The organism is Pseudomonas sp. PS02302, from assembly GCF_029959585.1.
Taxonomy (GTDB): domain Bacteria; phylum Pseudomonadota; class Gammaproteobacteria; order Pseudomonadales; family Pseudomonadaceae; genus Chryseomonas; species Chryseomonas aestiva.
Genome location: NZ_JASCON010000002.1, coordinates 113,263 through 157,763 on the forward strand (window position 1 = coordinate 113,263; position 44,501 = coordinate 157,763).

The following is a 44,501-nucleotide window of genomic DNA, read 5'->3' on the forward strand; positions in this document are numbered from 1 at the left end:
GCATGAACAGGAGCGTCAGGCCATCGAGGAGGCGCTGCTGGACAGGCGCATCGACATGGCGGTGGTTCTGACCGCCAACCTGACCCACGAGGACATCGTCTCCGAGACGCTCTTCAATTCCGAACGCCGTCTCTGGCTGCCCAGTGGCCATCCCCTGCGCGATCGACCCAATGTCAGCCTGGCCGATGTCGCCCGCGAGCCCTATGTGCTGCTGACCGTCGACGAGGCGGAACAGAGCGCCAGGCGCTACTGGCGCCAGTCAGGCCTTGAACCCCAGGTGCGCTTGCGTACCAGCTCGGTGGAAGCCGTGCGCAGCATGGTGGCCAACGGTAGCGGCGTGGCTATCCTCTCCGACTTGGTCTATCGTCCCTGGTCGCTGGAGGGCAAGCGCCTGGAGACGCGCACCCTGGTAGAGCCCATCACGCCCATGAGCGTGGGGCTGGCCTGGCACCGCGAGCACTCCCTGACACCGGCCATGCAGGCCTTTCGCAGCTACTTCCACAGCGCCTTTCTGGCACCCCAGCAACTGGGGGCGCGACGTTAGTAGAAGATTAAAATCCTCATGATCGAAAGGATTTTGTATGTGCAGCGTTATCAGCAATGGAAATCCTCACGTTCTTGAGGATTGCGCTGCCTTTCCCTTTGGCGTTAGCCTGATCCCCACGCTCGTGAGGATAAATCATGCAGGTGATACTCAAGAATGCCGCCGACCTGGGCGCCCTCGTCCGTCAAGCGCGCAAGGCCCAGTCGCTGCGCCAGGACGATGCCGCCGGCAGTCTCGGCGTCAGTGAAAACTTTCTCGGCAAGGTCGAGCGCGGTGGCGAAACCGTCCAATGGGGCAAGCTGTTCCAGGTACTGGAAGGCCTGGGGGTGCGTCTGATCGTGGATCTGCCCCCTGAAGTGGCAGCCCAGCCGGATACCCGGACACCATGAGGCGTGAACTCCTGGCCTGGATCGACGACCAGCTGGTGGGTCGGCTGGCTGACGAGAACGGTATCTGGTCGTTCCGGTACGAGCCCGGTTGGCAGGCCTTCGGGCTCTGTCCGCAATTGCCCTTGCAGCGCGAGCCGCTGATCGATGGCAGTTCGCAGCGACCGGTGCAGTGGTACTTCGACAACCTGCTGCCCGAGGAAGGCCAGCGGCAACTGCTCGCCCAGGATGCGCGCCTGGATGCCGCCGATGCCTTCGCCCTGCTGAGCTGGTACGGCGCCGAATCCGCCGGCTCCCTTACCCTGCTCGCCGAAGGTCAGCACCTACCGCCGGGGGATAGCCGCCGCCTGAGCGATGCCGATCTCTCCCGGCGGATCCAGGCCATGCCGCAGCTGCCGCTGACCCACGAGGCGCACAAGCGCATGTCGCTGGCCGGCGCCCAGCACAAGCTGGCGGTGATCCTCGATGACCAGGGGCTGCAGGAACCCGTGGGCGCCCTGCCCTCCACCCATATCCTCAAGCCGGACCATCCCCACGAGGCCTTCGCCCATTCGGTGATCAACGAGTGGTTCACCATGCGCCTGGCGGGTCTGGCCGGGCTGATGGTTCCCGCCGTCGAGCGCCGCTACGTGCCCGAGCCGGTCTATCTGATCGAGCGCTTCGACCGCGTCCGTACCCCGGGCGGCTGGCAACGGCGCCACGGCATCGACGCCTGCCAGGTGCTGGGGCTGGACCGTCATTTCAAGTACCAGGCGGGTAGCGTGGAGCGCCTGGCCGAACTGGCCCTGCTGTGCGAGGCGCCCGCCGTGACCCGGACGCGGCTATTCAACTGGCTGGCGTTCAACGTGCTGGTGGGCAATACCGATGCCCATCTGAAGAATCTGGGCTTTCTGGTCTCACCCCGTGGGCTGGCCCTCGCGCCCTGCTATGACCTGCTCTGCACGGCCGTATACGAGAGCCGCGCCTTCGATCAGCAGCGCTGGCCGGACGCGACCACCCTCGCCTGGCCAATCCTGGGTGAAAACCGGCTGGTGGCCATCGACCGCGAGCGACTGCTGGATGCCGCCGAAGCACTGGGTATCAAGCGCTCGCCGGCTGCTGCCCAGTTGCAACGCCTGCGCCAGCGCCTGTCCCTGCAGGCTCAGCAGTTGCTGGAACAGACCGAGCGGGAAAACCAGGCCCTGGCCGGCGCGCGACCGGAGTTGCGGGCGGTCTTCGCCGGCGAGTTGCGCTGTCTGCGCGCGATCAGGGCGCTGATCGCCGAACAGGTCGAGCGGCTGGCCTGACGGCTACGCTCAAAGCGGCAACACCGCCAGCAGGCGTTCGCGTCTGAGCTGCTGCAGCCGGGCAATCAGCTCCCACGTGGGCGTGCCGCTCGTAAACTGTTGCAGCCGTTGACCGGCGACCGATCCCAGCCATTCCAGCTGGTTCGAGCCCGCCGGCTCGACCGCCAGCAGCAGGCAGTCACCGCCCAGCCGGGACAACAGCCGTACGATCCGGCTCTGCGGACCCAGGGTGAGCCACTCCTCGTGCAGCCCGCCGACGTCCTCCAGCTGCAGCACCGGGAGGTCGCTGCAGCCGGGCAAGCCGCTGCGCAATTCCGCCGTTACCGCGGGGTCGAGATCGCCATGCAGGATGACCAGCGCCACGGCCGGTCGGAGGTCGTCTACCGCTGTCCAGCATTGGCTCGTCATGCGGGAGCTCCTGGTGATCGGTCGTGGTTTTGGGTTCAGGCGAAGGCGTTGTGGTAGGCGTTGAGCGCCGGGGCACCCCCGAGGTGAACATAGAGTACCCGGCTGCCCTTGGCGATCTCGCCACTGCGCGCCATGGCGATCAGCCCGGCCATGGATTTGCCCTCGTAGACCGGGTCGGTGAGCATCCCCTCCATCTGCGCGGTGTAGCGGATGGCCTCGACGGTGGGACCATCCGGCAGGCCATAGTCCGGTCCGCAGAAGCGGGGCTCGATGATGACATCTTCGTCGCGGATCTCCTGCTTCAGGCCGATCATCTCGGCGGTGTTGCGCGCGATCTTGGTCACCGCGGCGCGGGTCATCTCGGCGTCCGCCGCCGTGTCGATGCCGATCAGGCGCCGCTCGCGCTCCTGGGCGCGAAAGCCCACCACCATGCCGCCCTGGGTAGAACCGGTACAGGTGGCCGTCACCACGGTATCGAAGAAGAGGCCCTGCTCGCGCTCCTGACCAGCCAGTTCATCGGCGAAATGGGCATAGCCGAGGCCACCCAGCGGATGGTCCGAAGCGCCGGCGGGAATGGCGTAGGGCTTGCCGCCCTCACGCCGCACCTCATCCAGCGCGCGCTCCCAGGTCGCCTTCACCGCGGTGGAATAGCCCTCGCCTTCCAGCAGCGTCTGGGCGCCCATCAGGCGGGACAGCAGGATGTTGCCGACCTTGTCGTAGACCGGGTCTTCCCACTTGGTCCACTCCTCCTGAACCAGCCGGCACTTCATGCCCAGCACCGCGGCGACGGCAGCGACCTGGCGCGTGTGGTTGGACTGGATGTTGCCGATGGAGACCAGGGTGTCGCAGCCCTGTGCCAGGGCATCGGCGGCCAGCCATTCCAGCTTGCGCACCTTGTTGCCGCCATAGGCGAGACCGGAGGACACGTCGTCACGCTTGGCCCAGAGTTCGATACCGAGGTCCTTCGACATGCGCTCCAGCTTGTGCAGGGGCGATGGGAAATAACCGAGCTTGACGCGGGGAAAACGCTTTTCGAGATCCAGGGACATAGCAGCGACTCCAGTGGTGAGAGAACGCCTTCAATGCTAGGGAAAACCCTGAAAAAGGTGCTTTCGAATGAGCGGTACGAAATCTGCTTTCCTTTTGAACGAATCCCAGAATCCGCATGGATGTTCCTCCAACAACCGCTTTCCAAGGAGAATCTTTCGATGAGCGAAGCTGCGGAACTGACCCCGGTAGAACGCAAGATCCTGCGCGCCCTGCAGCAGGACGGCCGGCTGAGCAATGCCGAGCTCGCGCGCCAGGTTGCCCTGAGCCCGAGCGCCTGCTGGAACCACACGCGCAAGCTGTTCGAGAGCGGCGTCATCACCAGCGTCAGGGCCCATGTGGACCCCAAGGCGGTGCAACGGGAAACCGCGGTACTGGTAGGCGTGGTGCTGGACAGATCGACCCCGGATTCCTTCCAGGCCTTCGAAGCGGCCGCCCGCGCCCTGCCCCCGGTGCTGGAGTGTTACCTGGTGGCAGGCGACGTCGACTACTTCATCAAGCTCAGGGTCAAGGACATCGCCGCCTTCAATCGCCTGCACAGCGAACGGCTGATCGCCCTGCCCGGCGTGCGCCAGGTGCGCACCTTTTTCGTGCTGAACGAAGTCAAGACCGAGGGGCTGTTACCTATCTGAACAGGCGGGTGGCGCCCAGGGAGGGACGGGTGCCGAGCGGCGCCCGTTCAGATAAGGGGTTTCACAGAGGGCGGCGTCCTGATTTGACGCCGCCTCAGGTCATTACACGACCACGTTCAACAGCAACACCACGATCAAACCGACCACGGCGACGATCGATTGCACCACCGAAATAGTCTTGGTGGCTTCGCCCATCGTCATGCCGAAGGATTCCTTCACCATCCAGAAACCTGCATGGTTGGCGTAGTTGAAGAACAGCGAGCCGCAGCCGATGGACAAGGCCAGCAGTGGCAGGTTGAGGCTGGGATCAGCACCGGCAAGCGGCGCCAGCAAGCCGGCAGCCCCTACGATACCTACCGTGGCGGAACCGGTAGAGACCGAAAGCAACATGGCGATCAACCAGCCGAGGACCAGCGGAGGGAACGCCGACTGCTGAGTCAGGTGGACAATCGCATCGCCCACCTTGGCGCTGGTCAGCAGCTGCTGAAAGGCACCGCCGCCGGCGATGATCATGATGATCGAGGCGATTGGCTTGAGGCTCTTGCCCAGCGATTCGCGCAATTGCTCCGCATCGTCGCCGCGCGCGAGTACCAGGCTCGCCCCGGCGAACAGCACGCCCAGCAGCATCGCTATCAGCGGATTGCCGAGGAAACCGGCCATTTTCAGCAGCGCATTGTCCTTGGCCAATACCATCTCGGCGACGGCATGGATCAGCATCAGGATCGCCGGCAGCAAGGCTGCCAGCACGCCAAGGTATACGCTGGGGCCTGGCTTATCGTCGGCTTTTTCAGCCAGGGTGAACTGATCCAGCAACACCTGATCGGGCCGAGTGCTCATGCGCGGGGAAATGAAAGCGCCATACAGTGGGCCGCCCAGGATCATGGCCGGGATAGCCGCCAGGAAACCATAGAGCATGGTCGGCCCGACCGAGGTTTTCAGCGCGGCGATGGCCGTCAACGGGCCAGGGTGCGGCGGGACCATACCGTGCATGGCGGCCAGTGCGGCAATCACCGGAACGCCCACATAGACATAGGCTGAACCCTTGAAGCGCGCCTGACTTTCCAGCTTGCGCGCCACGCTGAAGATCAGCGGCAGCATGATCACCAGGCCGACCTCGAAAAACATCGGAATGCCAATCACGAACGCGACCATCATCATCGCCCACGGAATCATCCGATCCGATGTGCGCCTGAGGATGACCGCGGCGATCTGCTCGGTGACGCCGGCGTCCGCAAGTATCTTGCCGAGCATCGCCCCCAGCGCGATGACCACCCCCACAGCCCCCAGTGTCTTGCCGGCGCCGGTGACCAGCTGGGAGACGATGCGATCTGGCTCCATACCGGTTGCAAAGCCTACGCCGACGGAAACCACCAGCAACGCCAGCAGCGGGTGCATTTTGAGGCGCGAGACGATCAGCACTACCAGCACCACGACGCTGATCAATGCAGTCAGTAACAGATTTATATCTAAGGGAGTCATGAAAGGTTCTCGGTTGGGCTAATGCCAAACTCTTGTAAGAGGGTGAGATGAATGGCCTCTGCAATGGCTAGGTTGCAGCGTTCGTCTTTCTAGAAACCAAATAACCGGCGAGGCGCCTGCACCAGCAGCGCGGCGCTGGCTTGCGCCGAAAGCTCCAAGGCTTGCAACTGGTCGACAGCGGTGGCGAAATCAATGCTTTGTTCATGCTGCGTATGCGGCCAGTCGCTGCCCCATACCAACTGATGCAGGCCAACGCTTTTTTCCAGCAGCGGTAATGCCCTTCGAGCGAAATCAATGCTCTGTTGTGGCGTACCTCCCAGACGATAGATTCCCGATACCTTGATCCAGATCGAGCCTTTCGATCCGGCCTCGAGCAACTCGCCAAACCCGGGCTGATCGAGACCCGCATTCGCGTCCGGCCGCCCCAGGTGATCGATCACCAATTTCACGCCGAACGGCGTCAATTGCCGGATCAAGCCCGGCAGATCCCTGACTTCCCGGTGCAACTCGACATGCCAGTCGAGATCGGCGATATCGCGGAAAAACCCTTGCCAGGCACTGTCACGAAAATCAGGTAACGCCTTGCCGATCAGGTTCAGGCGCACGCCGACCACGCCCAGTTGCGCCATGTCCTTCAAGGTAGAACGACTGATGCCGGGCTCCAGCACGACCACACCGCGCAATTGCTGAGGTGCTTGCTTCAACGCCGCCAACAGGTAGCTATTGTCGGTGCCAAGGAAACTTGGTTGAACCAATACACCGTGACTCAGACCATGGGCTTGCAAATGCTCAAGGTACTGGTCAAGCGTGGCGTCGTACTCAGGACTGTAGCGGCGTGCACCTATCAGCTGCAGATCACGGCTGAACACATGGGCATGGGCGTCAATGCCGGTGATCGACTTGGAGCGGGAAGCTGACATGGGTTTTATCTACTGAAGGTGGGGATCATCACGCCCGAGCGCGCTGATTGCCGTTGATAGTGGCCGGAACGGAGGTGGCATTGGCTTCTAGGTCCCTGCCCCGGGTTTCAGGCAGGCAAAGTGCGGCAAGTACCCCCACGCCGTAGGCGATTCCGGCATCGATACCGATCGCCGAACCCAGGGACATGGAATCACTCATGTGCCCGACCAGGAATGGAAATACAGCGGACAGCACCCGGCCAAAGTTGTAGCAAAAGCCAACGCCGGCGCCGCGTACATCGGCCGGGTAAAGTTCGTTGAAGAACGCGCCCAGACTGGCCGGAATACCGGCGGCGAAGAACCCCAGCGGGAACCCCAGGAACAGCATCTGCGTATTGGTCAGCGGCAGAAATACGTAGCACTGCACCGTGACTACGCAGCACAAGGCAAACAGCACAATGTTTTTTCGACGGCCAATGCGATCGATCAAATAACCGCTGGCCACACAACCACACCAGAAGGCGAAGATGATCACCGCCAGATAGCCGCCCGAGTTCAGCACAGACAGATTGCGCTCGGTCTTGAGAAAAGTGGGTAACCAGGTCATTACCGCGTGATAGCCACCGTGCGCGCCCAGTCCCAGAAGCCCGCCAAACAGCGTCACGCGAATCAGTTCCGGGCGAAAAATGCCCGCGAGCGACGTGAAGAAACCCTGCGGAATGGCGTTGCCTTCTTGCAGACGCCGGAAGCTGTCCGGCTCCTCAACGTTACGACGTACCCAGAAGATCAGGAACGACGGCAGCAACCCGACAAGGAACATCACACGCCAGGCCATGTCCTGTGGCACAGCGGTATAGATCAGGGTGAACACCCCGACCGCCAGGCCCCAACCCACCGCCCAGGCACTTTGTACAGTGCCCATGACCTTGCCGCGATAGCGCGGATTGATCGTCTCGGCCATCAGCACCGCGCCGGCCGCCCACTCCCCGCCAAGCCCGAAACCCTGCAGCGCCTTGACCACCAACAGCTGATTGAAGCCCGTGACGAAAGCCGAGAGGAAGGTGAAGAACGAGAACCACAAAATCATCGACTGCAAGGTGCGCACACGGCCGTAGCGGTCAGACAATGTCCCACCCACCCAGCCACCGAGTGCCGAGGTGACGAGGGTAACGCCGCTGATCAATCCGGCATCGCCCTTGGTCAGCGCGAAAGCGGCGATCAGCGCCGGAATCGCCAGACCGAACATCTGTACTTCCAAGGCGTCGAGCGACCATCCGCCGAAGCAGGCCCAAAATGTCTTGCGCTCACGAGGAGTGATTTGGCGATACCAGCTGAACATGAGTCTTATCCTTATAGGTGTTACGCAAGACAGCCGACGGCCAACCCGCCGCGACAGGATCGACGTTGGCAACCAAACAGCAATCGGGCGGCGATCTAGCCGCCGCAGAACGCTTGGCTACGCAGACAGGCGTTAGCGAATATCCACGCTGTAGCGGAAATGCTCCGCGTGGCCGCGCGAGCGACGCCACTCCAGCGGGCTACCCGCGTAATCGCGGGCCAAGCGCTCGATCACGATCACCGGACTGTTGACCGGTACCTGGAGCAGGCGGGCATGCACGTCATTCACCGATTCGGCGGTCAGCGTTTCTTCGGCCGATGCAACAACCTGTCCGCACACTTCTTCGTAGATCGGATACAGCAGCGGCCCTTCGCGACTGAGGTCGATCTCCAGCAGCGCCTGGAACCGCTGGCGGGGCAGCCAGATTTCTTCGGCGAGCACCGGCTTAACATCGAGCAGACGCACACGGACAATACGAATGACCAACGCATCGGCGGGCAACCCTAGCGCTTGCGCTACGGCCGAAGGTGCGGCAACGGGCTCGATCGAGAGGATGCGACTCTCCGGGACCTGGCGCTCACCGGAAACCGTCTGGAATCGGAAGAAACGGAACAAGGAGGATTGAAACTGCGCCCGTCGAATGAACGTCCCGCGCCCTTGCTGACGTTCCAGAATGCCCTCACTGACCAAGGCATCAATCGCCTTGCGCACCGTACCGGTGGACAGTTGATATTCCGCAGACAGCGCCGCTTCAGTAGGGATCGCCTCCCCCGGACGCCAGCGATTATTGGCGATCTGCTCCGCCAATTGGTCACGCAGGCGTTGATACAGCGGCAGTCGGGCATCGCTGGATAAAGAATTCATCGACTTTATTCACCTTGTTATCTAGTCATCTATATGAATCTTGCAGCGAGTATTTGCCCAGACAATCTGGCTGTCAAGGAAGGTCCTCTCGTCTCGCTGACGAATGACTGCCCTACCGCCCTTGTCATCGACAGGCAGGCTTTTACCGGCAATGTCAGATCCTGGCCGATTGCTGCCCCGAACCAAGGGCAGCTAGGGGTCGATAGTTCGAAGACCTAAAGCCGCCAATCGTCGCCCTCCCCGGCCAGGCGTCGCACCGGTTTCGGAAACCGGCAAGAGGATCAGGCCTTTATGGCCAGGGCCAGAATGGTCGCCACCAGCGCCTGGGTGCGTGGAACCAGGGTATCGAGCACCAGGAATTCGGCGTCGGTGTGTACCTTGCCGCCCACGGGGCCCAGGCCACAGAGGGTGGGCACGCCCAGGCTGGCAGTGAACCCGGAGTCGGCGCAACCGCCGGTGAATTCGCCCTCGACGCTGAAGCCGAGGTCCTGGGCCTCGCGCTGGTAGAGCGCCAGCAGCTCGTGGCTCAGGTGCGCTTCCATCGGCAGGAACAGGCAGGTGGGCGCGACGCAGGCGGCTGTCCCCGGCACCTCCACCTCGGCGACGATGGCCTCGATACGCGCCTGCAGCGCGGGCCAGTCGGCCAGGGCGGCGAAGCGCACATCCAGGCGCGCGGTGGCGCTCGGCGCGACGGTATTGCTGGAGGTGCCGCCCTCGATGAGGCCGACGTTGGTGGTGATACCGCGTTCGTAGTCGGTCAGGGCGTGCAGCTTCACCACCTTGAGTGCCAGGGCCTGGATGGCACTGGCGCCCTCGGCGTGGCTGACGCCGGCATGGGCGGCACGACCGCTCACGCTGATGGCCAGGGTGGCGCCGCCCTTGCGCGCCTTGACCACGTTGCCACTGACCCGCCCGGGCTCGCAGTTGAGCACGGCTCGGGCGCCGCGGGCCGCCGCTTCCAGGTGCGGGCGAGCCGTGCCGGAGCCAATCTCTTCGTCACCGGTGTAGAGCACCCGTACCGGAAACGGCAACTCGCCGGCGCGCTTGAGCGCGCGCAGCGCGAAGCAACTCGCCACCAGCCCACCCTTCATGTCCGCGACGCCAGGACCATAGGCCTGGCGGGAATCGCGGGTGAAGCCGCGGCTGGCCACGGTGCCCGGCGGAAAGACGGTGTCGCGGTGGCCCAGCAGCAACACCGCAGCGCCGGTGGCGGGCCCCACCTGGGCGGCGAGGACGTCACCGAAGTCGGCGACCGGCGTCCGGGCAACCTCGATGCCGTCTTCGGCCAGGGCCGCGGTGAGCACCGCACCGACGGCATCGACGCCGGTCTTGTCGTAGCTGTTGGAATCGGTATCGACCAGGCGTTGCAGGAGAAGGGTCATCGGCTCGCGCTGGGTGGCGAGCCACTCCAGGGCAGTGGTCTTGGCAAGGGGCATCAGCTGCGGCTCCAGCGATCGCCCAGGTCCCAGAACAACCCGGCCATGAGTTGCAGCCCCTGCCGCGCGACCGGGGCCAGGAGATGCTCGTTGGGCGCGTGCTGGGAGCAGGCGGGATAGGAATGGGGTACCCAGAGGGTGGGCAGTTCGAGAATGTCGGCAAAGATGTCATTGGGCAAGCCACCGCCGAAATTGGGCAGCAAGGCGGGCTTTTCGCCCAGGGTGCGGGTCAGGGAGGTCAGCGCCCAGTCCACCCAGGGATTCTCCGGGTCCAGCCGCGAGGCGTGCAGGATCTCGTCCTTGGCACGGGAAACGCGCACAGCGGCGAAACCCCGTTCGGCCAGGTGCGCCTCGATCAGCGGGATGAAGGTCGTGCAATCGCAGCCGGCGACGAAGCGGATCTGGCAGTGGGCACGGGCGCTGCCGGGAATGGCATTCACCGGCGCCTCGGGATTGCCGGTGGTGAAGGCCAGCAGTTCGAAGGTGTTCCAGCCGTAGACACGTTCCGCCGGGGTCAGCCCGGGCTCGCCCCAGAGCGGATCGATGGCCGGATCGCCCGGCGCGCCGCCCACCTCGATGTCGGCCAGCACCCTGCGCACCGGTGCGGGCAGCTCGGTGGGCTTGAGCCCCGCGACCTGGATCTGGCCCCGGGCATCCACCAGGCTGGCCAGGGCATGGGCGAGGATGATCCCGGGATTGGCCAGCAGCCCACCCCAGTTGCCGGAGTGATGGCCGCCTTCGCGCAGCTCCAGGTGCAGATCGAAATTGAAGGTGCCGCGGGCACCCAGGAACAGCGTCGGCCGGGATGCCGAGACTCGCGGCCCGTCGGAGGCGATGAACAGATCGGCGGCCAGGGCCTGGCGCTGCTCCTGGCAGAAGGCGCGCAGGCCGACCGAGCCGATCTCCTCGCCCATCTCCAGCAGCAGCTTGACGTTGTAGCCCAGGCGTCCGCCGCGGGCGGCGATCACCTGTTCCAGCGCCGCCAGGTTGAGCAGGTGCTGGCCCTTGTTGTCGGCGGTACCGCGGCCGTACCAGCGCTCGCCCTGCTCCACCAGGGTCCAGGGCGCAAGGCCTTCGCGCCAGCGGCTGGCATCACCGCGCACCACGTCACCGTGGCCATAGCTGAGCAGGGTCGGCAAGGCCGGATCCTCGATCCGCTCGGCGATCAGCAAGGGCCCCTTGCCAGCGACCGGATTGTCCAGCTGCCGGCTGGTGAAGCCGAGACTGGCCACATAGGGAGCGATGAACTCATCCAGGTAGCGCTGCAGCTCCGCCTGGCGCTCGGGCGCCTGGCTTTCGGTGGGATGGGCCACCGCGGTGGCGAGCCGCGTACGAAAGGCGCCGCTGTCGAAGTGCGCGGCGGCAAGCTCAAGGGCATGGGTACGGCTGGTCATGGCGGACTCCGGGGTCAGGCGGGTTCGGGCAGGTGGCAGCGCTTGCTGCCGCCGGGGATGGTTTCGCGTTCCGGATAGCGCTCGGCGCAGGGGCCGAAGCAGCGCGGGCAGCGGGGATGGAAGGCGCAGCCGCTGGGTGGCGAGATGGGATTGGGAAAGCTGCCACCCAGGCCCAGCGCCGGCAGGCCCAGCGCCGGCAGGCCCAGCGCCGGCAGGCCCAGGCTGGGATCAGGGGTGAGCACCGCATCCAGCAGCGCCCGGGTATAGGGATGCGCCGGCTGGGCGAACAGCGCCGCTCGCTCGCGCTCCTCGACGATCTTGCCGAGGTACATCACCGCCACCCGGTCGGCCAGGTGCTCCACCACCGCCAGGTTGTGGCTGATGAGCAGATAGGTCAGGCCGAATTCACGCTTGAGCTCCAGCAGCAGGTTGAGGATCTGCGCCTGCACCGAGACGTCCAATGCCGAGGTGGGTTCGTCGCAGATCAGCACGTCCGGGCGCATCACCAGGGCGCGGGCGATGGCCACCCGCTGGCGCTGACCACCACTGAGCTGGCCGGGATGGCTGTCGGCGGCGCGCCGTGGCAAACCCACCACGTCGAGCATCTCGGCGACCCGCCGTTGCTGCTCGACCGCCGAGCCCAGGCCATGCACCTTGAGCGGCAATGCCACGATCTCGCGCACCGTCTTGCGCGGATTGAGCGACGAATAAGGGTCCTGGAAGATCGGCTGGATATGCCGGGCCATGCGCTTGCGATCCACCCCGCGCAGGTGCTCGCCGCCTACCAGGATGTCGCCGCTGGTGGGCGCCAGCAGCCCCAGCAGCAGCTTGGCCAGGGTGCTCTTGCCGCACCCCGATTCCCCCACCAGACCCAGGGTCTCGCCGCGATAGAGCCGCAGGGAGATGCCATCCACCGCCTTGAGGGTGGCCGGCGGGCGGAACAGGCCGCGACCCAGGGTGAATTCGCGGCGGATGTCGCACAGTTCCAGGGCGATCTCGCGGCTCATCGCACACCTCCGACCCGGCGCAGGGGTTCGCTGGGCAGGGCGAAGTGGCAACGCGCCAGGTGCGCGCCCTCCTCCAGCAACGGCACGCTGTCGGCGCAGGCCGCCACCGCCTGCGGGCATCTGTTGCGAAAAGCACAGCCGTGCTGCTCGCCGACCAGGCTCGGGACCAGGCCGGGAATGGCGCCCAGCGGCTGCCCGGGACGGGTCCGGCCCGGTACCGGGATGCTCGCCAGCAGCCCACGGGTATAGGGGTGTCGAGGGGCGGCGAACAGCTCGGCGGCCGGTGCCTGCTCGACGATCTGGCCGGCATACATGACCGCTACCCGGTCGGCGATGCGCGCCACCAGCCCCAGGTCGTGGGTGATGAAGACGATGGCCGTGCCGAATTCCCGCTGCAGATCGCGCAACAGGTGCAGGATCTGCGCCTGGATGGTGACGTCCAGCGCCGTGGTGGGTTCGTCGGCGATGATGAGGTCCGGTTCGCAGAGCAGCGCCATGGCGATCACCACCCGCTGGCGCAATCCGCCACTGAGCTGGTGCGGGTACTGGCGCAGGCGCTCGCCAGCGTTGCTGATGCCGACCTTTTCCAGCATGGCCTCCGCGCCTGCCCAGGCGGCCTTGCGATCCAGCCTGCGGTGGCGCCGCAGCACCTCGGCGAGCTGGTCGCCGATGCTGTAGGCCGGATTGAGAGCGGTCATGGGTTCCTGGAAGATCATCGCCAGGCGATTGCCGCGCAGGTCGCGCATGCCCCTTTCGCCCAGGGTCAGGAGGTCGTGCTCGCCCAGCGTCAGGCGCGCCGCCTGGCGCTGGGCCTGGCGCGGCAGCAGATCCATCAGCGCCAGGGAGGTGAGCGACTTGCCGCAGCCGGATTCGCCCACCAGGCAGAGCATTTCGCCCCGCTCCACCTGCAGGTCCAGGCCGCGCACGGCGTGCAGGGTGTCATCCCCCAGGGGGATATCGATCCGCAGGTCTCTTACGTCGAGCAGTGCCATGGTCAGTCCTCCGCTTAGTTGCGCCCGCTGGGCGCGGCCAGGTCCCGGATACCGTCACCCACCAGGTTGATGGCCAGCACCAGCAGCATCAGGGCGATGCCGGGAATGGCGATCACCCAGGGCGAAAAGAACATGTAGGGCTTGCCTTCGGCGATCATCAGGCCCCAGGACGGCAACGGCGGCTGCACGCCCACGCCGAGAAAGGACAGGGTCGCCTCCAGCAGGATGGCGTGGGCCATCTCCAGGGTGATCACCACGATCAGCGCCCCCAGCACATTGGGCAGGATCTCGCCGACGATGACCCGCCAGGGTGAACAGCCCAGCGCCTGGGCAGCGGCGACGTATTCGGCGTCGCGGATCTGCTGCACGGCGGCGCGCACCACCACGGCGAAGCGATCCCACAGCAGACAGCCGAGCAGGATCACCACCACCTGCAGCGAGCCACCCACCAGGGAGGCGGCGGCCAGGGCCACCATCACCACCGGCAAGGCCAGGCGGGTGGTCACCAGGTAGCTCACCAGGGCGTCGACCTTGCCGCCGTAGTAACCGGCGAGCACCCCGAGCAAGGTGCCGATGGCGCCGGAGATGAGCGCCGCGGCGAGACCGATGAACAGCGAGATGCGCGCGCCATAGAGCAGCCGGGAGAGATAGTCGCGGCCGAGCTTGTCGGTGCCCAGCGGGTGGGCCCAGGTGCCCTTGGCCATCCATACCGGTGGTTTCATCCGCTGCATCACGTCCTGGGCATAGGGGTCGTGGGGCGCCAGCCAGGGCGCGGCCAGGGCGGCGAAGACGATGACGACGAGCAGCACGGCGCCCAGGGCGAAGCCGCGGTGGCCGAACCAGCGGCGCAGCTGGCGGCCCAGCGTCGGGCGCGGGGGCAGATAGTCGTCGAGCACGAAGGGATTGGCGACGGTCATGGAGCCTCCTAGCGCACGCGAATGCGCGGGTCGAGCAAGGCGTTGAGCAGATCGGCCACCAGTGTCAGCACGATGTAGATCAACGCGATCAAGAGGACGATGGCCTGCACCACCGGGAAGTCGTTGCGGGCAATGGCGTCCCAGGCCAGCTGGCCGATGCCCTGCAGCGAGAACACCGCCTCGATTACCACCGAGCCGCCCAGCATGAAGCCGAACTCCACCGCGGCCAGGGCCACCACCGGGATCAGCGCATTGCGCAGGGCGTGCTTGAACAGTACCCGCGCCGGACTCAGACCCTTGGCCCGGGCGGTGCGGATGTAGTCGGCGCCCAGTACATCGAGCATCCCGGCCCGGGTCAGGCGCATCAGCGAGGGAGTGGCGTAGTAGCCCAGGGCGATCGCCGGCAGGATGAAGTGCTGCCAGCTGGTATTGCCGGACACCGGTAGCCATTTCAGGGTGACGGCGAAGACGACGATCAGCACCAGGGCGAACCAGAAGCTGGGCATCGCCTGGCCGAAGGTCGCCAGGGTCAGCGCCAGGCGGTCGATCCAGGTGTCGCGCCGGACCGCGGCCAGCACCCCGAGCGGGATGGCGATGAGCAGCGCCACCAGCAGCGCGATGGCGCCCAGGGTCAGGGTGATGGGCAGGCGGCTGGCGATGAGATCCCGCACCGATTCCTGGAAGAAGAACGATTGCCCCAGGTCCAGGCGCAGCAACTGCCCGATCCACTCGACGTACTGCGTCGCCAGGGGTTTATCGAGGCCGTGTTGATGACGCACCACCTCGATCTGCTCGGCGGTGGCCTCGGGTCCGGCGATGGCGGTGGCCAGGTCGCCGGACAGGTGCAGCAGGAAGAAACTGATGAGGGAAACGGTAAAGGCCACGGCCAGGGCGATACCCAGGCGGCGCAGGAGGTATGCGGACATGCTCGGGTCCTCGGCGAGAGGCGCCCCCGTGCGGGGCGCCGGGACGGATCAGTTCCAGTGGGCCAGGGCGAAGCGCGGCAATTCGTCCGGATAGGGCTGGAAGGCCAGGTCCGAGGTGAAGGCGTAGTTGATGGAATAGTTGAACACCGGCGCCCAGTAGGCCTGCGCGGCGATCCGCTGCAGCGCCTTGCGGTAGTTGTCCTTGCGCACCGCCGGGTCCATGGCGGTGTCCGCCACCTTGAGCCAGTCGATCACCTGGGGATCCTTGGCCACGTCGTCGGCATTGCCCTTGAAATAGACGCCGGTGGCCGCCGAGGCGTCGGCGATGGAGAACGAGCCCCAGGCGAGAAAGGCCATGGGCACCTTGCCGGCGCGCTGCTGGTCGCGCAGGGCGGCGTATTTCAGATAGCGCAGCTTGGCGTCGATACCCACCGCGCGCAGGTCCCCGATCAGCGCCTCCACCACGTCGCGATCCCGGTAGGCGAAGATCTCGGTGCTGAAGCCGTTGGGGTAGCCGGCGGCCTTGAGCAGCGCCTTGGCCTTGGCCGGGTCGTAGGGATAGCCCGGTACGGCCTTGGCGTCGCAGCCGAATTGCTCCGGATAGCAGGCCACCTGCAGCGGCTGGCTGCCGCCCCCCATGAGCTGGCTGGCGATGGCCTGGCGCTTGATGGCGTAGTTGACCGCCTGGCGCACCTCGGCCTTGGCGAAGGGCGAATCCGGGCTGGAGGCGCCCTGGGCGTCCATGCTGAGGAAGCCGATCCTCATGCTGGCGCCGCTTTCCACGGTGAGGTTGGGCGCGGCCTTGAGTTGCTCGGCCTGGTCCGGCGCCACGCGCCAGGCCCAGTCGATGCCGCCGGTCATGAGTTCGGCGAGCCGGGTCTCGGCGTCGGGGATGACGCGGAACTGGATATGGCCGATGCGCGGCTGCCCCTGGGGGCTGTCCTTGAAGTAGTTCGGATTGCGCTCCAGCGTGACCCCCTGGCCGCTGGTGACCGCGACGATGCGATAGGGCCCGGTACCCACCGGCTTTTGCGCGAAGCCCGCCAGACCGACCTTCTGGAAGTACTTGCCGGGATAGATGGGCAAGGGATTGGCCAGGTATTCCAGCGCGGCGGGAAACGGCTGCTTGAGGTGCAGGCGAACCTTGTATTCGCCCAGCTTCTCGGCGCTCTTGATCCAGTTGACGTTCTGCTGGGTGACCACCTTGCCTTCGGGCGAGGCCACGTAGTTGAAGGTGAAGACCACGTCGTCGGCGGTGAAGGGATCGCCGTTGTGGAAGGTCACGCCCTGGCGCAGATCGAAGTCGAGGGTCAGCGGATCGACCTGCTGCCAGCCGGTGGCCAGCATCGGCCGGTATTCACCGGTCTGGGGATCGCGGTAGATCAGGGTATCCCAGGCCAGGTGGGCGAGGATGACGCCTTCACGGGCATCGTTGTGATAGGGGCTGACGTTTTCGGGCTCGGTGTCGGAGGCGTAGACCAGGGTGTCGTTGGCTTTGCCGGCGAAGGCCTGGCCCTGGGCCAAAAAGAGGGAAAACGCGATGCCACAAGCGAAACCTTTGAGTCCCATGCCGTCTGTCTCCGGGGCGGTGGTTGGTCAAAGGCAGGTCCGCGAAGCGCGGGAAAGGGGGGAACAGCTGACACCTGTTATTGGGTCTCTTGGCCCGACTCTAGGTCTTGCCATCCCATGCCACAAGCAGAATATTTAGATGCAAGCCATGCCTTTTTGGCAAAGGAGACCCTATGCAGCCCTATGGCATTCAGTCCACCGCCCTGCGCTATTTCCTCGAGGTGGTGCGGTGCGGCTCCATCAGCGAAGCCTCCCAGCGGCTCAACGTCGCGGCCAGTGCGGTGAGTCGGCAGATCGCCAAACTGGAGCGCGAGCTGGAGACGCCGCTGCTCGAACGCCGCCCCCGTGGCGTGGTGCCCAGCGCCGCCGGCGAGCGTCTGGCCGTGCATGCGCGCAAGGCGCAGCTGGCCAGCGAGCAGGTCGCGGCCGAGTTGCGCGGCCTGGCCGACCTGCGCCGCGGCCAGGTACGCCTGGCCACCACCGAAGGCTTCTCGCTGGACTTCCTGCCCGAGGTCATCGTTGCCTTTCGCCAGGGCTATGCCGGCATCCACTTTTCCCTGGAGGTCTGCGCGCCGGCGGCGGTCACGCGCCGGGTCCAGGAAGGTGACGCCGACCTGGGCCTCACCTTCAGCCTCAGGCCAGAGCCGGACATCAGCGTCGACGCCACCTTGAGTGGCGCCATCGAGGCGGTGGTGGCGCCCGAGCATCCCCTCGCCGGTCGTACCAAGCTGACCCTGGCCGATCTGCAGCCCTTTCCGCTGGCGCTGCCAATGCCCGATACCACGGTGCGCCAGCTGTTCGACATCTGCTGTGGCGTCCAGGGACTCTCCTTCGAACCCGTGCTGGTGAGCAACAACATGCAGGCGCTCTATCGCTTCGCCGCCTTGGGCGGTGGCGTGGCGCTCTCAAGCGAACTGAGCCTGCGTAGTCGACTGCGCGAAGGCCAACTGGTGGCCCTGCCCCTGCTGGACGAAGGCCTGGCCGCGCGACGGATCGAATTGCAGAGCATGGCGGGCCGCGAATTGCCGCCGGCGGTGAATGCCTTTCGCCAGGCGCTGATCGCGGCGTTGGGGCGCTGAATCAAAGCGGTGCATTGCACCGCTTCGAACGCACTGCGATGGGGCGGCGCGCTGGTCGCAGCCTCGATGTCCTGGCGGGCAATCAGCATGGCACGGGGCCTGGCGGCAACTGGCACGCATCTGGCAAAGGCCATAGCGTGCAGGAGCACCGGCCAGCCGGTTTGATGCACCACAATCTGCAATGGATGACTAGGGTTCCGACTCGCTCGTGCGGGTGTCTGGTCCGAGAGTCGTCGACCTCTGATGGGGTTACACGGCGGGACAAAAGCCCGGGAGACACAGCGCCAGTCGCGTGCTCCTGTCCCGTCGTCCATCCTATTGGAGGTCCCATGCGCCATCCCCTGCTCGCCTCGCTCGTTCTCGGTTGTTCCCTGCTCCTTGGTGCCACCGCTCAGGCGGCGCCGCGCGACGACTTCAAGGTGTGCTGGACGATCTATGCCGGCTGGATGCCCTGGGGCGAAGCCCAGGCCCAGGGCATCATCGACAAGTGGGCCAAGAAATACGGCATCCACATCGAGGTCGTGCAGCTCAACGACTACGTCGAATCCATCAATCAGTACACCACCGGCCAGTTCGACGGCTGCGCCATGACCAACATGGACGCCCTGACCATTCCGGCCGCCGGCGGCGTGGACAGCACGGCGCTGATCGTCAGCGACTACTCCAACGGCAACGACGGCGTGGTGATGAAGGGCAAGGGCAAGACCCTGGCCGACCTCAAGGGCCAGCAGGTCAACCTGGTGCAGTTCTCCGTCTCCCACTATTTGCTGGCGCGCGCGCTGCAGAGCGTAGGGCTGAGCGAGAGGGACCTGACCACCGTCAACACCTCCGACGCCGACATGGTGGCCGCCTTCCAGACCGCCGACGTGCGCAACGTGGTGACCTGGAATCCGCTGCTGGCCGAGATCAAGTCTCAGCCCGACACCACCGAGGTGTTCGACTCCAGCAAGATTCCCGGCGAGATCCTCGACATGCTGGTGGTGAACACCGCCACGCTCAAGGACAACCCGGCCCTGGGCAAGGCCCTGACCGGTGCCTGGTTCGAGATGCTGGCGCTGATGCAGTCCGGTGACGCCAAGGGCAAGGCGGCCCTGGAGGCCATGGCCAAGGCCTCGGGTACCGATCTCGCCGGCTTCCAGGCGCAACTGGACAAGACTCGGCTGTTCGCCACGCCCGCCGAGGCCCTGGCCTTCGTCAAGGATCCCGCGCTGCCGACCACCATGCAGCGCATCGCCCACTTCTCCTTCGAACACGGCCTGCTGGGCCAGGGCGCACCCAGCGCCGAGGCCATCGGCATCGCCTATCCGGGCGGCAAGACCAGCGGGGACGCGGGCAATCTCAAGCTGCGCTTCGATCCGACCTTCGTACAGCTGGCCGCCGACGGCAAGCTCTGAGCCCCGCCGCGAGGACGACGCCCATGCGCTTCATCAATCGGCATCCCGATCGGGGCGGCCGGCTCCTGCTGGTCCTGCTGCCCTTCGCCCTGCTCGCCCTGCTCTATCTGGTGGGCTCGGCCACCCGGCTGGCGGAGAACCCCAACGACAAGCTGCTGCCCAGCGTGGCGCAGATGGCCGATGCGGTGCAGCGCCTGGCCTTTACCGCCGACGTGCGTACCGGGGGTTATCCGTTCTGGCGGGACACCCTGGCCAGCCTGCAACGCCTGGGGCTGGGCCTGGGAATCGCCGCGCTGATCGCCCTGGTGGTGGGCATCGCCGCGGGCAGCCTGCCCCTGGTCGGCGCGCCGCTCTCGCCACTGGTGACGGTGCTCTCGATGATCCCGCCCCTGGCGATCCTGCCGATCCTCTTCATCGTCTTCGGCCTGGGCGAACTGGCCAAGGTGATGCTGATCGTGGTGGGCGTCACCCCGGTGCTGATCCGCGAGGTGGACCAGCGCGCGCGGGAGCTGCCCCGAGAACTGCTGATCAAGGCCCAGACCCTGGGCGCCAACAGCTGGACGGTGATTCTGCGCCTGGTGCTGCCGCAACTGCTGCCGCGCCTGCTCATCGCCCTGCGGCTGCAGCTGGGCGCCGCCTGGCTGTTTCTCATCGCCGCCGAGGCCATCGCCGCCACCGATGGCCTGGGCTACCGCATCTTCCTGGTGCGGCGCTATCTGGCCATGGACGTGATCCTTCCCTATGTCGCCTGGATCACCCTGCTGGCCTGGCTGCTGGACGCGGGCCTGCGCCTGCTGACACGGCGCGCCTTTCCCTGGTACGGGGAGGGTCGCTGATGATCGAGGTCCGCAATCTCTGGCAGCGCTATGGCGAGCAGGTGGTGCTCGAAGGCCTCAATCTGCAGGTGCGCGAAGGTGAATTCTGCGCCCTGGTCGGTGCCTCCGGCTGCGGCAAGTCCACCTTCCTGCGCCTGCTGCTCGGCCAGGAGCGGCCCAGCCGTGGCGAGATCCGCATCGATGGTCAGCCGCTCTCGGCGGAACCGGATCCCGAGCGGGGCGTGGTCTTTCAGCGCTATTCGGTGTTTCCCCACCTGAGCGTGCTGGACAACGTCGCCCTGGGCCTGGAATTGCCCAGGTCCCCGCTGCTCGGCCGGCTGCTGGGCACGGCCAAGCGCCAGGCCCGGGAACAGGCCGCCGCCCTGCTCGAGCGCGTCGGCCTGGGCCAGGCGCTGGGCAAGTACCCGGGGCAGCTGTCCGGCGGCATGCAGCAGCGCCTCGCCATCGCCCAGGCGCTGATCGTCCGGCCGCGCATCCTGCTCCTGGACGAGCCTTTCGGCGCCCTCGATCCCGGCATCCGCAAGGACATGCACGCCCTGCTGCTGGAGCTCTGGCACGAGCGCCCGCTCACGGTGTTCATGGTCACCCATGACCTGCACGAGGGCTTCAGCCTGGCCACCCGGGTGCTGGTGTTCGACAAGGTCCGCCAGGACCCGCAAGCCCCCGGCGCCTATGGCGCCCGCATCACCTACGACCTGCCCCTGACCGCCAAGACCCGGCCCGTGCATGCGGCTGGGACTCGGCCAGCCCTTACCTGACGAGGTTGCCCATGACTGACGAACTGCTCTACCAGGAACGCGTCCCCGGCGGCGGCACCGCCTCCTTCATCCTGCGCCGCGGCCAGACCCTGCGGCTGACCGACGTGGAAGGCGGCGCCAATGTCAGCCTGCTGCTGTTCAATGCCGATGACCGCAGCGAGCGGCTGAACCTGCCCGATACCCTCAAGGGCCAGCACACCGCGCGTCTCACCGCCGGCCATTGCCTCTATTCCGACATGGGGCGGGTGCTGGCGGCCGTGGTGCGCGACACCTGCGGCTGGCACGACAGCTTTGGCGGCGTGGCCAATGCCGCCGAGGTGGCGGAGAAATACGGCGCGGGTCGCTATCAGGAGCTGCGCAACGGCTTCCACCGCAATGGCACCGACAACCTGCTGGTGGAACTGGCCAAGTGGGGCCTGGGCCTGGAAGACCTGCTGATGACCCTCAACCTGTTCAGCCGGGTGGACGTGGATGCCGCAGGCGCCTTTGCCTTCGTGCCCGGCAACTCCCGCGCCGGCGATCTGGTCGAGCTCCATGCGCCCATGAACACCCTGGTGGTGCTGACCGCCCTGCAGCATCCGCTGGACCCGGACCCGGTCTATGCGCCGCGCCCGGTCGATCTCGCCCAGTTGCGCGCGGCGCCCGAGGTGGCCGAACGCTGCCGCACCTCGCGCCCGGAAAACGAGCGCGCCTTCCAGAACACCGCCCGCTACTTCCTCTGAGGCCCCGCCATGACCCTGATCGCCAGCACCAAACGCCCGGAAGATGCCAGCTACCGTGCCCTCCTGCCGGCTGGAGCGCCCTACCTCAAGGAGGTCAAGGCCGGCCAGACCCTGCGCATCCATGACCTGGAAGGCAACCAGGCGGTGGACACCCTCTTCTACGCCGCCGCCAACCCCCAGGAACGCTACGATCCCCAGCGCACCCTGAGGCGCCAGGGCCGGGTCTATCTGTCGACCGGCAGCGTGCTCTATTCCAACCTGGGCAATCCCCTGCTGACCATCGTCGCCGACACCTGTGGCCGCCACGACACCCTGGGCGGAGCCTGCTCCCAGGAGAGCAACACGGTGCGCTACGCCCTGGATCGCCGGCAGATGCACAGCTGCCGCGACAACTTCCTCTGCGCCGGTGGCCATGACGGGCGCCTGGGCAAGCGCGACATCGGCGCCAACATCAACTTCTTCATGAACGTGCCGGTGACCGCGGACGGCGGCCTGACCTTCGCCGATGGCATCTCCGGCGCCGGCAAGTATGTGGAGTTGCGCGCCGAGACCGACGTCATCCTGCTGATCTCCAATTGCCCGCAACTCAACAACCCCTGCAACGGCTGGAACCCCACTCCGGCGGAGGTGCTGCTATGGGACTGACCCGCGCACGCCAGCTCTGGCAGTGGCTGCGACCGCGTCTCCATCGCCTCTGCGAAGTCCGCGCCGGGCGCTACAGCTACCGCGGCAAGCGCTAGACGCCGACTGACCTACCGCCCTCGCGCGGCCTCTTGGGGACGACCCCGAGAGCTTTTATCTGGCGGGACGGCCCGCCGCCTTCGAGGACGCCTCGAATGTTCACCACCCTGCTCATCGCCAACCGTGGCGCCATCAGCTGCCGCATCCAGCGCACCCTGCGCGACCTAGGCGTCGCCGCGGTCGCCGTCTACAGCGAAGCCGATCGCGCCAGCCGCCATGTCAGCGAGGCCGACCAGGCCTTCAGCCTGGGCGAAGGCGCCGCCGCGGCCACCTACCTGGACACCGCCAAGCTGCTCGAGGTCGCGCGCCAGAGCGGCGCCCAGGCCATTCACCCGGGCTATGGCTTCCTCTCCGAGAACGCCGCCTTCGCCGAAGCCTGCGAAGCCGCCGGCATCGCCTTCGTCGGGCCCACCCCCGAGCAACTGCGCACCTTTGGTCTCAAGCACACGGCGCGGGCCCTGGCGCGCGCCCAGGGCGTGCCGCTGCTGGAGGGCACCGAGCTGCTGGATACCCTGGAAGGGGCACTGGCGGCCGCGCAACAGATCGGTTATCCGGTGATGCTCAAGAGCACCGCCGGTGGCGGCGGCATCGGCATGCGCGTGTGCCGCACGGACCCTGAACTCGCCGAGGCCTTCGACGCCGTGCGCCGGCTGGGTCAGAACAACTTCAGCGACGCGGGCGTCTTCCTGGAGAAGTACATCGAGCGCGCCCGGCACCTGGAGGTGCAGGTGTTCGGCGATGGCCAGGGCGAGGTGCTGGCGCTGGGCGTGCGCGACTGCTCGGTGCAGCGCCGCAACCAGAAGGTACTGGAGGAAACCCCGGCGCCCAACCTGCCGGCCGGCATGGCCGAGGCGCTCTGCGCCGCCGCCCTGGAGCTGGCACGCGCGGTACGCTATCGCAGCGCCGGTACCGTGGAGTTCGTCTACGACAGCGCCGCCGACCGCTTCTACTTCCTGGAGGTGAACACCCGGCTGCAGGTCGAGCATGGCGTCACCGAGCAGGTCTGGGGCGTGGACCTGGTGCGCTGGATGATCGAACTGGCCGCCGGCGAACTGCCGCCGCTGGCCGTGCTCGCCGCGGGGCTGCAGCCCCAAGGCCATGCCATCCAGGCGCGGCTCTATGCCGAAGACCCAGGTCGCGACTTCCAGCCCAGCCCGGGCCTGCTGACCCAGGTCGACTTCCCACCCGCGGATGGCCGGGCGCTGCGCCTGGACACCTGGGTCGAGGCCGGCTGCGAGATCCCGCCCTATTTCGATCCCCTGGTGGCCAAGGTCATCGCCTGGGCCCCCGACCGCGATGCCGCCCGGCAACGCCTCGACCAGGCCCTGGCGGCGACCCGGCTCTATGGCGTGGAAACCAATGGCGACTACCTGCGGCAGATCCTCGCCGCCGCGCCCTTCGCCTCGGGCCAGCCCTGGACGCGCTGCCTGGAGGGGCTGACCTACCAGGCCACCACCCTGGAGGTGCTCAGCGCCGGCACCCAGACCACGGTGCAGGACGCCCCCGGGCGCCTCGGCTACTGGTCGGTGGGCATTCCCCCTTCCGGCCCCATGGACGACCGCGCCCTGCGCCTGGGCAATCGCCTGCTCGGTAACGACGGCCGCGCGGCCGCCCTGGAAATCACCCTGGCCGGCCCTACCCTGAGATTCAACACCGAGGCCGTGGTGGTGGTCACCGGCGCGGCGCTGCCGATCCTGCTGGACGACCAACCCCAGGCCATGGACAGCGTCTTTCGCGTCTCCGCGGGTGCCATCCTGCACCTGGGCGCCATCACCGGCGCCGGCGCCCGCAGCTATCTCTGCCTGAGAGGCGGCCTGGACCTGCCCGACTACCTGGGCAGTCGCAGCACCTTCACCCTCGGCCAGTTCGGCGGCCACGGTGGCCGCGCCCTGCGCGCCGGCGACGTGCTGCACCTACAGCCGCTGACCGACCCACGCGCGGAGGCACGGCTGCCCGTCGCCCTGACCACCCGGCTGCCCGAGACCCGCACCCTGCGTGTCATCTATGGGCCGCACGGTGCGCCGGACTATTTCAGCCCGGACTATCTGGATCTCTTTCTCGCCACCGACTGGGAGGTGCACTTCAATTCCAGTCGCACTGGCGTGCGCCTGATCGGCCCCAAGCCGGAATGGACCCGCGAAGACGGCGGCGAGGCCGGTCTGCACCCCTCCAACATCCACGACAATCCCTATGCGGTGGGCGCCGTGGACTTCACCGGCGACATGCCGGTCATCCTCGGCCCGGACGGCCCCAGCCTGGGCGGCTTCGTCTGCCCGGTCACGGTGATCGAAGCCGACCTCTGGCAACTCGGCCAGCTCAGGGCCGGTGACCGGCTGCGCTTCCTGCCGGTGGACCTGGCGACCGCGCGGCGCCTGCAGCAGGCACGCCTGGCCGAGGAAAGCAGTCTGCAGCCGCAGGCGGCGATCGCCATCACGCCCAGGCGCGGCGATCCCGTGGTACTGGACCTGGGCCAGGGCGCCGAGCGCCTGGTGGCGCGGCTTTCCGGGGATACCCACCTGCTGCTGGAGATCGGCCCGCCGGAGCTGGACCTGGCCTTGCGCTTTCGCGGCCATGGGCTGATGAAGGCGCTGGCCGCGCTGGCGCTGCCGGGGCTGAGCGAACTCACCCCCGGCATCCGCTCGCTGCAGGTGCACTACCAGCCCGAGACATTGCCCCTGGCGGAGCTGCTGGCGGCGGTCAGTCGCTGCTGGCAGGCGCTGGGCGATGCCCAGGACCTGCGGGTGCCCTCGCGCATCGTCCATCTGCCGCTGTCCTGGGACGATCCGGCCTGCCGCCTGGCCATCGAGAAATACACCACCACGGTGCGCAAGGACGCTCCCTGGTGCCCGAGCAACCTGGAGTTCATCCGCCGGGTGAATGACCTGGAGTCCCTGGAGGCGGTCAAGCGCATCGTCTTCGACGCCAGCTACCTGGTGATGGGCCTCGGCGACGTCTACCTGGGCGCGCCGGTGGCCACTCCCCTCGATCCGCGTCACCGGCTGGTGACCACCAAGTACAACCCGGCGCGTACCTGGACCGCGGAAAACTCGGTGGGCATCGGTGGCGCCTATCTCTGCGTGTACGGCATGGAAGGCCCCGGCGGCTACCAGTTCGTCGGTCGCACCCTGCAGATGTGGAATCGCTACCGTGACGTGGAAGCCTTCCACGGCCAGCCCTATCTGCTGCGCTTCTTCGATCAGATCCGCTTCCATGAGGTGTCGGCGGACGAGCTGCTGCGCATCCGCGCCGACTTCCCCCTGGGTCGCGTGCCGCTGCGCATCGAAGAGAGCGAATTGTCCCTGGCCGACTACCAGGCCTTCCTAGCACGCGAAGCCGAGGGCATTACCACCTTCCGCACGCGCCAGCAGAGCGCCTTCGCCGCCGAGCGGCAGCGCTGGATCGACTCCGGCCAAGCGCATTTCGACAGCCAGGAAGCCGCTGTCGAAGCCACCGAGGATATCCCCCTCGCCAGCCACCAGCTGGCCCTGGAGAGCCCGGTGGCCGGCAATCTCTGGCAGGCCCAGGTGCAGCGGGGCGACCAGGTGGAAGCCGGCCAGCCGCTGCTGATCCTGGAATCCATGAAGATGGAAATCCCGTTGCTCGCGCCCTGCAGCGGCCGGATCCACGACCTGCAGGTCCAGCCCGGCTCGCCGATCCGCGCCGGCCAGCGCCTGCTGGTCATCGACAAGACCTGAAGGAAGCCACCATGACATTCGATCTGCGCCTCGACACCCTGAGCGCCGCCTATGCCGCCGGGACCCAGACCCCACGCACGCTCATCGCCGAACTGCGGGAACAGGCCGCGGCCCTTAACCCCGAGTACCACCTGTTCATCCACCTGCTGACCCCAGCCGAGCTGGAGCCCTATCTCGCCGCCCTGGAAGATCGCGATCCCGCCGAGCTGCCGCTCTATGGCATCCCCTTCGCCATCAAGGACAACATCGACCTCGCTGGCATCCCCACCACGGCGGCCTGCCCGGCCTATGCCTATGTGCCCGAACGTTCGGCGACCCTGGTGGAACAGCTGGTCGCCCTGGGCGCCGTGCCGCTGGGCAAGTGCAATCTCGACCAGTTCGCCACCGGCCTCAACGGCACCCGTTCGCCCTACGGCGCCTGCCGCAACAGTGTCCACCCGGACTATCCTTCCGGCGGCTCCAGCGCCGGTTCGGCGCTGGCCGTGGCCCTAGGTGTCGCCAGCTTCGCCCTGGGCACCGATACCGCCGGTTCCGGGCGCGTGCCCGCGGCGCTGAACAACCTGGTGGGCCTCAAGGGCAGCAAGGGACTGCTGTCCACCGCCGGCGTGGTGCCCGCCTGCCAGACCCTGGACTGCGTGACCTTCTTGACCGCCACCGCCGCCGAAGCCAGCACGCTGCTGGCGCTCACCGCCCGCCTAGATCCGCGCGATCCCTACAGCCGCGCCAATCCACAGTGGAACGACGCCAGCGCCTTCGGCCGCCCGCGGCCCTTCCGCTTCGGCGTCCCGACCCAGCTGGAATTCCTCGGCTGCCCGGAAAGCCCGGCGCTGTTCGCGGCGGCCAAGGCCCGCCTGGAAGCCCTGGGGGGCGAAGCCGTGCCGCTGGATCTTGCGCCCTTCCTGGAAGCCGCGCGCCTGCTCTATGAAGGCCCCTGGGTCGCCGAGCGCTACAGCGTGTCCGGTGCCCTGATCGAGGCCGAACCGGACGCGGTGCTGCCGGTGATCCGCGCCGTGCTGGAAAAGGCCCCCGGCACCACGGCGGTGGACGCCTTTCGCGCCGGCTACCGCCTGCAGGCGCTGAAAGCCCGGTGCGACGCCCTGCTGGCCGAACTGGATTGCGTGCTTACCCCCACCTATCCACGCCCGGTGACCCTGGCGGAACTGGCGGCCGAACCGGTCGCCCGCAACGGCGACCTGGGTTACTACACCAACTTCATGAACCTGCTGGACTACGCCGCCGTGGCCGTGCCGGCCGGCGTCATGGCTAACGGCCTGCCCTGGGGCGTGACGCTGTTCGGCCGGGTCTTCACCGACCAGTACCTGCTGAGCCTGGCCGCGGCCCTGCAGGAAGCCCAAGGCCTGGCGCTGGTCGGCGGCGCCCTGCCGCACGCCAGCCTGCCGGCGCGCTCCGCCCGCCATGACCGTGCCCGCCTGGTGGTCTGCGGTGCCCATCTGCAGGGGCTGCCCCTCAACGGCCAGTTGCTCGCCCGCGGTGCCCGCCGCCTGGCCCTGACCCGGAGCGCGCCGCACTATCGCCTCCACGCCCTGGCCGGCGGCCCGCCGCCACGTCCGGGCATGGTCCGGGTCGCCGAAGACGGCGCCGCCATCGAGGTGGAGGTCTGGGAGCTGCCCAGCAGCGAACTGGGCAGCTTTCTCACCGGCATCCCCGCCCCGCTCGGCCTGGGCAAGGTGGAACTGGCCGATGGCAGCTGGGAAACCGGCTTCATCTGCGAGCCCTATGGCCTGGCGGGAGCCGAGGACATCACGGCGCATGGTGGGTGGCGGGCGTGGTTGGCAAGTCGCAGCGCCCGCTAGCGTAATCCCCAGGCTCGGGAATCCGCATCGGGTCCCGAGCCCGGTGGGAAGCCATCAGCCGGCGTCCACCTCGCGCACCACCAGACGCCCCTCCTCCTGAACCGCCAGCAGTCGGACAGCCGTCGGCTGTGCCAGCAGACAGTCGGCCAACGCCGGCTCCAATAGCCGGCGCAGGCGCCGGACCAGATCGCGAGCGCCGAAGCGGGGATCGTGATCACGGGTCAGGAAGGTCCTGGCGCTGTCGTGCAGCTCCAGGCTCTTTCCCCGGCGGCCCAGGCGCTGATTGAGCTTGTCCAGCTCGATGGCGAGCAGCCCGGGTAGCCAGTCCTGATCGATGCGCTCGAACGCCAGGATCCGCTCGATACGATTGAGAAATTCCGGATCGAAGTGCGCGTGCAGCGCTTCTTCCAGGATAGGTCTTGGGTCCGCCGACAGCTTGAGCCAGCGCCGCCAGCCTCGCGCGAAGCGGGTACGCTGCTGCTGGACGGCCCGGGCACCCAGGTTGCTGGTCATGAAGATGAGGCTGTTGCGAAAATCCAGGCGCTTGCTGCCGGCGCTGAGCACCAGCTGGCCGCTGTCGAGGACATTCAACAGGGTACGGATGACCTGGCGATCGGCCTTTTCCAGCTCGTCGAACAGCACGATGCCAGGGCGGCCATAGCTGCCGGCGATGGCCTCGGCATCGAACAGCGTGGTGCCTTCCTTGCTGCCCACATAGCCGGGCGGCGCGCCGGCCAGGGCCGCGGCGTAGTGTTCCTGGGCCAGCGTGTTCATATCGATACGGCAGAGGGCGTCTGCTCGACCATGAATCGCCTGGGCCAGCAGGCGCACGATCTCGGTCTTGCCGACCCCGGTGGGACCAAGGAACAGACTGACGCCCAGGGGTCTTGCCGGATCACCGATGTCGGCCTTGACCACCTTGAGCAAGGCTTCGACCTCGTCAAGCACCCTGGCTTGCCCCAGGATGCGCGCCCGCAGGAGCGCCATGACCGCGGCGGGTTCGAACAGGAAGCGCGAGGGCAACGGCGGCTGACCCTCGCGGGCGAGCTGGTCGCGATTGTGCTCGATCAGATCATTGACGAACGGCATGTTCCCTCACCTTTGCGGCCTGCCTCAACCCAGCTGGCGTTCCTGGCCGGGATGCGGCAACTCGCCCACCGGGCAATCGGCCACGCCAATCGTGGAGCGGGTCATCCGCTCGACGTCGGCCTGGGCCTTCTGGGCATCCAGCACCCAGGTGCGATAGAAGTCGAAGGGGCAGTCGGCCACGCCCTTGTCGCCGTCGCCGGAGTTGTAGACCCCGGTGTAGCCGCGGTGCAGCAGCTTGAACAGGTGGTTCTGCGACTGGTCATTGGCGCGGGCATCGCGAATCTGCGAGATCGACAGCTGGGCGTACTGGATGCCCATCTCCTCCTCGCCGCACTCACCGAGGGTGCGGCCATCGAAACCGATCAGCGCCGAATGGCCAAAGTAGCTGTATACCCCGTCGAAGCCGGTGGCGTTGGCTACCGCCACATAGCAGTTGTTGGCCCAGGCCATGGTCTTGGCCATCAGCACCTGCTGCTCCTTGGCCGGATACATGTAGCCCTGGCAACGTACGATCAGCTCGGCACCCTTCATGGCGCAGTCGCGCCAGATTTCCGGGTAGTTGCCGTCATCGCAAATGATCAGGCTGATCTTCAATCCTTTGGGGCCGTCGCTGACATAGGTGCGGTCACCGGGGTACCAGCCCTCGATGGGGCACCAGGGAATGCACTTGCGGTACTTCTGCACGATCTCGCCCTGGTCGTTGATAAGTACCAGGCTGTTGTAGGGCGCCTTGTGCGGATGCTCCTCGTGGCGTTCGCCGGTGAGCGAGAAGATGCCCCAGGTCTTGGCCTCACGGCAGGCGGCGGCGAAGATCGCCGTCTCCTCGCCGGGGATGGTCGCGGCGGTGGCCATCATCTCGTCCCTGTCGTACATGATCCCCATGGTGCTGTACTCGGGGAACACCACCAGATCCATACCCGGCAGGCCGAGCTTCATGCCTTTGATCATGGTGGCGATCTGGCGAGCATTGTCCAAGACCTCGGCCTTGGTATGCAGGCGGGGCATCCGGTAGTTGACGACAGCGACGCCGACGGTATCGGGGCTGCTGGAAATATCGCCATGGCGCATGGAGTGGCTCCTTTGAAAGGGCTGGACCGCGGATCAGTGGCTAATCATCCAGGGGCGGTTTGACGGACTGGTCTTCAGGCCATGGGGATTGCCCTTGCTGCGCGCCACCGGCTTGCTCGGCGCGCAGCAGCTGCAACCGGCGCCATGACCGCGCTTGGCCTGGTACTCCGCGAGGGACTGGGGCGCGTGGCGCGAACGCTCATTGGTCTCGTGGGCGTGACGCGCGCCGCCCGCCAGGGTCGCCAGGCCGGGGGCGCTGAGAATCACTCGGGGGCTGGGCGCGGCGCAGGCGGGGCAGTTGCAGGGATCGTCGCGCTGAGCCATCGGGCGCAGCAGGGTGAAATCTCCGCAGTCGGGGCAGTCGTATTCGTAGATCGGCATGACGGGCTCCTGGTGGCGAGTCGCGGCCGGCGGCCGCACCCGGGCGGCTCACTTGTCGTAGGCGATGGGCATATCGATGCTGCCGTCCAGGTAGCGGGTCGGTCCGGCGGCAGTGGGGTTGATGTCGAATTCGAAGATGTCCGTCGGCAGCCAGAGGGTGGCGCAGGCGTTGGGAATGTCGACCACGCCGCTGATATGGCCCTGCACCGGCGCCGAGCCCAGCAGCGAGTAACCCTGGGCGCCGCTGTAGCCGAATTTCTTCAGGTACTCGATGGCATTCAGGCAGGCCTGCTGGTACGCCAGGTTGACGTCCAGGTAGTGCTGCTTGCCGGCGTCATCCACCGAGATGCCTTCGAAGATCAGGAAATTGTTGTAGGTGGGCACGATGGGGCTGGGCTTGAAGATGGGATTCTTGATGCCGTACTTGGCCATGCCGCCCTTGATCAGCTCGACCTTCATGTGCACCCAGCCGGCCATCTCGATGGCGCCGCAAAAGGTGATCTCGCCGTCGCCCTGGCTGAAGTGCAGGTCGCCCACCGAAAGGCCCGCGCCCTCCACATACACCGGAAAGAAGATCTTCGAACCCCGCGACAGGTCCTTGATGTCACAGTTGCCGCCATGCTCACGGGGCGGCACGGTGCGCGCGCCGGTAGCGGCTGCCGCGTCGCGGGCCGCGCCGGTGAGCTTGCCCATGTGGGCGGTCGCGGCGAACGGCGGATTGGCCAGGGGCGGTACCCGTGTCGGGTTGCTGGCGATCAGCTCCTGCTCGCGGGCATTCCAGTTGGCCAGCAGCTTGGGGTCCGGCAGGCAGCCGATCAGTCCGGGGTGGATGAGCCCGGCGAAGCGCACCCCCGGGATATGCCGGCTCTTGGTGAACATGCCCTCGAAGTCCCAGATGGATTTCTGCGCCGAGGGAAAGTAATCGGTGAGAAAGCCACCGCCGTTCTGCTTGGAGAAGAAGCCGTTAAAGCCCCACTGGGACTCGGCCTTGGCGCCGATGTCGAGCAATTCGACCACCAGCAGATCGCCCGGCTCGGCGCCCTTCACCCCTACCGGTCCGGAAAGATAATGCACGGTCGACAGGTCGACATCGCGCACGTCGCTGGCGTCGTCGTCGTTCTTGATCGCGCCACCGGTCCAGTCGTAGGTTTCCAGGACGAAGTCGTCACCCGGCTTGACCCAGCAGGCCATGGGGATGTCCGGATGCCAGCGGTTGTGGACGTTTTCGTTGTCGGTGGCGGCCTGGTTGAGGTCGACCTTGATCAGGGTGTCGGTCATCGCGCAGCTCCTGGCTGTTGGCGGTAGCGGGAGGGTTCCAGGTCAGTCTCGGGGCTGGGATCGGGGCTGCAAATACGTCGGATGACGTAGGCGCAAACCCTGGCGAGGCAAGGCTTGGACGGGATTGCCAGGCAGCCGGAAGCGGCCGCCCCACTGCTGCAGGGCGGACGCGCAGAGCGCCGGGATCAGACCGACAGGTAGCGGCTGATGGTGGCTTCGTCGACCTTGTCGCGGGTCTCCTCGACCACGAAACGGCCCTTCTCGATCACCAGGAAGCGATCGGCGATGTCGAGGGTAAAGGACAGCACCTGCTCGGAGACCACGATGGTCAGGTCGCGCAGGGCGCGGATCTCCTTCAGGGTGCGGGCGATGTCCTTGATGATCGAGGGCTGGATGCCCTCGGTCGGCTCGTCCAGCAGCAGCACCTTGGGATTGGTGGCCAGGGCGCGGGCGATCGCCAGTTGTTGCTGCTGGCCGCCGGAGAGGTTGCCGCCCTTGCGCTGGCGCATCTCGTGCAGCACCGGGAACAGCGCATAGAGATCGTCCGGCACCCTGCCCCGCGCCGAGGCCGGCAGGCCGGTCTGGATGTTTTCCAGCACCGTCATGTGGGAAAAGATCATTCGCCCCTGCGGGACATAGGCGATGCCGCGCTCGACGCGCTGGTGCGTCTCCAGCCGGGAGACGTCCTGGCCGTCCACCGTCACCTGACCGCTCCACGCCGGCAGGATGCCCATCAGGCTGCGGAAAAGGGTGCTCTTGCCCATGCCGTTGCGGCCCATGACGGCGACGATTTCCTTTTGCGCCACCTCCAGGCTGAGCTCATGGAGGATGCGGCTCTGGCCGTAGCCGGAGACAAGGTTCTGGATCGTGAACATGACCGGGATCTCCCGTGGTCGGCTGGGTGGATGGTGATGGCCGGAGGCTCAAAACCTGCTCACGATCTCGCGAGCTAGAGACAAACAAGGCGAAAATGCCTGAGGAAGCGGATCGGACCCGCGCTCGGGGTTACGAGTGGTAAATGAGCATTCCGACGGGGCTGGCCTTCCAGGGCATTTTCAACGCCGTTTGGCCGACGCGCAGCAGAGCGTGGACAGGTTTTCAGTGCCCCAGGTACACCTCGATAACCTTGGGATTGCTCTGCACCGCCTCCATGCTGCCTTCGGCCAGGACCTTGCCCTGGTGCAGCACCGTGACCTTGTGGGCGATGCTCTTGACGAATTCCATGTCGTGCTCGATGACCAGCACCGAGCGCCCCTGGCTGATGCGGTTGAGCAACTCGGCGGTCTGGGCCCGTTCGGAGACGCTCATGCCCGCCACCGGCTCGTCGAGCATCAGGAGTTCAGGGTCCTGCATCAGCAGCATGCCGATCTCCAGCCACTGTTTCTGGCCATGGGAGAGCAGATCGGCCTGCTGGTGCAGCAGGTCGGCGAGAAAGATCTCCGCGGCCACCGCCTCCACCCGCGCGACCACCGCCGCACTGCGCTTGAAGAACAGCGCACCGAACACCTTGCGGCCCTCGGGATAGGACATCTCCAGGTTCTCGAACACCGTGAGGTTTTCGTAGATCGAAGGGTTCTGGAACTTGCGGCCGACGCCCGCCCGGACGATGTCGAATTCCTTCATCCGGGTCAGCTCGCGGCCATTGAATTCGATGCTGCCGGCGGTCGCGCGGGTCTTGCCGCAGATCAGATCGAGCACCGTGGTCTTGCCGGCGCCATTGGGGCCGATCACCACGTGCACCTCGTTACGGTCGACATAGAGCGTGAGGTCGTTCACCGCCTTGAAGCCGTCGAAGGAAACGGTCAGCCCCTCGATGGCCAGCACGGGTTTGGCCAACTGGAAGCCGATGGGGCTGCTGTTCATGGGGTTGTCTCCAACTGGGAGGCTTTGCTCGCCTTGGGCGACGCAGGCGCCGGGACCGGGGCGCTGATCGGTTTGCGTTTCAGCCGCGCGACCAGGCGCTGGCCATGGCTCTTCCAGAGCCCGGCCAGGCCGTTGGGGAAATAGAGGACGACCACGATGAACAGTCCGCCCATCAGGTACAGCCAGAGTTCGGGGAAGGATTCGGAGAAGTAGGTCTTGCCGAAATTCACCAGCAGGGCGCCGTACACGGCCCCCAACAGTGACAGCCGGCCGCCGACGGCGGCGAAGATGACCATCTCGATGGAGGGCACGATGCCGACGAAGGACGGCGACATGAAGCCCACCTGCAGGGCGAACAGGGCGCCACCCACCGCGGAAAAGGCCGCGGCCAGGCAGAACACGAAGATCTTGAAGCTGGCCACGTCATAGCCGGAAAAGCGCACCCGCTCCTCCTTGTCACGCATGGCCACCAGCAGCCGGCCCAGCTTCGAGCTCAGGACGAAGCGGCCGATCAGGATGCAGCCGAACAGCAGTGCCGCGTTGACGAAGTAGAGGATCACCTTGGCGCTGTCCGAACGGATGTCCCAGCCCAGCAGCGTCTTCAGGTCGGTGATGCCATTGACCCCGCCGGTGAGGCCCTGCTGGCCGATGATGAGGATGGTCAGGATGGCGGCGATGGCCTGGGTGACGATGGAAAAGTACACGTCCCCTACCCGCCGCTTGAACATCGCCAGGCCGATGATGAAGGCCAGCAGCACCGGAACCGCGACCACCGCCACCAGGGTGAAGCCGAAGCTATGGAACGGCTGCCAGAGCCAGGGCAGCTCGGTGATCTGGTTCCAGTCCATGAAGTCGGGAATGCCGGGGGTGGACTGGATCCTGGTGCTTTCCGGGTCCGAGGCTTCCAGCTTGAGGAACATCGCCATGCAGTAGCCGCCGAGGCCGAAGAAGATCCCCTGGCCGAGGCTGAGGATGCCGCCATAGCCCCAGCAGAGCACCAGGCCGACCGCGACGAAGGCGTAGGTCAGGTACTTGCCGACCATGCTCAGGCGGAAGATGTCCAGGGTCAGCGGAAACACCAGCAGGATCAGCGCGGCCAATACCAGCAGGCCGAAGGCGCCCTGCCGGCCACCGAGCAGGTTGTCGATTGCCTTGTTCATCGTGGACTCCCTACTTGCGGACTTTTGCCGAGAACAGCCCCTGGGGCCGCAGCATCAGGATGAGGATCACCGCCGACAGGGTCAGCACCTTGGCCATGGAACCGGAGAGGAAGAATTCCAACAGGGATTGCGCCTGGGCGATGCCGAAGGCCGAGGCGATGGTGCCGAGCAGGCTGGCCGCGCCGCCGAAGACCACCACCAGGAAGGTATCGACGATGTACAGCGAGCCGGAGGTCGGACCGATGGAGCCGATGGTGGTGAAGGCCGCGCCGGCCACCCCGACCACGCCGCAGCCCAGGGCGAAGGTCATGCGATCCACGCGGCGGGTGTTGATGCCCACGGCGCGGGCCATCACCCGATTCTGCATGGTGGCGCGCACCTGCAGCCCCCAGCGCGAGCGATACAGCATGAAGAACAGGGTCAGGGTCAGCAGCGCGGTCACGACCATGACGAACAGGCCGTTCTTGGGGATGTCGATGCTGGCGGTCGGACTCCAGGAGCCCATGATCCATTCGGGCAGTTCGGCGCTGACCTCGCGGGCACCGAATACCGAGCGAAATAGCTGTTGCAGGATCAGCGACAGGCCCCAGGTGGCCAGCAGGGTGTCCAGCGGACGCTGGTAGAGCCGGCTGATCATCGCCCACTCCACCAGCCAGCCGATGGCGCCAGCGACGAAGAACGCCAGGATCAGGGCGAAAAAGAAGTAGTAGGGCTGCAAGGCCGGAAACAGGTGCAGGGTCAGCGAAGACATCACGTAGGTGGTGTAGGCCCCCACGGTGAGAAATTCGCCATGGGCCATGTTGATCACGCCCATCTGCCCGAAGATGATCGCCAGTCCCAGCGCCATCAGCAGCAACACGCAAAATACCGAAAGGCCGTTGAAGCCCTGCATCACGGCGATGGCGCCGAAGTCGGATAAGCTTTCCATGGAGATCTCCCCGCAAAGGTGGACGGAGGCGTCGGTCAGGCGACGCCTCCGGTCAGGCAAGGCTTACTGGTAGCCTTTGGGGAAGGGGTTGGGCTCGATCAGCTCGGGCGACTCGTAGACCACCTTGAAGGTGCCGTCAGGCTGGATCTGGGCGATGCGCGAGCGGCTCCAGAGGTGATGGTTCTCGTGGACCTTGACGTAGCCTTCCGGCGCGGTCTTCAGCTCCAGGCCCGGTGAGGCCGCCACCACCTTGTCGACGTCGAAGCTACCGGCCTTCTCCACCGCCATCTTCCACAGCCAGGGACCGAGGTAGGCCGCCTGGGTGACGTCACCCACCACCGCGTCCTTGCCGTACTTGGCCTTGAAGGCCTCGACGAAGGCCTTGTTGTTGGGATTGTCGAGGGTCTGGAAGTACTTCATCGAAGAGTAGAAACCGGCCATGTTCTCGCCGCCGATGCCGAGCATTTCATCCTCGGTCACCGAGAGGGTCAGCAGATTCTGCTTGGCCGAGGTGATGCCCGCCGCCTTGAGCTGCTTGTAGAAGGCCACGTTGGAGCCCCCGACCACCGCGGCAAAGACCACGTCAGGCTTCTTCAGCTTGATCTTGTTGGTCAGGGAGCCGAACTGGGTGCCGCCCAGAGGGTAGTACTCCTCCCCCACCACCTGGCCATGCAGCACGTTCTCGATGTGCTTGCGCGCGATCTTCATCGAGGTGCGCGGCCAGATGTAGTCCGAGCCCACCAGGTAGAAGGTCTTGGCGCCCTTCTCCTTGGCCAGCCAGTCCAGCGCCGAGAGGATCTGCTGCGTCGCTTCCTGGCCGGTGTAGAAGACGTTCTTCGACTGCTCCAGGCCCTCATAGAAAGTCGGGTAGTAGAGCAGGCCATTGTCCTTTTCGAAGATCGGCAGCACCGCCTTGCGCGAGGCCGAGGTCCAGCAGCCGAACACCGCCGCGACCTTGTCGGCCTCCAGCAGCTTCTTGGCCTTCTCGGCGAAAGTCGGCCAGTCGGACGCGCCGTCTTCCTGGATGATCTTGACCTGCCGCCCGAGGATCCCGCCCTGGGCGTTGATCTGGTCGATGGCCAGCCGCTCGGCCTGGATCGCGCCGGTTTCGGAGATGGCCATGGTGCCGGTGGCGGAATGCAACTGGCCGACGGTGACGGTGGTATCGGTCACGGCCAGGCCAGTGGTATTGGCGGCGTCCGCCATCACGCCCTGGCTGAATACGCTGGCTGCCAACAGGGACAAAGCCGCGGCGCCCAGTGCCAGGCGCCGCGGAAGGCTGGATTTCACGCCCGCTGATCTGTGCATCTTGTCGCTCCTCTAGGTGATGTGCCGGTCGCCCCTGGTGACCGGGACTGCGGCTTGCGCTGCGGAGCAAGGATGGGCCGGGACCGTCGGCGCGGAACATACGCAGGATGACGTAACGACCTACGTCATCTGACGTACAGCCCGCTGCAACGCCCTGGGGCATGCTCGGTCTGTCGCGCGCCCGCGCGGGGCACGCCCGACCCACCGGACCGTGCGGGAGAGCGGCCAGGTGCCACCATGGGCCAAGGCATGGAACTTGCCTGACCCCCGCTACGCAGACCCCAGGAGCCCTGCCGTGCAGCAGACCGGGACGCAACGCATCGCCAAGATCCGCCGGGACTACAACAGCTGGGTGGCCGACGAAACGCTGGAAGACTACGCCCTGCGCTACACCCCCCGGTCGTTTCGCAAGTGGTCGGAATTCCGCATCGCCAACACGGCCCTGGCCGCCGTGTCCTTTCTGGCCCTGGAGGCCATCGGTGGCGCCCTGGCGATCAGCTATGGCTTCACCAATACCCTCTGGGCGGTGCTGGCGGCGAGCCTGGTGATCTTCCTCACCGCCCTGCCGATCAGCTACTACGCGGCGCGCTACGGGGTGGACATGGACCTGCTGACCCGGGGCGCCGGCTTCGGCTACATCGGCTCGACCATCACCTCGCTGATCTACGCCAGCTTCACCTTCCTGTTCTTCGCCCTGGAAGCGGCGATCATGGCGCTGGCCCTGGAGCTGTACTTCCGCATTCCGCTGGCCCTGGCCTATGTCATCTGTTCGATCATCGTCATCCCCCTGGTCACCTATGGCATCACCCTGATCAACCGCCTGCAGCTCTGGAGCCAGCCGCTCTGGCTGATCCTGCTGTTGTTGCCCTATGCCTTCGTCATTGCCAAGAATCCCGGGGCCCTGGCGGACTGGACCACCTTCGCCGGCCGCGAGGGCGAGGCCGGGGCCTTCAACCTGCTGTCCTTCAGCGCCGCCTGTACCGTGGCCCTGGCCCTGGTGACCCAGGTGGGAGAGCAGGTCGACTACCTGCGCTTTCTTCCGGAGAAGACCGCGCAGAATCGTCGGCGCTGGTGGGCGGCACTGCTGATGGCCGGTCCCGGCTGGATCGTACCCGGCGCCCTGAAGATGCTGGCCGGCGCCTTCCTGGCCTTTCTCGCCCTGCAGCACGAGATTCCCCTGGAGCGCGCCGCCGAACCCACCCAGATGTACCTGGTGGCCTTCGGCTACGTGTTCGCCTCGCCGGGTTGGGCCATGGGGGCCATGGTGCTGTTCGTCATCGTCAGCCAGGTCAAGATCAACCTGACCAATGCCTATGCCGGCTCCCTGGCCTGGTCCAATTTCTTCGCCCGAGTCACCCACAGCCACCCGGGGCGAGTGGTCTGGCTGGTGTTCAACGTGCTGATCGCCCTGATGCTGATGGAGCTGGGAGTGTTCGAGGCCATCCAGGAGGTGCTTGGGCTCTATGCCAACATCGCCATCGCCTGGATCGGCGCCGTGGTCGCCGACCTGGTGATCAACAAGCCATTGGGGCTGTCACCCCGGCACATAGAGTTCAAGCGGGCGCACCTCTACGACATCAACCCGGTCGGGGTCGGTGCCATGCTGCTCGCCTCGCTGCTGTCCGGTCTGGCTCATGCGGGGCTGTTCGGCGCCCTGGCGCAAGCCGCCTCACCCCTGGTATCCCTGGTCTCCGCGCTGATCTGCGCGCCGCTGCTGGCCTGGCTCACCCAGGGCCGCTACTACATCGCCCGGACCAGCGTGCTGAAGTTGCTGCATCCCGCCCAGGTCCATCTGGAATGCGTGCTCTGCACCAACGCCTTCGAGCGCGAAGACATCGCTTTCTGCCCTGCCTACGGCGCGCCCATCTGCTCGCTCTGCTGCGCCCTGGATGCCCGCTGTGGCGATCTCTGCAAGCCCAGGGCGCGCCTCGCCGAGCAGGTCGATACCCTGCTGCGCTGGCTGCTGCCGAACACCTCGGTGCCGCGCCTGCATACCCGCCTGGCGCACTACCTGGGCGTGCTGCTGGTCATGGTCGGTCTGATGTTCTGCGCCCTGGCGCTGATCTACAGCCAGGTCTCCCAGGGGCTGCAGGTCGATGAGCGCCACCTGTTGTATCAGGGCTTCTTCAAGGCCTTCATGGTGCTTACGCTGTTTGCCGGCGCCCTGGCCTGGTGGGTGGTGCTGACCCGCGAGAGCCGCCACGTGGCGCTGGAGGAATCGACCCGGCAGACCGCGCTGCTGATGCAGGAGATCGAGGCGCACCGCAAGACCGACGAAGCGCTGCAGCGGGCCAAGGAGGCGTCCGAAGCCGCCAACGCGGCCAAGAGCCGCTACGTCACGGGCTTGTCCCACGAGTTGCGCACGCCGCTGAACAGCATCCTCGGCTATACCCAGATCCTGCAGCGCGATCCGGCCAGCAGCGGCCATCAGCTGGATGCCCTGGCCACCATCTACCGCAATGGCTCGCACCTGCTCTCGCTGATCGACGGCCTGCTCGACGTGGCCCGGATCGAAGCGGGCAAGCTGCAGCTGGAACCCTCGGAGATTCCCTTTCCGGAGTTTCTCGAACAGCTGCAGCAGATGTTCACCCCCCAGGCCCAGGACAAGGGCCTGAGCTTTGCCCTCGAGGTCGAGGGACGCCTACCCGCCGTGGTGCGCGGCGATGAAAAACGGGTGCGGCAGATCCTCATCAATCTGCTCGGCAACGCCGTGCGCTACACCGACCAGGGTGGCGTGATCCTGGCGGTCACCTATGCGCGGGAAACCGCCACCTTCGAGGTCATCGACAGCGGTCTGGGCATCGCCGCAGAGCAGCTGGAGCGGCTGTTCCAACCCTTCGAACGGGGTGATCCGCTGCGCCAGGACAACGGCCTGGGACTGGGCCTGACCATCACCCGCATGCTGGTGACGTTGATGGGCGGCGCCCTGGACGTGACCAGCACGCCCGGCCAGGGCACCCGCTTCGTGGTGCGCCTGTTCTTGTCCGAGGTGCGGGTGCCTCAGGCGCTGGTTCATGTCGAACACAGCATCAGCGGCTATCAGGGCCCGCGGCGCCGGGTGCTGCTGGTGGACGACCACCTGGATCACCGCCGGGTGCTGGCCGGCATGCTCGAACCCCTGGGCTTCGAACTGGCGGAGGCCGCCAATGGCCAGGACGCCATCCGCCAGGTCGCCCTCTGGCAGCCGGACCTCATCCTCATGGATCTTTCCATGCCGCTGCTCGACGGGCTGGAGACCAGCGCGCTGATCCGCCGTAATGGCCTGTCCAGGGCGCCGATCATCGTCATTTCCGCCAATGCCTTCGCTGTCGATCGCGAACGCAGCACCGCGGCCGCCTGCGACGATTACCTGGCCAAGCCGGTCCATACGCCGCAGCTGCTGGAAAAGATCAGGGTGCACCTGAATCTGATCTGGCTGGAGCGAACCGCCGAACCGCCTGGGGCACGATCGATTTCGCTCCAGCCGCCGAGCGCTGCCAGTCTGGAAGCGTTACAGGAGCTGGGGGCGCTGGGCTATGTGAAAGGCATCCACGCCTGCCTGGACCGCATCGAGCGCGAGGAGCCGGCCAGCGCCGCCTATGTCGATACCCTGCGCGCACTGGTGAAACGCTTTCAGCTCAACGACTTCAATCGCCGTCTCAAAGACACGCTGCAGCCGGCCGACTTGCCCCTGGAAGGAGAGAATCCATGACCGCCGCCCTACCGCCCAGCGTGGTGCTGATCGTCGATGACACGCCGGACAACCTCGCCCTGCTCTCCGACGCCCTGGACGCCAGCGGCTACATGGTGCTGGTGGCCCTGGATGGCGCCAGTGCCCTGGAACGCATGCAGCGGCGCCGCCCGGACGTGGTGCTGCTGGACGCCATGATGCCCGGGCTGGATGGCTTCGAGACCTGCCGGCGGATCAAGGCACAGGCCGAACTGGCCGACATCCCGGTGCTGTTCATGACCGCCCTGACCGAGAGCGAGCACGTGGTGGAGGCCTTCGCCGCGGGCGGCATCGACTACGTGACCAAGCCACTCAAGACCGATGAGGTCTTGGCACGCGTCGCCGCCCACCTGCGCACGGCGCGCGAACTCCAGGCGGCGCGCAGCCTGCCAGCGAGCCGCCCGCCTGCCAGGACCGCGCTGGACCTGGCGCCGCTCAGCAGCCGCTATCAGTTGACCGGCCGCGAGGTGGAAGTCCTGCACTGGGTCGCCTGCGGCAAGACCAATCGCGACATCGGCGACATCCTCGGCCTCTCGCCCCGCACGGTGAACAAGCACCTGGAACACGTCTACGTGAAACTCGGCGTGGAAACCCGCACCGCGGCGGCGACCCTGGCTATTGGGGTGTGCCGGTGATCACGCTCCTATCCGCCAACGGTCGATCACCGGATTGAGTCCCGAGGCGCCGGGTCGCAGCTGTCGCTACAGACCTGCCAAGCACAGACGCGCCGAACAAGGTCAGGCGTGGGTCAGATACCAGCGCCAGTCCTGTTCCCCCACCTCGGCCATGAACTGCCGGTATTCCGCACGCTTGATCGCCAGATAGACCTCGACGAAACGCTCACCCAGCGCCTCCCGGATCCAGCTGGAGCGCTCCAGCGCCTGCAGCGCGGTGAGCCAGTCGGTGGGCAGGAAGTCGGTGGCCTGCTCGTAGCCATTGCCGACGATGGCCGGCCCCGGGTCACGCTCGTCACGGATGCCTTCGTGGATGGCGGCGAGGATGGCCGCGGCGGCCAGATAGGGATTGGCATCGGCGCCGCAGATGCGGTGTTCGATGTGGCGACTGCTGGCCGGACCACCCGGCACGCGCAGGGATACGCTGCGGTTGTTGACCCCCCAGCTCTTGGCCAGCGGCGCATAGCTGTTGGCCTGGAAACGGCGGTAGGAGTTGGCGTTGGGGCAGAAGATCGCCAAGGCATCCAGCATCCGGTGCTGCATGCCGCCGATGGAATGGCGCAGCAACGGCGTGCCCTGCGGGTCCTCGCTGGCATAGAGGTTGTGGCCCTCGGCATCGGCCAGGCTGACGTGCAGGTGCAGGCCGCTGCCCGCCTGGTCGCCGAAGGGCTTGGCCATGAAGCAGGCCTGCAGGCCGTGGCGGTTGGCCACGCCCTTGACCAGGCGCTTGTAGCGAATGCCTTCGTCGATGGCCTGGAGGGCGTCCAAGCGGTGCAGCAGGGTCAGTTCGAGCTGGCCAGGGGCGTATTCGGAGATGGCCGTGCGCACCGGCAGGCCCTGCACCTCGCAGGCGGCGTAGAGGTCATCGAGAAAGGGTTGCAGCTGCTCCAGTTCGTAGACCCCGTAGACCTGCGGCGAGCCGGGTCGCACGCCATTCATCTGCAGCGCCGGTTGCGGCCGGCCCTGGGCGTCGCGGGTGCGGTCGAGCAGATAGAACTCCAGCTCCACCGCCATCACCGGCTGGAAGCCGTCGGCCTGCAGCCGCTCGATCACCCGTACCAGGGCATGCCGGGGATCGGCGGGCGTGGCCGGCAGCCCCTGGGTCGGGTGCATGCTCACCTGCACCTGACCGGTCGGGGTGCTGCGCCAGGGTTGCAGGGTCAGGCTGCCGGGCAGTGGATAGGTCCAGCAGTCGACATCGGCGACCTCCCAGACCAGGCCGGTGGCTTCGACGTCTTCCCCCTGCAGGGTCAGCGCCAGGATGGAGCTGGGCAGCGGCCGGCCCTCTTCGTAGATGGCCAGCAATTCGTCCCGGTGCAGCAGCTTGCCGCGCGGCACGCCATTGGCATCGATCAGCATGAGTTCGATGCTGCGCACCTCGGGGTGGGCGGCGAGGAAGTCGCGGGCTTCCTGGGCGTCGGCGAAGTTCATGGCTGACACTCCCGGGCGCCTGGCAGCGCCAGGAGTTCGGCGAGGCCCTGGTCGAGGGTGGCGAGCAGGCGGTCGACGTCCGCGGCCTGGAGATCCGGGCAGCACAGGGTCATGTTGTGGAAGGGGGTGATGAGGATGCCCCGGTTGATCAGATAGAGGTGCAACGCCTGCTGCAGGCTGTCATGGAAGGCGGCTTCCGCCTCGGCGCCGGTGGTGGGCGGCGTGGCGCAGAACTGGAATTCGCAGCGGGCGCCCAGCTCCGTCACCGACCAGGCCAGGCCATGGCGGGCGATCACCGCGCGCAGACCGGCGGCCAGGCGCGCTGCCAGCGGCAGCATCCGTTCGTAGGCGGCCGGCGTCGCCACGTCCTCCAGGTTGACTCTCAGGCAGCGCATGGCCAGGGCATTGGCCGACAGCGTGGTGCCCATGCCGCTGTGCCCATGGCCGTGGCTGGTCTCGCTGGCGTGCTGCTGCGCCAGGCGCATGGCCTGGGCCATCTCGTGGCTGCAGCCATAGGCCGAACAGGGCACGCCCCCGGCGATGGGTTTGCCGAAGGTGATGAAGTCCGGCTGCAGATTCCAGGCGCGGGTACAGCCGCCGGGGCCGGTGGACAGGGTATGGGTCTCGTCGATGATCAGCAGGGTGCCGTATTGCCGGGTCAGGACGCGGACCTGGTCCATGAAGCCCGGGGCGGGCAGCACCATGCCGATGTTGGTCATGGCCGGTTCGCAGATCAGCGCGGCGACGTCGCCCTTCGCCAGCGCCTCCTCCAGCGCTGCCAGGTCGTTGAAGGGCACGGCCCGGCTGGTCTCGGCCAGGTTGTGCGCCTGGCCGATCAGGCCGCCGCGGTGCACGGTGCGACCGTCCTGATGGCGCACCATGACGTCGTCGACGGTACCGTGATAGCAGCCGTCGAACACCAGCAGCACCTTGCGATTGGTGATGGCGCGCGCCCAGCGGATGACATAGCGATTGGCGTCGGTGGCGGTGGTCGCCACCTGCCAGAACGGCAGGCCGAAGCGCTCGGCGAGCAATTCCCCGGCGACCACGGCATCCTCGCCGGGCAGCATGGTGGTGAGCCCGCAGGCGCCCTGCTCGGCCAGGGCCCGGGCGATGGGTGCCGGCGAATGGCCGAACATGCTGCCGGTGTCGCCCAGGCAGAAGTCGATGTACTCGTGGCCGTCTACATCGTGGAAGCGCGAACCCTGGGCATGGCTGACGAACAGCGCACTGGGCATCGACCAGTCGTTCATCCAGTGCATGGGCACGCCGCCGAACAGCGAGTGCCGGGCCCGCTCGGCCAGGGCGAGGGATTTGGGATTGCGCGCCAGGAAGCGCTCGCGTTCGGCCGCGACGAAGGTCTGGACGGCGGCTTCGCTGATACCACTGGTGGTCATGTCGGACTCCTCTTGGGGTGGAGGGCGTCTCGGCCGGGCTCAGTGCCCGGC

At 66.5% G+C, this 44,501-nt stretch carries 38 protein-coding genes and 1 riboswitch (1 of these 39 running past the window's edge); of the genes, 14 read left to right on the plus strand and 24 right to left on the minus strand.

All coding sequences use genetic code 11. The features are described from left to right. The 3 genes from QMX82_RS01480 to QMX82_RS01490 all read left to right on the plus strand — a co-directional run. On the plus strand, positions 1-544 hold the 3' portion of the coding sequence (locus QMX82_RS01480; protein ID WP_208691229.1) for a LysR family transcriptional regulator. It extends 374 nt beyond the left edge of the window; 544 of the gene's 918 nt are visible here — the last part of the coding sequence; its start codon lies beyond the left edge, outside the window; its stop codon occupies positions 542-544. A 137-nt stretch (positions 545-681) separates the two neighbouring features. After that, a complete protein-coding gene (locus tag QMX82_RS01485) occupies positions 682-933 on the plus strand; it encodes a helix-turn-helix domain-containing protein (protein WP_133861696.1) in 252 nt (83 codons plus the stop codon). Beyond that, a complete protein-coding gene (locus tag QMX82_RS01490; protein WP_208691228.1) occupies positions 930-2,216 on the plus strand; it encodes a HipA domain-containing protein in 1,287 nt (428 codons plus the stop codon). The genes QMX82_RS01485 and QMX82_RS01490 overlap by 4 nt, the downstream gene beginning before the upstream one ends. Positions 2,217-2,225: 9 nt before the next feature. On the opposite strand, the gene QMX82_RS01495 is transcribed toward QMX82_RS01490, so the two are convergent. Then, entirely contained in the window at positions 2,226-2,624 is a 399-nt protein-coding gene (locus QMX82_RS01495) for a hypothetical protein (protein ID WP_208691227.1), read from the minus strand. A 35-nt stretch (positions 2,625-2,659) separates the two neighbouring features. Further along, positions 2,660-3,673: a 1-aminocyclopropane-1-carboxylate deaminase gene (locus tag QMX82_RS01500; RefSeq protein WP_133861699.1), complete on the minus strand. Its 1,014-nt coding sequence runs from the start codon at positions 3,671-3,673 to the stop codon at positions 2,660-2,662. Positions 3,674-3,832: 159 nt separating this feature from the next. Here QMX82_RS01500 and QMX82_RS01505 point away from each other — a divergent pair, with 159 nt between their 5' ends. Continuing rightward, on the plus strand, positions 3,833-4,303 hold the full coding sequence (locus tag QMX82_RS01505; RefSeq protein WP_208691226.1) for an Lrp/AsnC family transcriptional regulator: 471 nt from the start codon (positions 3,833-3,835) through the stop codon (positions 4,301-4,303). Between the two features lie 102 nt (positions 4,304-4,405). On the opposite strand, the gene QMX82_RS01510 is transcribed toward QMX82_RS01505, so the two are convergent. From QMX82_RS01510 to QMX82_RS01560, 11 genes are all read right to left on the minus strand, one after another. Next, the gene (locus QMX82_RS01510) at positions 4,406-5,782 is read right to left on the minus strand and encodes a GntP family permease (protein WP_282280941.1); all 1,377 of its coding nucleotides are present in this window, start codon (positions 5,780-5,782) and stop codon (positions 4,406-4,408) included. Between the two features lie 89 nt (positions 5,783-5,871). After that, positions 5,872-6,702: an amidohydrolase family protein gene (locus QMX82_RS01515; RefSeq protein WP_282280942.1), complete on the minus strand. Its 831-nt coding sequence runs from the start codon at positions 6,700-6,702 to the stop codon at positions 5,872-5,874. Between the two features lie 28 nt (positions 6,703-6,730). Further along, positions 6,731-8,020 carry an MFS transporter gene (locus QMX82_RS01520; protein WP_282280943.1) on the minus strand — a complete coding sequence of 430 codons (1,290 nt, stop codon included), beginning with the start codon at positions 8,018-8,020 and terminating at the stop codon, positions 6,731-6,733. A gap of 132 nt (positions 8,021-8,152) precedes the next feature. After that, positions 8,153-8,884: a GntR family transcriptional regulator gene (locus QMX82_RS01525; RefSeq protein WP_133861704.1), complete on the minus strand. Its 732-nt coding sequence runs from the start codon at positions 8,882-8,884 to the stop codon at positions 8,153-8,155. 281 nt (positions 8,885-9,165) lie between these two features. Further along, entirely contained in the window at positions 9,166-10,320 is a 1,155-nt protein-coding gene (locus QMX82_RS01530) for a M20 family metallopeptidase (RefSeq protein WP_282280944.1), read from the minus strand. After that, entirely contained in the window at positions 10,320-11,714 is a 1,395-nt protein-coding gene (locus tag QMX82_RS01535; RefSeq protein WP_282280945.1) for a M20 family metallopeptidase, read from the minus strand. The genes QMX82_RS01530 and QMX82_RS01535 overlap by 1 nt, the downstream gene beginning before the upstream one ends. A 14-nt stretch (positions 11,715-11,728) precedes the next feature. Continuing rightward, positions 11,729-12,721, minus strand: coding sequence for an ABC transporter ATP-binding protein (locus QMX82_RS01540; protein WP_282280946.1), 993 nt, complete (start codon positions 12,719-12,721; stop codon positions 11,729-11,731). After that, a complete protein-coding gene (locus QMX82_RS01545; RefSeq protein WP_208691218.1) occupies positions 12,718-13,713 on the minus strand; it encodes an ABC transporter ATP-binding protein in 996 nt (331 codons plus the stop codon). The genes QMX82_RS01540 and QMX82_RS01545 overlap by 4 nt, the downstream gene beginning before the upstream one ends. A gap of 14 nt (positions 13,714-13,727) precedes the next feature. Beyond that, on the minus strand, positions 13,728-14,630 hold the full coding sequence (locus QMX82_RS01550) for an ABC transporter permease (protein WP_158895531.1): 903 nt from the start codon (positions 14,628-14,630) through the stop codon (positions 13,728-13,730). Between the two features lie 8 nt (positions 14,631-14,638). Next, on the minus strand, positions 14,639-15,556 hold the full coding sequence (locus QMX82_RS01555) for an ABC transporter permease (protein WP_133861710.1): 918 nt from the start codon (positions 15,554-15,556) through the stop codon (positions 14,639-14,641). Between the two features lie 48 nt (positions 15,557-15,604). Then, on the minus strand, positions 15,605-17,125 hold the full coding sequence (locus QMX82_RS01560) for an ABC transporter substrate-binding protein (RefSeq protein WP_208691217.1): 1,521 nt from the start codon (positions 17,123-17,125) through the stop codon (positions 15,605-15,607). A gap of 173 nt (positions 17,126-17,298) precedes the next feature. Between QMX82_RS01560 and QMX82_RS01565 the strand changes: the two genes are divergently transcribed. The 8 genes from QMX82_RS01565 (at position 17,299) to atzF (ending at position 28,164) form a co-directional block, all read left to right on the plus strand. Beyond that, positions 17,299-18,204 carry a LysR family transcriptional regulator gene (locus QMX82_RS01565; protein WP_208691216.1) on the plus strand — a complete coding sequence of 302 codons (906 nt, stop codon included), beginning with the start codon at positions 17,299-17,301 and terminating at the stop codon, positions 18,202-18,204. A 178-nt stretch (positions 18,205-18,382) separates the two neighbouring features. Further along, positions 18,383-18,482: riboswitch (guanidine-I (ykkC/yxkD leader) on the plus strand. 51 nt (positions 18,483-18,533) lie between these two features. Then, entirely contained in the window at positions 18,534-19,598 is a 1,065-nt protein-coding gene (locus QMX82_RS01570; protein WP_282280948.1) for a putative urea ABC transporter substrate-binding protein, read from the plus strand. A gap of 23 nt (positions 19,599-19,621) precedes the next feature. Then, positions 19,622-20,434 (plus strand): ABC transporter permease, encoded by an 813-nt coding sequence (locus QMX82_RS01575; protein ID WP_208691214.1) that lies wholly within the window; start codon positions 19,622-19,624, stop codon positions 20,432-20,434. Then, positions 20,434-21,192: an ABC transporter ATP-binding protein gene (locus tag QMX82_RS01580; RefSeq protein WP_282280951.1), complete on the plus strand. Its 759-nt coding sequence runs from the start codon at positions 20,434-20,436 to the stop codon at positions 21,190-21,192. The genes QMX82_RS01575 and QMX82_RS01580 overlap by 1 nt, the downstream gene beginning before the upstream one ends. Before the next feature lie 11 nt (positions 21,193-21,203). Continuing rightward, positions 21,204-21,914: an urea amidolyase associated protein UAAP1 gene (locus QMX82_RS01585; RefSeq protein WP_158895542.1), complete on the plus strand. Its 711-nt coding sequence runs from the start codon at positions 21,204-21,206 to the stop codon at positions 21,912-21,914. Between the two features lie 9 nt (positions 21,915-21,923). After that, positions 21,924-22,559: an urea amidolyase associated protein UAAP2 gene (locus tag QMX82_RS01590; RefSeq protein WP_158895544.1), complete on the plus strand. Its 636-nt coding sequence runs from the start codon at positions 21,924-21,926 to the stop codon at positions 22,557-22,559. Between the two features lie 191 nt (positions 22,560-22,750). Continuing rightward, positions 22,751-26,350, plus strand: coding sequence for an urea carboxylase (gene uca, locus QMX82_RS01595; protein WP_282280953.1), 3,600 nt, complete (start codon positions 22,751-22,753; stop codon positions 26,348-26,350). 11 nt (positions 26,351-26,361) lie between these two features. Next, positions 26,362-28,164: an allophanate hydrolase gene (atzF, locus tag QMX82_RS01600; protein ID WP_282280954.1), complete on the plus strand. Its 1,803-nt coding sequence runs from the start codon at positions 26,362-26,364 to the stop codon at positions 28,162-28,164. Positions 28,165-28,218: 54 nt separating this feature from the next. Here atzF and QMX82_RS01605 read toward each other — a convergent pair whose 3' ends face one another. The 9 genes from QMX82_RS01605 to urtA all read right to left on the minus strand — a co-directional run bounded on the left by QMX82_RS01605 (position 28,219) and on the right by urtA (position 37,239). Next, entirely contained in the window at positions 28,219-29,253 is a 1,035-nt protein-coding gene (locus QMX82_RS01605; RefSeq protein ID WP_208691208.1) for an AAA family ATPase, read from the minus strand. A gap of 24 nt (positions 29,254-29,277) precedes the next feature. Continuing rightward, the gene (locus QMX82_RS01610; RefSeq protein ID WP_282280956.1) at positions 29,278-30,321 is read right to left on the minus strand and encodes an aliphatic amidase; all 1,044 of its coding nucleotides are present in this window, start codon (positions 30,319-30,321) and stop codon (positions 29,278-29,280) included. Positions 30,322-30,354: 33 nt separating this feature from the next. Next, positions 30,355-30,702, minus strand: a complete 348-nt coding sequence (locus QMX82_RS01615; protein ID WP_208691206.1) for an FmdB family zinc ribbon protein — start codon at positions 30,700-30,702, stop codon at positions 30,355-30,357. Between the two features lie 48 nt (positions 30,703-30,750). Continuing rightward, positions 30,751-31,980, minus strand: coding sequence for a formamidase (fmdA, locus tag QMX82_RS01620; protein WP_208691205.1), 1,230 nt, complete (start codon positions 31,978-31,980; stop codon positions 30,751-30,753). A gap of 185 nt (positions 31,981-32,165) precedes the next feature. Next, positions 32,166-32,855 (minus strand): urea ABC transporter ATP-binding subunit UrtE, encoded by a 690-nt coding sequence (urtE, locus tag QMX82_RS01625; protein WP_208691204.1) that lies wholly within the window; start codon positions 32,853-32,855, stop codon positions 32,166-32,168. 223 nt (positions 32,856-33,078) lie between these two features. Beyond that, a complete protein-coding gene (gene urtD, locus QMX82_RS01630; RefSeq protein WP_158892366.1) occupies positions 33,079-33,843 on the minus strand; it encodes an urea ABC transporter ATP-binding protein UrtD in 765 nt (254 codons plus the stop codon). Continuing rightward, positions 33,840-35,003 carry an urea ABC transporter permease subunit UrtC gene (gene urtC, locus QMX82_RS01635; protein WP_282280961.1) on the minus strand — a complete coding sequence of 388 codons (1,164 nt, stop codon included), beginning with the start codon at positions 35,001-35,003 and terminating at the stop codon, positions 33,840-33,842. The genes urtD and urtC overlap by 4 nt, the downstream gene beginning before the upstream one ends. 10 nt (positions 35,004-35,013) lie before the next feature. Further along, positions 35,014-35,931: an urea ABC transporter permease subunit UrtB gene (gene urtB, locus QMX82_RS01640; protein WP_282280962.1), complete on the minus strand. Its 918-nt coding sequence runs from the start codon at positions 35,929-35,931 to the stop codon at positions 35,014-35,016. Between the two features lie 63 nt (positions 35,932-35,994). Next, a complete protein-coding gene (gene urtA, locus QMX82_RS01645) occupies positions 35,995-37,239 on the minus strand; it encodes an urea ABC transporter substrate-binding protein (RefSeq protein WP_208691201.1) in 1,245 nt (414 codons plus the stop codon). Positions 37,240-37,534: 295 nt separating this feature from the next. On the opposite strand from urtA, the gene QMX82_RS01650 reads away from it, so the two are divergent. Together QMX82_RS01650 and QMX82_RS01655 are read left to right on the plus strand one after the other, a co-directional pair. Beyond that, positions 37,535-40,930 carry a hybrid sensor histidine kinase/response regulator gene (locus tag QMX82_RS01650; RefSeq protein ID WP_282280963.1) on the plus strand — a complete coding sequence of 1,132 codons (3,396 nt, stop codon included), beginning with the start codon at positions 37,535-37,537 and terminating at the stop codon, positions 40,928-40,930. Continuing rightward, positions 40,927-41,583 carry a response regulator transcription factor gene (locus QMX82_RS01655; protein ID WP_282280965.1) on the plus strand — a complete coding sequence of 219 codons (657 nt, stop codon included), beginning with the start codon at positions 40,927-40,929 and terminating at the stop codon, positions 41,581-41,583. The genes QMX82_RS01650 and QMX82_RS01655 overlap by 4 nt, the downstream gene beginning before the upstream one ends. A 102-nt stretch (positions 41,584-41,685) precedes the next feature. Here the strand turns inward: QMX82_RS01655 and QMX82_RS01660 are convergent, their stop codons facing one another. Both QMX82_RS01660 and QMX82_RS01665 read right to left on the minus strand, forming a co-directional pair. Next, complete coding sequence (locus QMX82_RS01660) at positions 41,686-43,053, minus strand: glutamine synthetase family protein (RefSeq protein ID WP_282280967.1); 1,368 nt, start codon at positions 43,051-43,053, stop codon at positions 41,686-41,688. Further along, a complete protein-coding gene (locus QMX82_RS01665; protein ID WP_282280968.1) occupies positions 43,050-44,450 on the minus strand; it encodes an aspartate aminotransferase family protein in 1,401 nt (466 codons plus the stop codon). Before QMX82_RS01665 ends, QMX82_RS01660 begins: the two co-directional genes overlap by 4 nt. Positions 44,451-44,501 lie beyond the last annotated feature (51 nt).

What these genes read in the sequence shown, in the direction of transcription:
- urtC (WP_282280961.1), bottom strand. Translation starts at nt 35,003, where the DNA reads ATGAACAAGGCAATCGACAACCTGCTCGGTGGCCGGCAGGGCGCCTTC.
- QMX82_RS01660 (WP_282280967.1), bottom strand. Translation starts at nt 43,053, where the DNA reads ATGAACTTCGCCGACGCCCAGGAAGCCCGCGACTTCCTCGCCGCCCAC.
- QMX82_RS01550 (WP_158895531.1), bottom strand. Translation starts at nt 14,630, where the DNA reads ATGACCGTCGCCAATCCCTTCGTGCTCGACGACTATCTGCCCCCGCGC.
- fmdA (WP_208691205.1), bottom strand. Translation starts at nt 31,980, where the DNA reads ATGACCGACACCCTGATCAAGGTCGACCTCAACCAGGCCGCCACCGAC.
- urtB (WP_282280962.1), bottom strand. Translation starts at nt 35,931, where the DNA reads ATGGAAAGCTTATCCGACTTCGGCGCCATCGCCGTGATGCAGGGCTTC.
- uca (WP_282280953.1), top strand. Translation starts at nt 22,751, where the DNA reads ATGTTCACCACCCTGCTCATCGCCAACCGTGGCGCCATCAGCTGCCGC.
- QMX82_RS01560 (WP_208691217.1), bottom strand. Translation starts at nt 17,125, where the DNA reads ATGGGACTCAAAGGTTTCGCTTGTGGCATCGCGTTTTCCCTCTTTTTG.
- urtA (WP_208691201.1), bottom strand. Translation starts at nt 37,239, where the DNA reads ATGCACAGATCAGCGGGCGTGAAATCCAGCCTTCCGCGGCGCCTGGCA.
- QMX82_RS01505 (WP_208691226.1), top strand. Translation starts at nt 3,833, where the DNA reads ATGAGCGAAGCTGCGGAACTGACCCCGGTAGAACGCAAGATCCTGCGC.
- QMX82_RS01500 (WP_133861699.1), bottom strand. Translation starts at nt 3,673, where the DNA reads ATGTCCCTGGATCTCGAAAAGCGTTTTCCCCGCGTCAAGCTCGGTTAT.
- QMX82_RS01515 (WP_282280942.1), bottom strand. Translation starts at nt 6,702, where the DNA reads ATGTCAGCTTCCCGCTCCAAGTCGATCACCGGCATTGACGCCCATGCC.
- QMX82_RS01525 (WP_133861704.1), bottom strand. Translation starts at nt 8,884, where the DNA reads ATGAATTCTTTATCCAGCGATGCCCGACTGCCGCTGTATCAACGCCTG.
- QMX82_RS01655 (WP_282280965.1), top strand. Translation starts at nt 40,927, where the DNA reads ATGACCGCCGCCCTACCGCCCAGCGTGGTGCTGATCGTCGATGACACG.
- QMX82_RS01665 (WP_282280968.1), bottom strand. Translation starts at nt 44,450, where the DNA reads ATGACCACCAGTGGTATCAGCGAAGCCGCCGTCCAGACCTTCGTCGCG.
- QMX82_RS01575 (WP_208691214.1), top strand. Translation starts at nt 19,622, where the DNA reads ATGCGCTTCATCAATCGGCATCCCGATCGGGGCGGCCGGCTCCTGCTG.
- QMX82_RS01585 (WP_158895542.1), top strand. Translation starts at nt 21,204, where the DNA reads ATGACTGACGAACTGCTCTACCAGGAACGCGTCCCCGGCGGCGGCACC.
- atzF (WP_282280954.1), top strand. Translation starts at nt 26,362, where the DNA reads ATGACATTCGATCTGCGCCTCGACACCCTGAGCGCCGCCTATGCCGCC.
- QMX82_RS01590 (WP_158895544.1), top strand. Translation starts at nt 21,924, where the DNA reads ATGACCCTGATCGCCAGCACCAAACGCCCGGAAGATGCCAGCTACCGT.
- QMX82_RS01565 (WP_208691216.1), top strand. Translation starts at nt 17,299, where the DNA reads ATGCAGCCCTATGGCATTCAGTCCACCGCCCTGCGCTATTTCCTCGAG.
- QMX82_RS01610 (WP_282280956.1), bottom strand. Translation starts at nt 30,321, where the DNA reads ATGCGCCATGGCGATATTTCCAGCAGCCCCGATACCGTCGGCGTCGCT.
- QMX82_RS01485 (WP_133861696.1), top strand. Translation starts at nt 682, where the DNA reads ATGCAGGTGATACTCAAGAATGCCGCCGACCTGGGCGCCCTCGTCCGT.
- QMX82_RS01490 (WP_208691228.1), top strand. Translation starts at nt 930, where the DNA reads ATGAGGCGTGAACTCCTGGCCTGGATCGACGACCAGCTGGTGGGTCGG.
- QMX82_RS01555 (WP_133861710.1), bottom strand. Translation starts at nt 15,556, where the DNA reads ATGTCCGCATACCTCCTGCGCCGCCTGGGTATCGCCCTGGCCGTGGCC.
- QMX82_RS01570 (WP_282280948.1), top strand. Translation starts at nt 18,534, where the DNA reads ATGCGCCATCCCCTGCTCGCCTCGCTCGTTCTCGGTTGTTCCCTGCTC.
- QMX82_RS01580 (WP_282280951.1), top strand. Translation starts at nt 20,434, where the DNA reads ATGATCGAGGTCCGCAATCTCTGGCAGCGCTATGGCGAGCAGGTGGTG.
- QMX82_RS01495 (WP_208691227.1), bottom strand. Translation starts at nt 2,624, where the DNA reads ATGACGAGCCAATGCTGGACAGCGGTAGACGACCTCCGACCGGCCGTG.
- QMX82_RS01530 (WP_282280944.1), bottom strand. Translation starts at nt 10,320, where the DNA reads ATGCCCCTTGCCAAGACCACTGCCCTGGAGTGGCTCGCCACCCAGCGC.
- QMX82_RS01615 (WP_208691206.1), bottom strand. Translation starts at nt 30,702, where the DNA reads ATGCCGATCTACGAATACGACTGCCCCGACTGCGGAGATTTCACCCTG.
- QMX82_RS01540 (WP_282280946.1), bottom strand. Translation starts at nt 12,721, where the DNA reads ATGAGCCGCGAGATCGCCCTGGAACTGTGCGACATCCGCCGCGAATTC.
- QMX82_RS01535 (WP_282280945.1), bottom strand. Translation starts at nt 11,714, where the DNA reads ATGACCAGCCGTACCCATGCCCTTGAGCTTGCCGCCGCGCACTTCGAC.
- QMX82_RS01545 (WP_208691218.1), bottom strand. Translation starts at nt 13,713, where the DNA reads ATGGCACTGCTCGACGTAAGAGACCTGCGGATCGATATCCCCCTGGGG.
- urtD (WP_158892366.1), bottom strand. Translation starts at nt 33,843, where the DNA reads ATGAACAGCAGCCCCATCGGCTTCCAGTTGGCCAAACCCGTGCTGGCC.
- urtE (WP_208691204.1), bottom strand. Translation starts at nt 32,855, where the DNA reads ATGTTCACGATCCAGAACCTTGTCTCCGGCTACGGCCAGAGCCGCATC.
- QMX82_RS01520 (WP_282280943.1), bottom strand. Translation starts at nt 8,020, where the DNA reads ATGTTCAGCTGGTATCGCCAAATCACTCCTCGTGAGCGCAAGACATTT.
- QMX82_RS01510 (WP_282280941.1), bottom strand. Translation starts at nt 5,782, where the DNA reads ATGACTCCCTTAGATATAAATCTGTTACTGACTGCATTGATCAGCGTC.
- QMX82_RS01605 (WP_208691208.1), bottom strand. Translation starts at nt 29,253, where the DNA reads ATGCCGTTCGTCAATGATCTGATCGAGCACAATCGCGACCAGCTCGCC.